Source organism: Clostridium sp. CTA-19 (assembly GCF_054767855.1).
Map to the genome: position 1 here is coordinate 1 of NZ_BAAABH010000027.1, position 49,502 is coordinate 49,502.

Below are 49,502 nucleotides of genomic sequence, written 5' to 3' on the forward strand. Positions count from 1 at the left end.
AAGTTGACTCTTAAAATTATCCATTCCAAAACTTGTATACCTAAAATAGTGAGACATGTTCCGAATCACCTAGAATTCAATGCTGAATCTTGTATGAAAATATTTTAAAGTTATTGAATAAGTTTAAATTGGAGCTTGTTTCCCTATATAGGGTTCCAAGTTGACTTTTAAAATTATCCATTCCAAAACTTGTATACCTAAAATAGTGAGACATGCTCAGAATCACTTAGAATTTAACACTGCATCTTGTATAAAAATATTTTAAGGTTATTGAATAAAGTTAAGTTGGAGCTTGTTTCCCTATAGAACAAGCAAGTATTATTATAATATTAAACACATTAAATATAGTGTTTTAAACATAAAATTTAATTTTAGGGTTATTTGTATGGGAATGCAAAATATATTTAATTAAAAAATTTTATAAAAATAAATGTTATGCTTGGCTTACTTGAATAAATTTTGTTAAAATGAAAAATTGGTATATGCTATAAAGGCTATATGTATGCATATATAAAATAAAACTAGTTGCTAGGGTTAAAAGACGTTAAAAAATATTTTCCTTTGAAAGAATGGCATATAGAGGCTTATTATATATGATAAAATATATAATGTGTTTCAAAAGAAAAAGTGCTTAAATTTATTAAAATTTAAGCACTTTTTATTATATTCTATATTAAGTAGGGTTCTTAGGTGGATCCACTGGTGGATTTACTGGTGGATCCACTGGATCTACAGGTGGGTCTACTGGATCTACTGGTGGATCTACAGGATCCACTGGTGGTTTTGTTTCGCCACCACCCTCACCAGGGTTCGTATTTCCATTACCATTATTATTTCCATTATTGTTACCATTATTGTTTCCTGGATTATTTGTTTCAGGTTTATTTTCCTTATCCTTGTCTTTATCTTTATCCTTATCCTTGTCTTTATCTTTATCTTTATCTTTAGTTTTGTCAGTTTCTTTTTCTGTATCAGGTTTAGGTGTTTCATCTGGTATGATATTTAAATCTGGACCAGAAAGTGTACTTCCATCAAAATCTTTTAAAGGTAATCCAAAATGTATCTCATCCATATAATCTTTCCAAATGGATTTTGATACTTCTCCACCTTTATATATAGTTTGAGGAATATCAGCTCCAACATAAACAACAGTAGTGTAATAAGGAGTATAACCACAAAACCAAGCATCTTTATCATCATCTGTAGTTCCTGTTTTACCAGCTGATGGCATACCATTTTTTAAAGCTGCTCCATAACCTGTACCGTGAGGTTTAGATATAACACCTTTCAATATACTGGTCATTTCTTTGGTAGCATCTTCTGAATATATCTCTATTTTTGCATGAGAATTTTTGTATAAAACTTCATTTTCATAGTTTTCTATTTTTTCTAGACATGTAGTTTCTATATATTGACCATTTCTAGCTAGTGTTGAGTATGCTCCAGCCATTTCTACAGCAGTTGTACCTTTAGTAAAACCTCCTATAGAAACTATAGGTGTTGTATCTGACGGCATTATATACTTAAATTTCATATTGTGAAGATAAGATAATGCTGTATCTACACCTATTTCATTAACTAGATTAAAAGGTATAGTATTTATGGAAATTTCAGTTGCATATCTAAGATTTACATATCCTTTATAGCCACTATACCAGTTAGCAGGACCATTAGATATTGCTTTATCTTCTAAAGTGCTATTAGCAGTATATCCACGTTCAAAAGCAGGAGTGTATGCCACAAGTGGTTTGATTGCAGAGCCGGGCTGTCTAGGAGCTAAGTAAGCTCTATTAAATGTATTATCAACTCCATCCTGACTTCTACCACCTACAATTGCAACTACATTTCCAGTTGTATTATCTATTGTAACAGCAGATCCTTGCATTGAATAAAGTCCTGTATCGGGATCAATGCCATAATAACCAGATAAGTTATTATCTAAACTATTTTGTAATAGTTCTTGTTTTCCAGGGTCTAATGAAGTGTAAATTTTATATCCACCTTTTCTTATTGAAGCATTAAGCTCCATATATAACTTATCATAATTATCAAAATAAGATGTTCTATCATTATCATCCTTAAAACTTGTCCTAAATTTAAAACCTGATTTAGCCATAAGTTGTTCGATAGTACAATTTAGTGCATAAGTTATCGTATAACCCTCTGGTTCATAATTCTCATGTTCTTTAACATTAAGATTAATCTCTTCGGATTTAGCACTATCATGTTCGTCTTGATTAATTGTTTTTGCTTTTAACATTTTATCAAGTATAAGGTTTCTTCTCTCAAGAGTGTTTTCTATATTTGATAAAGGATCAAACATAGTAGGGTTATTAGGTATAGCTGCTAAAAAGCAAAGTTCACTTAAATCTAAATCTTTAGATGGTTTGTTAAAATAATAATTAGATGCGGATTCGATACCATAATTCCCATTACCAAAATATATATTATTGATATAGAACTCAATAATTTGTTCTTTGCTATATTTTTCTTCAAGTTTACGAGAAATTATTATCTCTTGAAACTTTCTTTTAAAAGTTTGCTCGTGAGAGAGAACTGTAGTTTTAACAAGTTGTTGAGTTATAGTAGATCCACCTTGTGTTATTTCTCCTTTATTTTTTACGAGTTCTAATCCAGCACGAAATAATGCTTTAAAGTCAACACCATTATGTTTCCAAAATCTAGGATCTTCTATAGAAATAAAGGCATTAACAATATTTGGCTGTATGTTTTTGTAATCTAAATATGAGTAATCATATTGAGCTAATTCTCGGATTACTTGTCCGTCTTTATCATAAATTACCGTAGGCATTTTGCTTAAAAATGTTTGATATGATACAGAGTTAGCTTTTTCTACAGAATCATTATAAAAGTTTTTTAGATTTTTATAATTAAAAGCTAAAACAAGCATTCCTACAAGAGTAATAACTAATAAAAATATAAAAAAACCCTTTAAAATCCCCTTGCTTTTGGATTTTTTGCGACGAGTTTTCTTTTTTTGTTTATCTGTTGTTTTTTCTTTCATATTGGGCTCCTTTCATAAAGAAGTTTTAATATTATCTTAATATAACATATTTCTATAAAAACTAATCAAGATAATATAATAATAATAAATATTATTAAAAAATATTACTAAAATTTAACAAATATTTTATTTATAAGCAATAAAACAAAGATAAGTTATATTTTAATAAATTTTTTAATTAATTTAAAAGTGCATAGTGGAAAACCCTTAAATGGATTATACTTCAATTTTTATTAATATGCAAAGTAGTTATTAACATATTATTTAATTGTATAATTTCAAGTTTATAAATTATAAGGTTAATCCATATAAAATTGTAAATTGGACACTTTTACTTAATTATTACTATAAAATTGCATCTGTTAATAATTATATTTATTTAACACTCAAAGCTACAAAAAATGTACAATAACTTCAAAATTTATTTATTGTAACAGAATTATTAACATATGGTCTAGGTTATAATTTAACTTAAAAAATTATTAATTCTAAAACTTAGATAACAAAACAGTGATGTAAGCTCGCAAGCATCTAAACCTAAGACTGAATTTAGAATGAAAATATTTTAAAGTTATTGAATAAATTCAAATGCGAGCTTGTTTCCCTATATTATTGTAAAGAAATTAATTAAATAATAAAAACATAATAAATCTTTTTTATTATTTATATTAAAATTTATACAAATAATAACATATACAACAAACCTTTAATATTATACAATGGATATTGAAAAAAATACAACAATATTTTGATTAATATAAAGTAGATAATTATACATAGGGTTAATAAAAAGTTATGAAATATAGAAATAATATTCTAAATTCATAACTTTAACATGAAAATTATAGTTATACTAATATTAAGAAATATATATTAAAGTTCGTTTCTAATAATTTCACCATTTATCATTACAAATTTAACTTTATTTCTTAAATCAAAAGGATGACCATTATAAATAACTATGTCGGCATCTTTATTTTTTTCTATAGAACCAACCCTATGATGGATATCTAAAGTTTTTGCTGGATTTATAGTTATAGAGCGTAAGGCTTCCTCATCGTCCATACCTTCTCTAGCAGCTAAAGCGGCACAAATAGGTAGATATTGAAGAGGTATAACTGGATGATCTGTCATAATTGATATCTTTATTCCAGCATGGTTTAATAAAGTTGGAGTTTTAAATGTTAAATTTTGAAGTTCTACTTTTGATCTATCAGATAAAGTTGGACCAACTATTACACCTTTTAAATTTTCATTTTTTAAATAATCCACAATCAAATGACCTTCAGTGCAATGTTCTAAAGATAAATCTAAATCAAATTCTTTTGCAATTCTAATTGCTGATAATATATCATCTGCTCTATGGGCATGAGCTTTAAGAGGCAGTTCGCCTTTTATTACCTTGGCCAATGCTTCCATTTTCATATCAAATTCGGGAGCTTTTTCAATGCCTTCTATAGCTTTTTTTTGTTTTTCAACATAAATTTCAGCTTTTTTAAAATTTTCTCTAAGAATTGATGCAGTACCCATTCTCGTTGAAGGGGATTTCTTTTGATTTCCATAGACTCTTTTTGGATTTTCACCAAAAGCAATTTTCATGGCAGAACACTCTTTAACAACCATATCATCTATTGTTTTTCCGTAGGTTTTCATTATTGTAAATTGGCCACCTATAACATTAGCGCTACCAGGACCTGTTGAAACTGTAGTAATACCTGAGTGCAAAGCTTCTTCAAAGCATTTATCTAAAGGATTTATACCATCTATGGCTCTAAGGTGAGGCGTTGCTGGATCAGTAGCTTCATTACCATCAGCACCTTCAAATCCAATGCCATTTTCCCACATACCTACATGACAATGAGCATCAATTAATCCAGGCATTAAAAAACCACCTTTAGCATCTATTACCAATGAATCTTCAGGAATTGGTAAATTATAACCTAAATCCTGTATCTTATCATCTTTAATAATAATCATTCCATTTTCTAAAATTAAGTCAGTCATAGTATGAATACTAGCATTTATAATAACTATCATATTAACAATACCCCCAATAAAATTATATTAATTATTTTTAACCATTTTTGTGAAATAGCCTTTAGGGATTAAACCTTTTCTTATTCCTTCAGTTACAACTAAATATGTTGCAGCTGTGTCAAATCTAGCATCATGGTAATTTCCACTACCATCAAATAATTCATTAGCTTTATTTTTTATTATTGTCGAATTAAGACCTAAAAAATTAACAACTTCCTCAAGTTTTGGATTTTTAATTCCACCTTTACCATTAGAACATTTACATATGTTTTTATAATAGTTCATAGTACAGAATGTATTTTTAGGTTTATAATTTATTTCACAAAACTCTAATTCATGAGTTATAAACTTAATATCAAAGTTTACATTGTGACCTATTAATATATCTGCATTTAAAAAGTCATCTGAAATTTCTTCAAATTGATCTTCAAAATATAAGCCATTACTTAATTTATATAAATCTTCTTCAGAAAATCCATGTATTTCTTTAGCTGATGGTTCCACATATTCCACAGCAAAGAAAAAATTTTTACCGTAAGTTTTTTGTGGTTTTACATCAGTATCTACAATTATATAAGAAAGTTCACATATGTTTCCAGGCGATATCCCTGTAGTTTCTGTATCAAAAAAAATCATTTTCATTAAAAAAAAATCCTCCTAAAATAAGATTTGTTTAAGTGTAATCATTAGTTAATTTCATATTTTATAAATAAAGTTTAAACTAAAGATACTATATTATATAATAATGTATATTAGAAAAAATGACTAGTAATTATCTTAAGATTTTTAAATATATATTTAATATGGGGTTTGTATGTAATATTTTTAAGGGGGTTATGTTAAAATTTATACAATCACACATATTCAGATAGTTATTTATATTGCAAATTGTAGAAAATAGTGTATTATATAGTATAAATAATACTATTGTTAAATTGTGAAATAAATTTAATTTGTATTATTTTAGGGGGGAGTGTAAAAAAATATGAATTTGAATTGGATTTGGATTGGGTTAACAATCGTTGTAATAGCTATTGACTATTTAAGTAGTGACTTCACTTATTCATGGTTAATTTTAGGCTTTATACCAGCATTTTTAATAGGATTTATAGTAGATTTTGAAATTCAACTTCTAATAGCCATAATATTAGGTGGAATTTCAATAGTAATAGGTCTTAAAATTTCTAGAAAATATATAAAAAAGACCTTTAAAAAAGAGTCTTTGACGATGGGTAAATATATTGGAAAAGTTTTTGTAGCGGAAGAAGATATATTTAAAGAAAAACAAGTGAAAGTTAATGGAATATATTGGAATGTGAAGAATGTAGGAACTCATATATTAAAAGGAGAAATTTTTAAAGTTATATCTGTAGATGGAAATAAATTAATTATAAAAAAGGGAGATGAATAATTTATGGCTATTATAGGAGTAATAGTTGTACTTTTATTGATTGTAGGTATAATACTTTCAACAATAAAAGTAGTAAACACAGGTTATGTTTATGTTTTAGAAAGGTTTGGACAGTTTTATAAGATTTTAGAACCGGGATGGCATATTACTATACCATTTGCTGACTTTGTAAGAAAGAAAATTTCAATGAAACAACAAATATTAGACATACCACCACAAAATGTCATAACAAAGGATAATGTAAAAATTTCTGTAGATAATGTAATATTTTATCATGTTTTAAATGCTAAGGATGCTGTTTATAATATTGAAGATTTCACATCAGGAATTATGTACTCAACAATTACTAATATGAGAAATATTATAGGTGATATGAGTTTAGATGAAGTTTTAGCAGGAAGAGATACTATAAACTCAAAGCTTTTAACAATAGTTGACACTATAACAGATGCATATGGTATAAAAGTACTTTCTGTAGAAATAAAAAACATAGTTCCACCTCAGGAAATACAAAATGCAATGGAAAAACAAATGAAAGCAGAAAGAGATAAAAGAGCAGCTATACTTACAGCAGAAGGACAAAGAGAAAGTTCTATAGCTAAGGCAGAAGGAGATAAGCGTTCAAAAATACTTCAAGCAGAAGCAGAGAAGGAAGCGAATATAAGACATGCAGAAGGACTTAGAGAATCTCAACTCTTAGAAGCAGAGGGTAAATCCAGTGCAATAGAGATTATAGCTAAGGCGGAAGCAGAGGCTATTCAAAGAGTAAATAAGGCGATAATTGAATCTGGCACAAATGAAGCTGTTATAGCCTTAAAACAAGTTGAAGCTCTTAAGGAATTATCAAAGAATCCAGCAAATAAAATGATATTACCAATTGATTCTTTAAATTCTTTAGGAAGTATTGCTGCAATAGCAGAAACATTAAATATGTCAAAAGATATGAAAAATCATTAAAGATTAAAATATAAAGAGGTATGTGATTGAGTTCACATGCCTTTTTTATATAAATATAGTATGATTTGGAATTCTAAAAGATGATAACTAAAATTATAAAAAAATTGATGTAGAATATATTTTTAATTATACTATATTTATAAAATTTTATGAGAGGTGTTTTTATGAAGGAAATTAAGTTTTTAGATATAGAAAAAATTAAGGTAGGCCATTGTGAAAATCATAAAGGTGGAACTGGTTGTACTGTGATTTTATGTGAAGAAGGAGCTACTGGTGGTGTTGCTGTAAGAGGAGGAGCTCCAGGAACTAGGGAAACAGATCTTTTGAATCCTACAGAAATGATTGAAAAGATACATGCAGTAGTGCTATCTGGTGGAAGTGCTTTCGGGTTAGATGCATCCTGTGGAGTTATGGAATATTTAGAAAGAAAAAATATAGGATTTGATGTTGGTGTTACTAAAGTACCAATAGTGTGTAGTGCTGTGCTTTTTGATTTAACAATAGGTGATAGTAAAATTAGACCAGATAAAAAAATGGGTTATGAGGCATGTGTATTTAGTGAAACTAATACAAAAGACTTAAATGGAAACGTAGGAGCTGGATGTGGAGCTACAATAGGGAAGGCATTAGGTACGAATTTTTCAATGAAAAGTGGTCTTGGATCTTATGCTATACAAATTGGAGATTTGAAAATAGGTGCAATGGTTGCTGTAAATGCTTTTGGTGATGTTATAGATCCATTAACAGGAAAAATATTAGCAGGGGTATTAGATTATAACAAATTAAGCTTTTTAAATACAGAGGATGTATTAATAAAAGAATATGAAAATAAAAATAATAGATTTAATGGTAATACAACTATAGGTTTAATTGTAACCAATGCTAAATTAAGTAAAAATGAAACTAATAAAATTGCATCAATTGCACATAATGGTTTTGCAAAAACTATATATCCTGTTCATACAATGTATGATGGAGATACAATATTTACAATGGCTACTAATATAGTAGAAGCTGATGTAAGCACTGTTGGAATGTTAGCATCTAAGGTAATGGAAAAGGCAGTGATTAATGCCATAGAAAGTGCAGAAAGTAGTTATGGCTTACTAAGTAGAAATGAACTTTTAAAAAAGAGAAATTTGTAAATATATTATATTAATAAAGAGCACTAAAGTTTTAGTGCTCTTTTATATCTATCTTGATTTTTTAATTTTTTTCATCGATATTATTATAGGTGTTACAATCACTGCTGCTACAATAGCTTCAGGTATACCATTAGTTGCACCTATTGTTAAGCAAGCAAGTCCTACAGCTTTATTGCTTGTAAGTCCCCAAATGCTAGATAGTTTATCTGCATAAATTAAGTATCCAAGACCTAAGACACCAATAGTATTAATCATAGAAGCTAAAAAAGCAGTTATTGTAAGTTTAAAAGTATCTTTTTTAGTTTTAAATACTTTATAGATGTAATAACTTCCAACGCCAATTAATACTCTTGGAATTAATGCTATTATAGGGTTTAAAAACATAAAAGAAGTTAATGTTGGTGCTGTTATTGCTTGGAACATACTAAAAAGTCCAAAGATTAACCCTATAAGTCCACCAACTAAAGGTCCCTCTAAAATTCCACCGATTATTACTGGTAAATGTAGTATTGTAGCATTCATAGCTGGAAGTGGTATAAATCCTAGTTTTGTTACTCCTAAGAATATAGAAACTCCAGACAGCATTCCTACAATAGCCATTTGTCTAACTGTAAGTTTAGACTTCTTTGACTTTGTGTTTTTAAAAGTTGACTCCATTACAAATCCTCCCATTCTTATTCCTTTTAGGATATAATTTGGTGTTATGCACATATATGTGCCACAATGAAAGTAAATATTACTACATTGTTCAGTTTCAATTTGAATACTGACAATTGTATTTTATAACATTTCACAATAAAAAATCAATATAAAATGGAGAATTAAGAATTTTTTTTAGACATTTTGTTAAATTTAAACGTATTTGAAATAATATTTTCTATAGTATATAGGTATAGATTAATTATATATTTATTACTTAAATTCATATTAAGTTTTATAAATATAAAAAAGACATTAAAGCATAATCACTTTAATGTCTTTAAAAATCTAGTATATATTTATTTGTTTATCTTATCTAAAGCTATTTCTTTTGCAAAGTCATATGAAGCTGTGTTTTCTATGTAAATTCTGTGCCATATTAAGAATACAAGAATAGTCCATATTTTTCTGCTTCTATCGAAAGGTCCTTTTCTATGTTCTTCGATTAAGTCAAGTACAGCTTTTTTGTTTATAAATTCAGCATTACTTTGTTTTACTATATTTACAGCCCAATCATAAAGCTCTTTTTTAAGCCATACACGAATTGGTACCGGATATCCAAGTTTTTTTCTATCTATAGCTCCAAGCATTGGAAGTTGTGATTTATAAGCTTCTCTTAGCATATATTTAGTTACGTTGCCATTAATTTTTTCTTCAAGATTTAATTTAGAAGCAACTTTTAAAACCTCTGTATCTAAGAATGGAACTCTTAATTCTAAAGAGTGAGCCATACTCATTCTATCAGCTTTAACTAATATATCACCTGTAAGCCAAGTATTGAAATCAACATATTGCATTTGTGTAACTTCATCATAATTCTTTATTTTATCATATATTGGTTTCATAGTTTTAGCATAAGTAAAATCACTATTATAATTTTTTAAAATTGAAGCTTTTTCTTCGTCTAAAAAGATTTTAGCATTTCCAACATAACGTTCAGAAAGTGGAGTACAACCTCTATCTAAGAAGCTTTTTCCTTTCATTCCTTCAGGCATTTTGTTTGAAATAGCTTTTAACATAGATTTTACTGGCTTTGGAACATTTTTAAAACCTTGAAGTGATAATGGCTCATGATATATAGTGTATCCACCAAACACCTCGTCTGCCCCTTCTCCAGATAAAACAACAGTTACATGTTTACGAGCTTCTTGTGAAATAAAATAAAGAGGAATTGCTGCAGGGTCAGCTACAGGTTCATCCATATGCCAAATGATTTTAGGAATTTCATTTGCAAATTCTTCAGCAGAAATAATTCTACTTATATTTTCTACTCCTAATTTATCAGCAGTTTCTTTAGCTAAGTCTATTTCTGTGTAGCCTTCTCTATCAAATCCAATAGTAAAAGATTTAATGTTTGGATCTATTTTGCTAGCAAGTGCAGTAACAACTGTAGAGTCTATACCACCAGATAAAAATGTAGCAACAGGAACATCTGCATTCATATGAAGCTCTACTGATTTTTCAACAACATTTCGTATTTCTTTCATTCGGTCATCTTTAGGCATAGAAATAGGATTGAATTGCAAGCTATAATATTGATTTATTTCACACTTTTTGCCTAGTTCTTTTCTTATTGTATGACCTGGTTTTAACAGTTTTACATCTTTAAGCATAGTATTTGGTTCAGGTACAAATTGAAATGTTAAATAGTCATGAATAGCCTTAGTATCTAAATCCTTATAAGTTGTTTCAGGATTGGCAAAAAAGCTTTTTAGTTCTGATGCAACATATAGTCCATTTTCATTTTCAATATAGTAAAAAGGTTTTATACCAAATGGATCTCTAATTCCGAAAAATACCTGTTTTACTTTATCCCAAATTATTATAGAAAACATACCTCTAAGTTTTTTTACAAAACTTTCGCCTTCGTGTTTATATAAAGTAGCTATTACTTCGATTTCTGAATCAGTTGTAAAGTTATAGCCTTCTTTTATTAAATCTTCTCTTAGTTCTCTATAGTTATAAACCTCGCCATTAAAAATTAATTCATACTCATCGTTTCCATAGCTATAAGGTTGTTTTCCGTTTTCTAAATCTAGTATACTAAGTCTTCTAAATCCTAAGTATACATGTTCATCAAAATATTCTCCATCTTGAGTTGGTCCCCTATGAATAATTGCTTCAGACATTGGACTAAGTTTAGCCTTGTTGTCAAGAGTCATAGGATTATTACTAAAAAATGTTACAAATCCACACATGTTAAGTCCTCCTTAGTGGAAAATTTTATAAAAATTCTTAATTCTTATTTTTACATTTTATATTAAGAAAAAAAGTTGGTCAATATATAACCAATTAAAAGATTAACAACATACTAAAAGTTATATTGCAAAATATAATCTTAAGTTCAAAATGTAAATTAGTTAAAGGTTAGCTTATTTAATATTATAAAGCGTAAGCTAATAATTACCTTCATAAAAATGACAAGCTTTATAAGCTATAATTTTTAACTTTAATAAATAGAAAGTTTTATATTAACAAATAGTTTTAAATTTAGCTTGCCCATTTCATTATTAAATTTATGTAAATAAAAATTAAATAGGTAAATAGGTTAATTGCTGTAAAAATATAGCAATTTTTATAGTTATTAAATCCAAATCTTATTTTATAAATTTTATCCTATTAAAGTATACCATAAAATCTCAAATAAGAATAAGATTTATTTTATAAATTTAATAATTAATATAAACATAAGTTATAAAAGGATGTTAAAGTCTAAAATATATTATAAATATAATTTTAGACTGATGAAATAATGTATAAGTTAGTTGGAATGTGTTTAAAAATGTAAAAAAAAATTATGTTTTATACAGAAATTTTATAAAATTGTTGTTATTATTATTATAATGTCTAAAAAATAAGAAAAATAAAGGAATAAAATATTGGAAAAACAAGGAAAAATATGAGAATATATATATTGTAGAGAATGTAAAAATACATTTAGGAGGAATATAATATGGATATATCAAAAGGTATAGGAAAAAGCATAACCTTCTATTATTGTGGAAATGATCACATGCTTATAAATATGTATAAATACATAAAAAACAATATGGAAAAAAATGTATTTGTATATTTAAATGTTGAAGATAAGACATTTAAGCTTTTAAATGAATTTCTAAATGACACAGAAAAAACTATGGTTAAAAATGATAATATGAAAAATATAGTTTTTGAAGGGGAAAAAAATGTTTTAGAAGATTTTTTGAAAAGATATAAAGATGAAAAAATAAACTGTGGATTCTCTGACGTTATATTAATAATAGATGCAAAGTATATAATAGAAAATAGTAGTAAAAATTTATTCATTAAATTTATAGAAAATTTGTATGATGTGATACAATATATGCCAATTACAGTTTTAGTATTATATGATTTTGAAGATTATATACAAGAAAGAAAGATTATAGATAAAGAAATTATAAAAGTATCTTATGAAAAACATTCACATAGAATGTTTGTAAATGACATAATACCTATCAAAGAATTTATAACTAAAAAAAGCTTGGCTTAACTTATAGTATTCCAAGTTGACTTTAAAAATTACTCATTTTAAAGCTTGGATATCCCAAATAGTGACATATGCTCTGAATCATTTAGAATTCAACGCGGCATCTTGTATGAAAATATTTTAAGATTATTGAATAAATTTAAATTTGAGCTTGTTTCTCTATAATGTATAGAAAAATAATCTTAAAGTTTAATTTATGTACAAATCATAAGAAGTTTTAATATTTATTCCTTAGATATAAGTGGATTTTTAGTATATATAATTTTTTAGGTATGTTAAAATTATAATTTGTAAAATATGATTTTAGAACAATATAAAAACAAGTAAAATAAGATATTAAAATTATAAATATTAAAAGTTTCTAGCTGAAGAGTTAAGAATTATTCTTCAGTTTTTTATTTTTAAAAATATAGATAGAGTAGTAATTATATTTTTGAATATAATAATAAAAACATATTGCAATGAGTTTAAATATGTATTATTATTAATTTGCGACTAAATAATAATAATTATCAATGACTTTGTCTTATTATTAAAAAAAGAAAGAGGGATAAACATGAGTATTGTTAAAATAAGCGAAAATGCATTTAAAGAATTCAAACAATTCTTAAATGATAATGAAGTTACAGCTGATGTAATAAGAATACATTTTGCAGGTATGGGCTGTGGAGGTCCAGCTTTTAGTCTTGTTCTAGATGAACAAAAAGAATCAGATAACATTGAAGAAATGCAAGGTTTAACATTTTTAGTAGATAAAGATGTTACTGCACAGTTTGGAGAATTAACAATATTATCTGGTGAAGAAAACGGAATGGGTGGATTTTCTATAGAGCCTGAAATTAAACCAGAAGGTGGCGGATGCGCATCTTGCTCAAGTTGTAGTTAGTCTTTAAAATATATTAATTATAAATAAATTAAAAGTGGTGCCAAAACAGGCACCACTTTTAGTTTTAAAATAAAAAAATTAAAGTGAAAAATAATCACAAAAGAGTATATAGTTACATACCATATTAGTACAAGTAAATATTTGAAATGTACTTTAACAAGGACTTAATAAAAACTAAAAAGTTAAAATTTTAACAAGTGAAGAAATATGATGATTTGTGCTAAGGAGTAATTATATAGTACATAAATTTTTTACTTTATAAGCTGTTATTAGCTTAGGGGTTAAATTGTGGGGGTGTAGCTATGGAGTGGACAGATATAGTTATTAGACTATTATTAGCTTTTATTATTGGAGGGGTTATTGGACAGGATAGAGAGAACAATCGTAGACCAGCAGGGCTTAGAACTCACATGTTGGTTTGTGTAGGTGCTACAGTTACATCTATGGTACAACTTTGTACAATGGAATATGCAATTAACCTAATAAGTACTAATCCAGAACTTTCTCAAGTGTTAAAAGTGGATTTATGTAGGCTTGGAGCACAAGTAATAACAGGAGTCGGATTTTTAGGTGCAGGAACAATAATACATGAAAAAGGGTTAGTGAAAGGTCTTACAACAGCAGCATCTATATGGGCAGTTGCATGTATAGGCCTTGGTGTTGGAATGGGGTTCTATTTTTTATCAATAGTTTCAACTATAGCAGTGTATTTTGTTTTGGTGTTTTTTAAAAAAGCAGAGAATAAGTATGCAGACGGTAAAAAAATGAAAATATATTTAGAATATGAAGATAAATATGAAGCTACAAAAGTTTTCTATGAAATTTTAAAAGAAGAAAATATAAAAATATGTGGAATGGAGTGCAGTGTAAAAGAAGAAAGTAATAAAAAAATTGAAAGTTGCACATACTATATGATGATTCCAATAAGTGTTGATATATTAGAACTTTTAGATAATATTATTTTAACTCAAAAGTTTATACAAGTTAAGTTCATTTGAATATAAAATTAAACTCAAACAATTAATTAAGTAAATAGAAAATAACAACAAGGAGAGTAATGTAATGGGTACAGTTATAGAAAACGGTTCTCTTATAATACTTATAGTGTCTTTATATGTTATGGTAATAACTTTAAAGAGATTTGAAGATAAAGAGAGAAGAGTATTAACATTAGAAGAATGTCGGCATATAGTTGTCTGGCACAATGATCTTAATAGAAAAATAGATCCACCAGAAAAGTTAGATAAGATTGTTGAGCGGGTCACAAATGGCGAAATCGTTCAGGTAGATAGTAAAAAAGTTTATAATGATATTATAAAAATAACTACCAAAGCTATGAAATTTAATAATTTAATACTTGTAAAGCCTAAAAGAAAGTGATATACTTAATAAAAATAATAATCTTTAAAATAGTCCAGAGAGGCTGCAAGATTTAATAAGTTAAGTTGAAATATTACTATTATAACTAGGAATATTATAACTTCTTGCAGTCATGCAAGAAGTTTTTTTATTATAAAATATTATATAAAGTAAATAACTTAGAACAAAGATTATCAAATTAAAGACAATATTGCCTTTAAATCAGTCCAGAGAGGCTGAAAAGGAGAAAGTTAATTTCTCCTTGAAAAAATTTTTCAGGAGGTTTTGTTATGACAGAAAAAGCAATATCTATATCCAAATCAAATGAGGGAGGATGTTTACTGGCTAAATTAAAAAGAATAATTTTAGCGAGTCAACACCTAATAGCTATGTTTGGAGCTACCGTTTTAGTTCCGATATTAACAGGTTTTAATCCATCAATAGCACTTATAGCAGCAGGATGTGGAACGTTAATATTTCATTTTTGTACTAAAGGAAAAGTTCCAGTATTCTTAGGGTCATCTTTTGCATTCATATCTGTAATAATATCAGTTAGTGAAATGCATGGCGGTGACTTAAGTTATGCTCAAGGTGGAATCATGGTAGCAGGATTTTTATATGTGATATTATCCTTCGGGGTAAAAAAAGTAGGTGTTAAAAATATAAAAAGATATTTGCCAGCACAAGTGGTAGGACCTATGATTATAGTAATAGGTTTAAATTTAATACCTACGGCATTTGATATGGCATCAGAAAATTTATTAATAGCGGCAATAACACTTATGACAGCCATAGTAATTAAAACTTTTGGTAAAGGTTTTTTAAAGCAATTGTCAATATTAATAGCAGTTATAATAGGGTATAGCATATCGTTAGTATTACAAATTGTTGATACATCTATAATAGCTAATGCACCATTAATAGCAATGCCAGCTTTCAATTTGCCTAAATTTGATTTAGCATCAGTAGCTGTTATAGCACCAGTAATACTAGCTGTATTAATGGAACATGTTGGAGATATAACAACCAATGGACAAGTTGTAGGGAAAAACTTTATAGAGGATCCAGGATTAAATAAAACATTACTTGGTGATGGTCTTGCAACAATGTTTTCTGCATTAATAGGTGGACCGGCTAATACTACTTATGGAGAAAATACAGGAGTACTAGCTTTAACAAAAAATTATGATCCATCTATATTAAGGTTAACAGCTGTAATAGCTATATTACTAGGGGTTGTAGCTAAAGTAGGAGGGTTCTTACAATCAATACCATCTTGTGTTATGGGAGGAATAAGTTTAATACTATTCTCTATGATTTCGATGGTAGGTGTGAAAAGTATAAAAAATGACGGTGTGAAATTTAATTTTAAGAACATAATAGTTATGGCAACTATATTAATAGTAGGTTTAGGAACTGGCATACTAGAAAGAAACTTTGGTATAGTTTTAGGAATTCCAATTACAGAAACAGTAAAGATTTCAGGATTGAGTTTAGCAGCAATATTAGGTGTACTTTTAAATAGTGTTATAAATAGGAAAGTAATAAAAGAAAATAAAAATATATAGAATAATAGAATAATAGAATGCTTTAAGATGGCAAACATCTTAAAGCATTTTTAAATTTAGCAGATAAATATTTTTAAGATATAAAAGTTTAATTATTTGATAGTGAGTTATGTTGGGAAAACATATGAAACAACAAAAATTAAGCATTAACATTAATAAAATATATTAATAAAAAGTTAATAATAAATGAATGAAAATAATGAAAAAAATACAATTAATAATGAAAAATAAATAATATTTAATGAAAAATTATACTATAATTAAAAACAAAGTATTTATTACATAAACACTTTGTTCGATTTAAGAGAAAATAAAAAATTGACAGAAAAATTATAAAAGTATGTCGAAAATACTTGAAAAAAGATGAAGAGAAATATATAATTAAATTGTAACAATTTTAACAAAAATTTAACAACAAGGAGGAAAAATAATGAGTAACGAAAAGAAGAAAAAATCCTTCCCAACGGCCTTTACGGTATTATTTATAGTGTTAATACTTGTAGCGTTATTAACTTACTTAGTGCCAGCAGGAAGCTATGCTAAACTTAAATATAATACAGAAGCAGACAAGTTTGTTATAACAATGCCGAAAGGTGACACTAAAGAGTTGCCAGCAACACAAGAAACTTTGGAAAGCTTAGGTGTTAAAGTTAATGTTGAAAAATTTACAGAAGGAAGCATTAGCAAGCCAATAGCAATTCCAGATACATATGAAGAACTTCCAAGTAATCCACAAGGTTTAGTGAAAATTTTATCAGCACCAATACAAGGTGTGTATGATTCAATAGATATTATAATGTTTGTATTTATTTTAGGTGGAATTATCGGAGTTATAAACCATTCTGGAGCTTTTGATGCAGGGATTGCTAGTCTATCAAGAGCTACAAAAGGAAGAGAAATGTTACTTATAGTTATAGTTACTGTATTAGTAGCAGCAGGAGGAACAAGTTTTGGATTAGCAGAAGAAACTATAGCATTCTATCCTATACTTATGCCAATATATTTAGTATCAGGTTATGATGCGTTAGTATGTATAGCTGCAATATACTTAGGTTCAACGATAGGAACAATGTTTGCAACAACTAATCCATTTTCAGTTGTTACAGGTTCAAATGCCGCTGGAGTAAACTTTACAGATGGTATTATGTTCAGAGGAATAGGACTTGTATTGGCAACAGGATTAGCATTAATATATATAATTCGATATGCAAAAAAAGTACAAAAGGATGCGAAAAATTCTTACATATTTGAAGATAAAGAACATATAGACAAAAAATTCTTAAGTGGATATGATGCTAATAATCTTCCAAATTTTAATATAAGAAGAAAACTTATGTTAATAATATTTGCACTTGCCTTTGTAGTTATGGTTTGGGGGGTTTCAACTCAAGGTTGGGGATTCCAAGATATGACAGCACTATTCTTAATAGTAGGAATAGTTATCGGAGTTATCTCTGGTATGGGAGAAAAAGTGTTTGTTGAGAAATTTATAACAGGAGCAGGAGATTTAATAGGTGTTGCTCTTATTATAGGTGTTGCTAGAGGCGTTAACATAATAATGGAAAATGGCTTGATAAGCGACACTATACTTTATGGATCATCTAATTTAGTAACTGGTATGAATTCAATATTATTTATACTTGTTATGGTAGTGATATTTTGTGTATTAGGATTTTTCATACCATCATCTTCAGGACTTGCAACACTTGCAATGCCAATCATGGCACCACTTGCAGATTCAGTTGGAATATCAAGAGATGGTATTGTTAGTGCATATATGTATGGTCAAGGTTTGATGTCATTTATAACTCCAACAGGGCTTATACTTGCATCATTAGAAATGGTAGATGTAACTTATAACAAATGGCTAAAATTCGTATTACCATTAATGGGTATGATAGGTGGAATAGGAATAGTAATGTTAATACTTCAAGTATTAATTTAAGGTAATAAAAAATTAAAGTAGGAGATGATTTTCATCGCCTACTTTAATTTTTTTATAGTTAATGTAATATATGTATATTAGTAACATAGTTTTAATAATCTAGTGGTAAGATAAAGATAATATGTTTAGACTATATATTATTTTGTAGAATAATAGTAAAAAAAACAATAAAAAGGATTTAAATGGATATTTTATAGTTTTTTGAAAAATATTTTTAAACAACTTTAAATAAGGAAAAAATGTAGGTATAAAATTAGTTTTCTAAATATAAAAACTATTGAAAAAAATAACGGTGTAGTACTATAATAGGATATGTAAAAGATTACAAGAATTGGGGGATTGAAATGTCAAAAGAAAAGAAGAAAAAGTCTTTCCCGACGGCTTTTACGGTTTTATTTATAGTGCTTATTTTAGCCGCAATACTTACATACATAGTTCCAGCTGGAAATTATGCAAAGCTTAAGTATGATAGTGAGAGTGAAGCATTAGTAGTAACTAAGCCAAAGGGAGAAATAGAAAATTTAGAGGCAACTCAGGAGTCTTTAGATAAACTTAATATTAAAGTAGATATACAAAAATTTAAGGATGGAAGTATAAGTAAACCTATAGCAATACCTGATACTTATGAAGTGGTTGAAAGCAATCCACAGGGATTATATGATATAATTTCTGCTCCGATAGCGGGAGTTTATGACACTATAGGTATAATAATGTTTGTATTTATCTTAGGTGGTATTATTGGAGTAATAAATCATTCTGGAGCCTTTGATGCAGGTATAGCTAGTCTTTCAAAGGCTACAAAGGGGAGAGAAGTATTACTTATAATAATAGTTTCTGCTGCGGTATCTTTAGGTGGGACAACTTTTGGTCTTGCAGAAGAAACCATAGCCTTTTATCCTATACTAATGCCAATTTTCTTGGTTGCAGGATATGATGCAATTGTATGTATAGCAGCAATATATTTAGGCTCATCATTGGGAACGATGTTCTCAACAGTAAATCCGTTTTGTGTTGTTATAGGTTCAAATGCTGCAGGAATAAATTTCACAGAAGGACTTACTTGGAGAATTATAGGACTAGTACTTTCTATGATAGTATGTATTATATATATAATTTATTATGCTAAAAAGGTTCAAAAGAATGCTAAATTATCGGTTGTATATGAAGATAAAAAGCATATAGAAGAAAAGTTCTTAAGTGGATATAATCCTGAAAATATACCTAATTTTAATTTTAGAAGAAAATTAATGTTAATTTTATTGCTATTAGGATTTATTATTATGATTTGGGGAGTAGCAACCAAAGGTTGGTGGTTTGAAGAAATGACAGCCCTATTCCTATTTATAGGAATACTAATAGGTGTAGTATCTGGAATGGGAGAAAAAACCTTTGTAGACAAATTTGTAGCTGGAGCGGCAGATTTAATAGGTGTTGCTCTTATTATAGGTGTTGCTAGAGGCGTTAACATGATAATGGACAATGGCTTAATAAGTGATAGTATATTATTTTATTCATCTAACTTAGTAAATGGAATGAATTCAGTGTTATTCATAATAGTTATGATGATTATATTCTGTGTATTAGGATTCTTTATACCATCAGCGTCTGGACTTGCAACTTTAGCTATGCCAATAATGGCACCACTTGCAGATACTGTTGGATTATCAAGAGATGTTATAGTTAGTACTTATGCTTATGGTCAAGGACTTATGGCATTTATAACACCGACAGGGCTTATATTAGCTACATTAGAAATGGTAGATGTAACTTATAATAAATGGTTAAAGTTTGTATTGCCACTAATGGGATTGATAGCTGGATTGGCTATTGTATTATTAATTTTAGAAGCATATGTTCCATTATAAAATATTAAAATGAATTTAAAAATGTTGTTTCAGATTTTACAGAAGGATTTATAGATGTAACTATAAAGGCGATATAAAAATAAAACAGGAATTGTTCCTGTTTTATTTTTATATACTTTTTCAATAACTAACAGATTATTTTAGTTAAGAGTTAATAGTTGAGGTTATTACTACTCACTTTGCTCCTATTAATTCTAAACGTATTTTTAACTTTAAGAAACTGATACTCATTTTCATCAATAATTTTTAATTCTTAACTAACTATATTTGTACTTATTTTGTCAACTGATAACAAAAATTTTATGTATAAATTTAAGTTATAGATTACATCCCTATATTAGTTAATAATTATAAATAAAAAATATAAATTAATTAAATATTTAAAATAGAAAAATAATAATTTAGTATAATAGACCATTATATTGGGAGGAATTTATTTGAATATTATAATAAAAGGCCTTATATTTTTCTTGTTTTTATGTTGGTGGCATAGCAATAAAAAAAATATAAAAGTATTATTTATGGTAATCTTTTTCTTTATAGATTTTTGTAGAGTAGCATTTTTAGAGAAACTATTAAGCAATACATTTATAGTAGCTATAAATGCAATACAATTATTAATAATTGTATTTGTTTTTATACTTTATATAAAATCAATTATAAACAAACATACCGATAGAACATAATATATACATCTATATACCTATTCTTTCTTTTAAACATTAAACTTTTTAGACCCACAGGTATAACCTGTGGTGTCTTTTGTAAAATAAATACTTTTTGTAAAAAATGTTTCAAAATTGAGAAAATTCATTTAACTGTATTGACCATTTCAAAAAAACAATGTAATATTTAAATGTAATATAAAATAATGAAGATTTGAAAAAAGGAGGTAAGATCATGAAAACTAATTTAAATATAATAAATGTGTTAATTAATTTAAAATTTAATAAATTATTGTTCTTACCTCTAGGTGAAAATATAGCTCGGTTTTAATGTTTTTAATTAGTAAAATATTTTTAAAGATACTTTTAAAATAAAAGTATTATTGACATAGTTGCGTTAAAATAAAAATATTTTAAGTAATTTTTAACTAAAAAAGACTTTCTATTAATCTTAGAGTGGTTAATGGAAAGTCTTTTTGTTTTTATATTACAAAGTAAAATAACTTATAATGTTACAGTGAAAAAGGGGTGAATCTTAATGAAGTTATTTAAAAACTATATCTTAAAACACATGAAAGCATTAGTAATACCAATTGCAACTATGATAATAGCACTTACTATTGATAGTACTTTTCCGTATCTTCAAAAGATATTTGTAGATGATATTATGTTAAATAATAAATGGGAGTACATTGGAAAATTCTTTTTCATATTTATATGCCTTACATTAGCTCGTTCTATAATTGGGTATATTAAAGAATATCTTTTTGATAAATTTGCTCTTAATGTAGCAAAGGAAATGAGAGAGGATTTATTTGATAAAATTCAATGTTTTGAATTCTCATTTTTTGATAATACCAATACAGGTGAATTGATGTCCAGAATAGCGGAAGATGTAGATACTGTCTGGGAAACTTTAGGTTTTGGGATGAGACTTTTAATTGAAGGAATAATACTTTTTATGATATCTACAGTTATAATGTTTAAATTAAATCCATTTTTGACAGGTATATCACTTTTAGTGTTACTACCAGTGGGATTTTTAGGGGTCATATTTGATAAGAAATTTTGTGATATCTATTCTAAGATAAGTGATCAAACAGCACAAATTAATTCAATGGCTCAACAGGATATATCAGGAATAAGACTTGTTAAAGCATTTGCGAGAGAAAAACATGAAATTTCTAAATTTTTAAATGTAAATAAACAGTATTATAATTTAAATATTGCTCAAGCTACATTGCTAAGTAAATTTATACCAACTGTTGACTTTTTAACTAATTTAGCTCCTATAACCATAATAATATTTGGGGGATTATTAACTATAAATGGAAGTATATCTTTTGGTACAATACTTGCGTTTAGTAGTTATATATTGAATATATCATTTTGTGTTAGAAATTTTGGGTGGCTTGTAAATTTGTTATCTCAAAATAAGGCTTCTCTTGATAAAATATTTAAAATATTAGAAAGACAACCAGAAATAAAATCAAGTAAAAATGCATATAAACCTGAAAATGTTTTAGGAAATATTGAATTTGAAAAGGTGAATTTTAAATATAAAGATGAAGAAATTCTAAAAAATATAAATCTTAATATTCCAAAAGGAAGTACTGTTGCAATAATGGGAGCAACAGGATGTGGAAAAAGTTCATTGATATCTTTAATAGGAAGATATTATGATGTCTTTGACGGTGAAATTAAAGTAGATGGTGTGAATGTAAAAGAGTGGGATTTGGAAAAGTTAAGGGAAAGTATGTCAGTAGTTTTTCAAGATACATTTCTTTTTTCAGACACAATAAAAAATAATATTGATTTTGGTGGAAATCATAGTGAAGAAGATGTTGTTAAGTCATCAAAAGATAGCTGTGCTTACGAATTTATATCAGAACTTTCAGAAGGATATAATACTGAAGTAGGAGAAAGAGGAGTAGGATTATCCGGTGGACAAAAACAAAGACTTGCAATTGCAAGAGGCATAATAAGAAAAAGTTCAATACTAATTTTAGATGATGCAACATCTGCATTGGATATGGAGACAGAGCGTAATGTTCTTAAAAACCTTTCTAAAATGGAAAATAGGCCAACAACATTTATAATAGCTCATAGAATTTCAGGAGTTAAAGATGCAGATATTATAATATTTATGAAAGACGGAGAAATTGTAGAAATAGGAAATCATGAAAGTTTGTTAAAAAAACAGGGCTATTATTATAATATTTATCGTCATCAATTTAAAGATTTTGAACTAATACAGGAGGTGAGTTAATATGGAAAATAAAGTTCATAAATGGAAGACAGTGAGAAGGTTAGGTGATTATATAAAACCATACAAATGGAAAACTTTAGGAGTTATATTATTATTACTTATTGTAATGAGTTGTAACACATTAAATCCATATCTAATGAAAGTTTCTATAGATAGATTTGTTAGTATAAAAGATGTAAAAGGTTTATTTAGTATTGGGTTAGTACTTGTAGCCATAAATATCTTAGCTATGTTACTTTCCAAAATAAGAATTTTATCTATGAGTAAAATAACAAATAAAGTTTTAATAGATATAAGACATGAATTATATACTCATATTCAAACTTTGAGCTTTTCATTTTTTGATAATAGACCAGTAGGAAAAATACTTTCAAGAGTTGTTGGAGATGTTAATGCTCTTCAGAATCTTTTGAATAATAGTATTGTAAATTTAATACCTAACATATTTACAGTATCATTGGTAGTTATAATGATGTTTATATTAAATCCAATTTTAGCTATGATATGTGTTATAGTATTACCTATACTTTTAGGGGCAATGTTTTTTATTGAAATAAAATCTAATAAACTTTGGAGTAATTATAGGGAAAAAAGATCCACATTGCTTGGATATACCCATGAGGCATTTTCAGGTATGAGAGTTATCCAAGGTTTTAGTAGAGAAAAATATGCGAAAGAAAAATTTCAGGAAAATTTAAATGCTCACGGAAATGGATTTTTAACTGCTGTAAAAGTTCAGGATTATTTTTGGCCAATAGTTGATTTGTGTAGAGGTATTGGAATATCTGTAGTGTTATTTGCTGGATATAGATTAGTTTTAAAGGATAGCTTATCTATGGGAACATTAATGGCGTTTATTATGTATATAGAAATGTTATGGAGGCCTATAATGAATTTAGCATCATTTTATAATGCATTTATAACAAATCTTTCAGCAGCAGAAAGAATATTTGATATATTAGATACTACTAATGATATGATAGTAAATGGAGCTACTAAAAAATTGCCGAAGATAAAAGGTAATATAAAATTTGAAAATGTAACATTTTCTTATGAAAATGATGGTATTAATGCACTGAAAAATACTAATTTCACACTAAAAGCAGGAGAAAAAGTAGCACTTGTTGGAGAAACAGGGGCAGGAAAAACAACCATAACAAATCTTTTAAGTAGGTTTTATGATCCTACACTAGGTAAAGTTTTTATAGATGGTATAGATATAAGAACTGTTGAATTAGAAAGTTTGCGTAGTCAAATGGGAATAATGCTTCAGGATTCATTTTTATTTTCTACAACGATAAAGGAAAATATTAAATACGGAAAACTTGGAGCAACTGATGAAGAAGTTATAGCAGCTGCAAAAGCAGTAAATGCTCATTCTTTTATTGAAAAATTAGAAAATGGCTATGATACAGAAGTAAATGAGCGAGGTTCTAGACTATCGTTAGGACAAAGACAACTTATAGCTTTTGCAAGAGCATTAATTGCTGATCCTAGAATATTAATTTTAGATGAAGCAACTGCAAATATTGACACGGAAACAGAAAGATTAGTTCAAGAAGGAATAAAGAAGCTTATGGAAGGTAGAACATCTATAGTAATAGCTCATAGACTATCAACTATAAGAGATTGTGATAAAATATTTGTTCTATCACACGGAGAAATAGTTGAACAAGGTACTCATGAAGAGTTATTAAGGTCAAAAGGATACTATTATAATTTATATTGTGCTCAATATAGTTTTTTAAGCGAAGGAGCATAATTTAGGCTAATAAGGAGTTATCTTAAAATAGAGATTATACTCTATTTTAAGATAACTTTTTAGTTTTACATCTTGTATGTTTAGATTATTTTTCATCAAATACTTATAAATTAAAAATCTAAATATTAAAATTATATTAGCAAAAAAATATATATATTTATGAATAAATATATATGATTAAGAAAAACTATTTTTAAAGACAGAATAGATTATAGAGGTTGATGTAAATAAATTTATAAATTTACTTTACTATACAAAAAAAATATATATAATATTAAATGTACAATAAATTCATATTGTAATTAAATAAAATATTCAGTTTTAAGCTAATATAATATAATAATTTAATTTAAGCTTAATATAATATAATTTGAAGGGAGTAAAATATAGATAATATATGTTGAGTTTTGTATTATGAATGCATTAATATAAAATTTTATTATATATTTTACAAGGCATATTGAAGTGCTAAAATAAATTACCATGGAAAGAGGTTTTATAAATGTCAACTTTAAATATATTTAGTAAAAAAATTTCATGGCAAGGATTAAACTTAACTTGTACAATGGAAAGATATTTAGAAACAAATAATATAGCATTAGAGTTATATGATGAATTTGGAGAGTTTTATGATGGTATTACGTTAGATTACAAAACATCTCTTCCGAAATCTAATAATGCTATTATTTCAAGAGAAAAGAGTGCAGAAGGAATATTAAATGCTTTAACTAAAGTTGATATGGTTAAAGTTGTTGGTAAGATAGACGTTAAGTTAGTTATGCAAGAATTAGTTTTAGTAAATACTAGACAGTTTAAAGAAATAGAAGAAGAAGTTTTCTTAGAATTTGCTAAAAGCGAAGAATATGATTTAAATGAATTTTTAAGTAAATAAATAAGGAGTATTATATGAGAAAGGTTTATAAAAATCCAAAAGAATTAGCAACATGTTTAAAAGATTTAGTAGATTCATATTTAGATGACCTTATGGAATATGAAACTTTAGAAGAAAAAGTAATGATACTTGTTGAACATAATGGTGAAAGAATTTATAAAGATGATAAAATGTCTTCAAAAATACATACTGTAATAGAAACATCAAGAGCAGATATTATAAATAAAATAGTAAAAGATAATAAAAAATAAATTGAATATAGTAAAATATAAAAGGCGTGTATTATACACGTTTTTTTATATTTATTTAGAATGTTGAACTTAATTTTAAAAAATAGTTATGGTGTATAATTAATTTATTAGATAGGTTTTGTTGAATTTAAAACAAATACTTGTAAAGTGAAAGGAAAAAATACATGAGAATAAATAAGTTGTTAAGTAATTTTGGCATTTGTTCCAGAAAGGATGGGAATAGATTTATTGAAGAAAAGAGGATAGTTGTCAATGGAGAACTTTGCAGCAAAGGCCAATGGGTTGAATTAGAAGATGAAATATTTTTAGATGGAAAACCTTTAAAAGAAAAAGAAAAAATATATATAGCATTAAATAAGCCTGTTGGAATTGTATGTACTGCAGCAAAAGATGTTAAAAGCAACATAATTGAATTTATGGACTATAAAGAATACATATTTCCAGTAGGAAGATTAGATAAAGAATCACAAGGATTAATTATAATGACCAATGATGGTGAACTTGCTAACAAAATTTTAGAATCTAAAAACTTTCATGAAAAAGAATATATAGTAACTGTTGATAGACCTTTTGATGATGATTTTCTTAAAAATATGGGTAAAGGAGTTGAAATTTTAGGAGCTAAAACAAGGCCATGTATTGTAAAGAAAATTAATGAAGATACTTTTGATATAGTTCTAACTCAAGGTATAAACAAACAAATAAGACGTATGGCTAAAACTTGTGGATATACAGTAAAGAGGCTGGAACGTATAAGAATTATTAATATAAAAATAAATGGACTAGATATAGGACAGTGGAGGCATCTTACAAAAGCAGAAATTAATGAGTTAGAAAAGTGTTAATAAAACATGACAATAGAATATATTAAAAGAAGGTTCTTTTTAGGAGACAGCTAAAAAACAATATGTTTTTCAACTGCCTCCTTTTTAAAACTTTTTTGTTACCTATTTTTAAATTCAGCTAAAGTCCTATAATTTGCTTAATTTTAACATATACTCCTTGTGATTTAGGGGCGATATATCTACGTTTAACTTTTTTTGATTCTACAGCTTTAATATATTCATCTACTATAGATGAAGTTGATTTTACTTCTATTGTACTAAAATAATTAAGATGTTTTCTTTTTAAGTAATTAATTTTATTTTTAAAGTATGATTTGTTTTTCATCCAAGTAAATTGCTTATAAATATTTTTTTGATTAAATCCTGTATTATAAGCACCTGGTTCTATAATTGTTACTTGGATATTATTGTTATTTAGTTCATTAAGCTCTTCACGTAATGATAAGGCTATACATTCTAGGGCAAATTTAGATGAAGCATAAGGGCATAGAAATGGATATATAGTCTTACCTAAAAGAGATGAAATAAAAATTATTTTACCACTATTATTTTTTATCATTTGTTTAAGAACTAATTGTGTAAGCTCAATAGTGGAAAAAACATTAGTTTCAAAAACTTTTTTTAAATTTTCAATATTAATTTCCGCAATAGAACCAGAGTCTCCAATAGCTGCATTGTTTATTAAAACATCTAAATTTAAACTGGTTACTATATTTCTATCTATAGGATTTGTTATATCAAGTTTAAAACTTTTTATTGGCAAATTAAATTTTTTGCCAATACTATTTAATATAATAGCCTCACTATCCGTATGTGTTGTAGCATAAACTAGATGACCACGAAGGGACAATGCTATAGCAGCAGATTTACCTATTCCAGTTCCAGCTCCAGTTATTAAAATTTTCTTCATAAAAATCACCTTAACTTTTTAAAAGTATTATTAACATTAATATTAAAAAAAATTAAAAAAAATTAAAAAAAATATAAAAAGCTATTTACTTATAATGTAAAATCATATACAATATAAATAATAAATATTATTATTTAATAATTATTATTTAAAAAGGTGTTTAGGAAGAGATTTTATGAAGGTTATTGTTATAGGATGTACTCATGCAGGAACTGCGGCTATAGTTAATTTAAAGGAAGATTATCCAAACAGTGAAGTGGTTGTTTATGAAAAGAATAATAATATATCATTTTTATCTTGTGGTATAGCATTGTCTATAGGGGGAGTAGTTACAGAAACAGAAAAACTATTTTATAACTCACCAGAAAATTTAAAATCTATTGGTGTTAAAACTAATATGGAACATGAGGTTTTAGATATAGACTTGGAAAAGAAAATAGTTAAAGTTAAAAACTTGAATACAAAAGAAATATTTGAGGATAATTATGATAAGTTAATTCTTACATTAGGATCTTGGCCAATAGTACCTAATTTTGAAGGTAAGGATTTAGAAAATATATTATTATGTAAAAACTATAATCATGCAAAAGTAATTGAGAAAGAATGTAATTATGCTAAGAATGTAGTGATAATCGGAGCAGGATATATTGGTGTAGAGCTTGCAGAAGCTTTTGAAATGAAAAATAAAAATGTAACATTAATAGATGCTGAGAATAGAATAATGTCTAAATATTTAGATAAAGAGTTTACAGATATAGCAGAATCAGAGTTTGAAAATCATGGAATAAATTTAGTGTTAGGTGAAAAAGTTAAGTGTTTTGAAGGTACAGATAAAAAAGTATCAAAAGTAATAACAGATAAGGGATGTTATAAAGCAGATTTAGTAATTCTTTGCATAGGATTTGCACCAAATACAAATATTATAAAAGGCAAATTAGATACACTTAAAAATGGGGCAATAATAATTGATGAGTATATGAGAACAAGTGAAGAGAATGTTTTTGCAGCGGGAGATTGTTGCGTAGTAAGATATAATCCAGCTAAAGATACAAGATATATTCCGTTGGCTACTAATGCTGTAAGAATGGGAACTTTAGTTGCGAAAAATATAAAAAATCCAACGTTAAAATATATGGGAACTCAAGGTACTTCAGGAATTAAGATTTATAGTAAATCTATAGCATCTACAGGTTTAACAGAGGAAGTTGGTAGAGCAACTACATCATTAAATATAGGGTCTGTAATTATAAATGATAATTATAGACCAGAATTTATGCCAACTTTTAAGGAAGCTACTTTAAAACTAGTTTTTGATAAGGATACAAAAAGGATTTTAGGTGGTCAAATTATATCTGATGTAGATTTAACACAATTTATGAATACATTGTCTGTTGCAATACAAAACAATATGACAATAGAAGAACTAGCAATGACAGATTTCTTCTTTCAACCGCATTTTAACAAGCCATGGAGCTTATTAAATATAGCAGCTTTAGAAGCATTGAAAAAATATAAACAATAATTATTTACAGATAATGATTATTAATATATAATATAAAGTATAATAATTAAAACACGTATATTGCACAATGATAAAGTTAAATATTATTATACAAAAGGAGAAAATATTATGGAAAAAGTGTGTCTTTGTAGAGGCGTCACAAAAGAACAAATAATAGAATCTATAAAAAATGGAGCAAAAACATTTGAAGATGTAAAAGAAAAAACTGGTGCTGGAACTGGTGGATGTCGTGGCGGAAGATGTGAAGGAACAATAGAGACTTTAATAAAAGTATATGAAGAATAAAAAACTATGCTATATCTAAAATAAGATATAGCATAGTTTTTTACTTTAAATTTTAAATATATAAGTATAAGGTTCCAAGTTGACTTTAAAAATTATCCATTCCAAAACTTGGATACCTAAAATAGTGAGACATGCTCAGAATCACTTAGAATTTAACACTGCATATTGTATGAAAATATTTTAAGGTTAATGAATAAATTTAAGTTGGAGCTTGTTTCTCTATATAATTTAAAAGTAATAAATGTTTGAAAGCGATATACAAATAGAAAACTATGTTTATTTGGTTGTGGGAAAAAATGAAAATTTGACAAAAATAGTTAAAATGTTACAATATAATAAATTTATAATTGAATTGTTAAATATAATTTAGTAGAAATGTTGGGGGATAATATGGAGCAATGTTTAAAAAATAAAATATTAAAAATGATAAGCAATTATGAAGAATTAGGAAAAACTAAGAGACACAATAATAACTTAATAAAAGCATGTAATGCATTATCTCTTGCTATAGAAAATAGGGTTATAGATGCAAAAAGTACAAATGCAGCAATTAAAGTAATAAATAAAAATACATCTTTTTTTTCAGTTTTTAAAAATGATAACGTTTTACTTAGCTTGGCTACCACAATTTCTTTAACACATAATCCTAAATTAGTTTTTTTGGAGATTAAGGGAGTATATGAAAAGTTGCAGAAACATTTTAGTAGTAGTGAATATTTAGTTATGGCGGCTAACATCATCTATAAACATGGTAAAAAATATGGAATATATGAAACCGTAGAAAGAACAAAAATATCCTATGAGTTAATGAGAAAAAATCATAAATTTTTAACATCAAAAGAAGATTATTGTGCAGCTGCAATGATAGCAATGACTTGTGAAAATTTAGATGAAACATTTAATGATATTGAAAAAAATTATAAGTATTTAAGTGAAAATGGATTTCATAAGGGTAATGAACTTCAAACACTTACACACATGTTAAGTTTTACTAATGGTAATGTAGAAGAAAAGGCATCAAAGGTTATAAAATTATATGAATTTTTAAAGGAGAATGATTTCCCATTGAAAGGACAATTATTACCATTAGTTGGAATGGTTACATCTATTGTTAATGATAATGATAAGTTTTTAAAGGATGTTAAAAGTGTAGATGATGAGCTGAAAAAAAATGGATTTGGAAATTTTGTGTTTGGAAAAGATAATAGGGCAGTGGTATCAGTAGCACTTACATTGTCATCGTATACTGATTCCATGAAAAATAAAGTTATGAATGGGTTGATAGAAAATATAGCCACAAATACAATAACTAATGTATTAATAACAATGCAAATAATAAATATAGCTGCAATAGCATCACTTATATATGTATCAACAGAATCAAATTAAAAAATAATAATTACAAAGTTTAAATCTTATTTTTAAATAGTTATAAGTTTCATATAGAATTTATAAATAATAGTAGTTTTTTCATACAAAATGTAGAAAAAATATATATTATTGCTATAATCTTATTAGAGAATAATAAAAGGAGTAAGTTTAATGAAGAAGAAATTTTTATTTACAATATGCATAATTTTTGTTTTGGGGTTAATTGGTTGTTCTAATAAAGCTAAGAATATTGAAAATGTAGATGTATCCAATATGAGTTATGAGGATATAGAAAGTTATTCTAAAGAGAGTACTGTAAACTTTTATGGGTATGGTGGTAATGAAGTGATGAATAAGTGGTTTGATACTTATGTCATACCACAAATGAAGGAAAAACATAATATCACAGTAAAAAGAGTTGGAATGGATATAGAGAATATCATGAATAAATTAATTTCTGAAAAACAAGCAGGTAATGCAAGTGGAAATATTGATGTAGTTTGGTTAAATGGAGAAAATTTTAAATCTGCAAAAGACAATAGTCTATTATTTGGACCTTTTGTGGATAAATTACCTAACTATGAAAAATACATAGATAAAGATTCTGAAGATGTAAAAATAGATTTTGGAACAAGTGTAGAAGGATTAGAAGCGCCTTTTGGAAAAGCTCAATTTGTAATAGCTGTTGATGATTCTAAAATAACTGATACTATAACAAATTCAACAGATCTAGAAAAAATTATAAAAGCAAATCCAGGAAAATTTACTTATCCAGCGTTGCCAGATTTTACAGGAAGTGCATTTGTAAGAAATATAATATATGATATTGTAGGTTACGATAATGTAAAAGATCTTCCAGAAGATAAGGAAATAGTAAGAACGGCTATAAAACCAGCAATGGAGTATTTAAATTCTATAAAACCTTACTTGTGGAATAATGGTAGGACTTATCCTGCAACTTCTGCTCAACTTGAAAATATGTATTCTGATGCAGAAGTGTATTTTACTATGACGTATTCACCAAATGCGTTATTAGGCATGATAGAGACAGGAGAATTTAGTAAGAATACAAAAATTATTGAATTTGATAAGGGAAATATAAGCAATACACATTTCTTAGCTATACCTGGAAATAGTAAAAACAAAGCTGGAGCTATAATGCTTATAAATTTTTTGACAAGTATAGATACTCAAGCTTCTAAAAATGATATTAAAAATTGGGGAGATGTATCAGTATTAGACAAAAACAAAATTAATGAAGAAGATATGAAAAAGTTTGGTGAAAGTATTAGTATAGAAAAATCATTACCTGAATTAAAGGCAGGGTTGGTACCAATAATAGAAGAAATATGGATGGAAGAGGTTCTAGAAGGTGAAAAGTAGACTAAAACCATATATTCTTCTTATTCCAGTGTCATTAATATTATTAGGGATAATGGGAGTTGGAATAATAAATTGTATTTTTCAGAGTTTAGGATATTTTGAAGGCATAGGTCTTTATAATATAAGTTTTGCTTATTATAAGGAGGTATTATCAAATCCTAAATTTATAAGTTCATTCTTTTTTACGCTAAACATAGCGTTAATATCATCAATGTTAGCTACAATATTAGGAGTTATTTTTGCTTATTTCTTATCAAAAGATAAATTTTCAACATTTAGGTATGGATTAGTTAACCTTCCTATAATAATTCCTCATATAATAGTTGTATTGTTGATGATTATGTTGTTTTCAAAGACGGGATTTATTGCAAGGTTATTGTATAATATAGGAATAATAAATGATCCATCACAGTTTTTTTCTTTAGTATCTGACAAAAATGGTATTGGAATAATTTTAGTTTATCTATGGAAGGGAATCCCATTCACTGCTGTTACAACCTATAATATCCTAAAAAATACAAGTGATAAGTTGGAAAGTGTTGCTATGAATTTAGGTGCAAATAAATTGCAAAGTTTTATACATGTGATATTACCGTTATCCCTTCCAGCTATACTTTCGTCTTTTATTTTACTATTTGCTTTTTCATTTGGGGCTTTTGAGGTTCCGTTTTTAATAGGACCATCCACACCTAAAACTCTTGCAGTTGAGGCTTATTTAAATTATATAAGTTCAGATTTGACTAAAAGACCTATAGCAATGTGTATAAATGTTATATTATCATTATTAAGTTTTTTATTATTAATGATTTATAATAAAATTTTCAAAAAAATTTACAATTATAAAATATAGGTGAGAATGAAAATATGAATAAAAAAAATATTATAGATTTTACAATTATGATTTTAATAGCGCCACTTTTAATGCTATGTATATGGTCATTTACTAATTCTTGGCCATTTCCGTATATGTTTCCTAAAAAAATTTCTTTAAGAGGATTTGAATATCTTTTAATAGGGGAAAACTTACAAATTCTTTTAGTAAGTGTAACTGTAGCTATAGTAACTACTTTTATAACAATTATTATAAGTATACCAGCAGCTAAGGCGATAACATTATATGAGTTTAAAGGTAAAAAGTTCTTTGAATTACTTATAATATCCCCTATAATAGTCCCATTAATTTCTATAGTCATGGGAGTACATATAACTTTTATAAAATTAGGTTTAGCAAATACAATGGCAGGTGTTATTATAATAAATATATTGCCGTGTATTCCTTATGCTGTGAGAATAATAGGAGATGTTTACAATATAGTAGGAGATAAATTTGAAATGCAGGCAAAAATGTTAGGTGCTAATAGATATAATACTTTTAAATATGTAACTTTTCCATTAATATTACCAGGAATTATAGGAGCAGCAAGTATGTCTTTTATAATTTCTTTTAGTCAATATTTCTTAGTACTTATTATAGGTGGTGGAAATATTGTAACTTATCCCATAGTGATGTTTCCATATATTCAAAGTGGTGATAGAACAATATCCGCTTTATATAGTATGGTATTTTTGATAGTAAGTATAATTGTACTAATTTTAATAGAGTGGGGTGTAAAGCATCGCTATAACAGAGAAAAGAGTTTTTTTGATTAGTATATATAAAAATATAAATAGGGAGTAGATAATTTAAATGTCCAGTGTTGAGCTAATTAATATATATATAAAATTTCAAAATGTAGATGTTTTAAACAATATAAATTTACATATAAATCATGGAGAGATGATAACACTTTTAGGTCCTTCAGGTTGTGGTAAAAGTACTACTTTAAAGGTAATAGCAGGCCTTTTAAAACCAGATGGTGGAGATGTGATTTTTAATAATGAATCAGTAATTGAAAAAAAAGCAGACAAAAGGGATGCTGTTATAGTATTTCAAGATTATTCACTTTTCCCACATATGACGGCTTATGAAAATGTAGAGTTTGGTCTTAAAATGAGAAAATTAAAAAAATCAGAAAGAAAGGTAAAAGTGAGTAGGCTTTTTGATTTGGTAAAATTAAAAGGATATGAAAATAAGTATCCATCACAATTATCAGGGGGACAAAAGCAAAGGGTAGCTATAGCAAGAACTTTAGCAGTTAATCCTAAAGTTTTACTTTTAGATGAACCATTTTCAAGCTTAGATATAAATTTAAGAAATGAAATGAGAGAATTTGTATTAACTTTGCAAAAAGATTTAAATATAACTACTATACTAGTAACTCATGATAAAGAAGAGGCATTAATGATGAGTGATAAAATAGCTGTTATGTTAAATGGTACTATAATGCAATTTGATACTCCTATTAATTTATATAAAAATCCTAAAACTAAAGAAGTTGCTAATATATTTGGAGAAAGAAATTATATAAGTGGAAATATAAAAAAATGGTTTTTTAATAGTGAAATTTTAAATTTCAAAACCAATTACATAGAAAATTTAGATCATGTTGAAGTTATGATACCAAAAGAGGATATACAAATACATAAAAGTGATAAAACAGAGGGCATAGAGGGAATAATATATAAAAAGAAATACGTTGGTGAATTTACATATTATGATATAAAGGTAAAAGAAAATATAATTAAGACTTTTTCTAAAGAGCACTCATATAACAAAATGGAAAAAGTAAAAGTAAAAATAAATTTAGATAATATAGTTTATTTTAAATAAAAATATTATAAAATAAAGGGTTATTCAAACATAGAATTTATATTTTATGTTTGAATAATCCTTTTATTTTAATACTTAAAACTATGATTTTGAATTTAATAATAAAAGTAATATAGGGAAACAACCCCCTATTTAAATTTATTCAATAATTTTAAAATATACTGCCGAATTCTAAGTTATTCGTAGCATGTCTCACTATTTTGGGTATCCAAGTTTTGAAGTGAATAATTTTAAAAGTGAACTTGAAACCCTATAAGAATGATTAATATGCTAAATAAAGGTTTGAAATATTATATGTATCCATTATTGAGGAATATATTAAAAATGAATGTAAGTTTTGCTTAAAGATTATATGAAAATAAGGAACAATAAGTAAATAAAAATATGCTTACTTATACTTAATATCTATGATAACTAAGATTTGTAAAATGCTTAAAATGTGTTGTTTATTAAGAATAGATAGTTGTTTAATTATAAAATTGATTTGTGAAAATAAATAAAGTAAACAAAAATGTATTTACTTTTTGAAAAAGATATGATATTCTTTTAGAAACAAAACAAATATTTGAAACTTTAATTATGAAAATTTTCAAACTATTTTGTCAAAGGTGTTGATTTTATATGATTACATTTAGAATTTTAATAATATTCATATAAGATGACAGGTAATGTAATTTTAAAAGGGGATTATTATGAAAAATAAATATATTAAAATTTATAATGTTTATAGAAGGTATGTAAAAAATCATAGTAAAATTATTCTTTTAATGGTTAGTATATTAACTATATTGACTATAGCAACTATGTATCAACCTATAATAATGGCAAAGTTAATTGATAATATCATAGGTTCAAAATGGCAAAGGGTAAAAGTAATATTAATTAAATTCATAATTATATATGCAATAATTAGTATCTTAACAAATGCTACTGAATATGTAAAAAAAATTCTTGTTAATAAAGTTACTTTAAATTTAAGAAAAGATATAAGTTCAAGTATTTTAGATTTAGAAGTAAAAGAATTTGAATCTATATCAAAAGGTGAATTTATAACAATAATGAATAACGATATTGAAAGTATATCTACATTTTTAATTGAAAAAAGCGTAGTTATATTGGATTTAATTGAATTTATAATCTTAGGATTAGTACTATTTCTATTAAATTATAAATTAGCAATAATAATACTATTAAATTTTCCTATAAGCTTAGTAGTTTTCAAAATATTTGGAGAAAAATTGGCTTATTATGATAAAGAATATAAGGAAATTCAAGATGAATATAACAATTTTAATCAAGAGTGTATTTCAGGGTTCAATATAATTAATATTTTACAGGCTCAAAATACAATTAAATATAAATTTAATTGTATCATAAATAAACAATATATAAATTCTAAAAAAATTAATAAGGTTAATGTAAAATCAAATTTATTAGGTGAATTAATTAATGGAATATTATATACAATATTGATTTTAGTAGCTTGTTATGAAATATATAATGGAAGATTAACCATAGGAATATTTATAGCATTCAATAGTTATGCCTCTACATTTAGCAATTCATTATTTAATATAACTAGTATCAATAAAGATTTACAACAAATAACAGTTTCAATAAATAGAATAGAAAAGATTATTTCTGACAAAGCAAATAAATCTAAATGTTTAGATGATGAATATCCTATATTTAAGCATGAAATTTTGTTTAAAAATGTATCTTTTGCATATTCAAGGGAAATGCCTAAAATACTAAATAATATATCATTTAGATTAAAAAATAGATGTATTAATGGAATAATTGGAGAAAATGGTATTGGTAAAACAACAATATTGAAATTATTAATGAAATTATATAGCGATTATGAAGGTGAAATTTTATTTGATAATATTGAACTAAAAAAAATTTCTAAGAGTAAATTGTACAAAAAGATAACATATATACCACAGGATACATTTCTATTTACAGCTACTATAAAGGAAAATTTAACATTAGGAAATTTAAAATGTGATGAAAAGAGCATAATACATGTTTGTGAATCAGTAAATATTCATAACTTTATAGATGAGTTAGATAAGGGATATGATACTTTAATTGGAACAAAAGGAATACAGCTGTCAGGTGGACAAAAACAAAAATTAACTGTAGCCAGAGGTTTGTTAAGGAAATCAGAAGTTTTTTTATTTGATGAGATTACATCTTCGGCTGATAGCAATTCAGAAGAAAATATAATAGAGGTAATGAAGACATTAATTAAAATGAATAAAACTGTAATTATAGTATCGCATAAAGAAAAAATATTAGAAAATTGCGATAATATTATAAGATTAAATAATTGTTTATTAAAAAGTAAGGGGGTAGTTTGATATGGAAAGCAATGTTAGAATGGGGGATTTTTCATCATATGAAGCAGAAGAGGCGAATAGTATAACATTTTCATTAACACAAGATTGTCAGTTAAGATGTAAGTATTGTTATATGGTTGGAAAAAATAATAAGAATAGAATGACCTTTGATGTAGCTAAAAAAAGTATAGACTACATATTACAAAAAAGAGACTTATATTCTTGTAATGCAGTTCAATGGGAGTTTATCGGTGGAGAACCACTCTTAGAAATTGAGTTAATGGATAGAATTTGTGATTATATTAAGCAAAAAACTTTTCTTTTAGGGCATCCGTGGGCAATAAATTACATGTTTAATATATCTACTAATGGTTTATTGTATGATGATGAACGTGTACAAGCCTTTATTAAAAAAAATAGAAGTCATTTGTCTGTAGGAATAAGCTTAGATGGTAATAAGGAAAAAAATGACAATCAAAGAGTATATAAAGATAACAAAGGATCCTATGACGATGTTGTGAAAAATGTTCCTTTATGGTTAGAGCAATTTCCTGGGGCGTCAACAAAGGCGACATTTTCTCATGGAGATATTCATCTATTAAAAGATAGTATTATAAGTTTATGGGATTTAGGCATTGAAGAAGTATCTGCCAATGTTGTATTTGAAGATGTGTGGGATGAACAAGATCCAGTAATATTTGAAGAACAATTAAAAGAATTAGCTGATTATATTATAGATAATGGATTATGGGATAAATATAATGTTAGATTTTTTGATCCTAGTATAGGATTTCCACAAAATTCAGATGAGCATGAAGGCAAATTTTGTGGGGCGGGAAAAATGGTCGCGATTGACAATGAAGGCAATTTTTATCCTTGTACGAGATTTATGAGTTTCACATTAAATAATAAACCAGGATTAAAAATTGGTAACTTAATTAAAGGTATAGATAAAAATAAATTAAAAGCATTTGATCATTTAACAATTAAGACAATAAGTCCTAAAAAATGTTTGGAATGTGAAGTAGCATCAGGATGTTCATCTTGTAGTGGTCATAATTATGATGAATCAAAGTATGGTTCGGTATTTGAAAGGGCTACTGGCATATGTGAAATGCATAAGGCTAATGTAAAAGCTTGTGATTATTTTTGGGAACGATATAAACAGGTTACTAACTGTGAATCAGAAAGAGATAGAATCCGTATGTTAAAAAAGCAAGAAAAGGAAAAATTTTTGCAGATTATAATGTCTGAAGATATAAAGTCTACATGCAATTATGAAATTAAGAATAAAGAAAAGACATTTTTAATGAATGATGAGCAATTAAAAGAATCTATAGAATTTGCTGAAAATAATGATTTTAAACCAGTACTAATTGGTGATGTATTAAATAAAGAACAATATAAGGATTATATAAATATTACATCAACGGATAGTAAAAATGAAGATGTAATAAAAGTTTATAAAAGTGAGGATGAAATAGTTAATAATAACAGTAATATTATTATTAACATAAGAAAAAAAGACATATTTAAAATACACCAATTAGTAGAAATAGCAAGCAAAGGTTTCGAATACGTAAGAGTAAATTTGATGTTTTCAGATTTAGAAGAATGGACAAGCAGTGATGTAGAAGAATATAAAAGCCAGTTAGATAAACTTATAGATTTAACTCTGGAAAAGAAAGGTGAAGATAAAGTATTAGAAATTAACACCTTAAATAATGTAAATCCTCAAAACAATAAGGTTTATAGTTGTGGTGCAGGTAAAGAGCTATTTGCTATTGGACCTAATAAAAAATTATATCTATGTCCGGCGTTTTATTTTAATTATGAATACTTGGATATTGGTGATATTAAAACCGGTATTAATTATGATAAATTAGAAATTCTACAAAGAAATATTAATAAAATAAAAAATGATGATAAAAAAGGCGTTTGCAAAAAATGTATATATGCAAATAAAAAACAGACAAATGAGTTGTATCTAAGCTCAGAAATACAAGAATTAATAACAGATATAGAAATTAAGAAAAGTAAAGAATTAATAGAACAATTGATTGGGTAATGAAGGAGGAAGTTATGGAAAAAGCAGCAATGGTAAGTGAATATGAAAAAAGATGTGTATTTAATATAGAAAAGAGACTAGATAGTTTGGAGCTAGTAAAAGGATCATTAAATCATACAGATTTAAATCCAGGTGAACTTATGGAGCTTAAGGAAATGGTGGATAAGGAGGATGTAGAATTAAAACTTCAACAGGAAAATTGGTGGAATAATGTATGTGAAAAATATAAATTAAATATTAATGATATAGAGAATTATATACTGTGTTTTGATACAAATGAAATTTATATCAAATAATTATTGTATTTAAAATAACACTTAATTAAAAATAAGATAATTATTAATGGAGGGGATTTTATGAGAACATTGTATTCACAAAAAAATAAAAACAAAGCTACTACTAATGATGGTTGTGCAGGTTACTGCTTATTCTGGTGTATGGGATATTGTAAAGGTTACTGTGCTGGGAACTGTAAAGGATATAATAAAGCATAAATAAATTTTAATTTAATAAAGGTTTTATAAAAATAAGTATTTAAAATTTAGTATTATAAGTGTTATTTTTAATAAAAAAGGGGCTATCTCATAATGTAAAATATGGGAGGCCCTTTAAATTTATTAATAATTAATTTATGAAAGAAATATTAAAAAATAAGTATAAGAAAAATTCTATGAAAATGTATAGTGATTCAAAAGTAAACATAAATCTATATAGAAATAAATTTATAAGAAAAGGGAATATTATAGAAAGATAAGTTATAAATGAAAAATATAATTTTCATTCATAAAAAAATAAAAAATAAAGGTGATAGTATGAAAAATATAAAAAAGGCTATTTTTGCTGGCGGATGTTTTTGGTGTATGGTTAAACCGTTCTTTAAATATGATGGAGTATTAGATGTGATTGTAGGGTATACTGGTGGAGAGTTAAAAAATCCTAGTTATGAACAAGTTTGTAATGGTGGCACAGGACATTATGAAGCAGTGGAAATTACATATGATGAAGATATAATAACTTATGAAGAACTAGTTGATACATTTTTTAAATCTATAGACCCTACAGATAATGAAGGACAATTTTTTGATAAAGGAGAAAGCTATAAAACTGTAATATTTTACAGTGATGAAGCACAAAAAGATATAGCTATTAAATATAAGGAAAATCTCGAAAAAAGCAATAGATTTGATAAACCTATAGCTACTGATATAAAACCGGCAAAAGTTTTTTATAAAGCTGAGGATTATCATCAAGGGTACTACATAAAAAATCCATTAAGATATAAGGCATATTATAAAGGATCAGGAAGGGAGCATTTTTTAGAAAGTGTGTGGAGAACATCAAAAAATGAAAAAGAAAAATTAAAAAACTCTTTAAATAGACTTCAATATATAGTAACACAGGAAAATGGAACAGAACCTCCTTTTGATAATGAATATGATAATCATTTTGAAGATGGGATATATGTAGATATAATATCTAAAAAGCCATTATTTTCATCTAAAGATAAGTTTAAATGTTCCTGTGGATGGCCAGCATTTTCAAAACCTATAAATGGAGGGTATGTAAAGGAGAAAGAAGACTTAAGTCATGGAATGATGAGAATTGAAGTAAGAAGTGCGTCAAGTAATGCTCATTTAGGACATGTGTTTGATGATGGACCTAAGGAACTTGGTGGGCTTAGATATTGTATAAATTCAGCTGCACTGGAGTTTATACCAAGGGATAAAATAGATGAGTTAGGTTATAGTAGATATAAAAAATATGTTTAATAAAAATCCACAAAATTTTTGTGGATTTTTATTTTTCATTATAAAGTTTTTTTAGGGAATAATCATCCATAAAATAATTAACTATATAACCCATTAGGATTACACCGGGGATGTCTATAATTAATCTAATTAATGTAAACTCATATCCTAAAGAGGATATTTCAAAGAGTAATGTTGAGATTTTTGTTACACACCAAGCATTCATAAAGATTATAATATTTGAAAATTTTACCCCTTTTTTTATTAAAACAGCTGTAAAGGGAAAGGCAGCATACATTGGTCCTGCTGCTAATGAACCAATAAGCATGGCAAAAAAAACTCCTAATGCACCGGAGTTATCACCCATATATTTCATAAGAGTTTTACGTGGAACCCAAACATCCATAAGGCCAAGCAAAATCATAATAGGTGGCAACACCATTAGCATTTGTAGAAAGTTTGATTTAGCACTTTCAAAAGTATTAAATGCTATATATGGATTAATAAAAAATATTATTATCAATATAAGCAAAGCGGTTAAAAAGAAAGAATAACGTTTTAAAATTTTATACAAATTATTCATAAAATCATCATAACCTTTCCAAACAAAAAAGCTACTAAAAAAGAAAATAGGAAAGCTATAAAGTTTCTAAGAAAAGCGGCTTTTTTACCGATATACTTGGCTTCCAAAGAAAAAGTCATAATTCCAACTAAAGTTAAAGTAGAAACTAATGCAGCCACTTGACTATAACCAGCACCATTTTTAAGTAATGTGTTCCCCGTTGAAAAAGCAACAAAGGTTGGCATCATTGTAATAGAACCAATCATTGATGAAATTAAGACTCCTAAAAATCCGGAATTTTCACCTATTAACTTAGAAATACTTTCCGGATTTAAGATAGCAAGAATCAGTCCTATGGTTATAATTATGCCTAGAAATTGAGGCATAATAGCTTCAAAGGATTTGATAGAAGACTTAAGTGCTATTTTAGTTTTTTCTTTGCTTTTAAAAAAAGAAAAACAAAGAAGAATAGTAGCTAAAAAATATAAAATAAATCCGGTCATAATAAAACCTCATAAATACTATCATTATATAATATGATAAATTATTTATAATGTTATGTTATTTCTTATATAAAATCTTGAAATTATTCACATAATGGATTAATAAGTTCATATTTTTCAGTAAGATTTTCTTCACCCCATTTACACATTTCTTCTAAAATGTTAGATAGGCTATTTCCCTTTTCTGTAATGCTATATTCAACTTTAGGTGGAACTGTTGGATAAACAGTTCTTGTAATAAGTCCATCCGTTTCTAATTCTCTTAATTGGTTTGTTAATGTTTTATGTGAAATATTTCCTATGAAGTTTTTAATTTCTCCAAATCTTTTTGTACCCTCATATATTAACAAATGTAATATTAATGGTTTCCATTTACCACCAATTACATTTAAGGTTATCTCCATTTCACAAACAACTTTAATTTTATTCATATAAGCCTCCGTTAAAAAATTTATTTATATTATATTATTAGTTGACAGCTTATTTAAGTTTTCTCACTTGATAAATGAATAACTTAATTGTTATATAGTAACCTAAAGGTTACTATATAACAATTAAGTGCGTACTTTAAAGATTAAATTAACATAGGTATAATTAATTTGCAACTATATGATTTTAAGTGGATTTTTAAGATTATTCATTCAAAAAGGTGGATACCCAAAATAATGATTGATGCTTTAAGGCAATTAGAATTTAAAACTATAGTTTTATACAAACTATATAAACAATAAAAAATTATAATTTTAGTCTATGGAGGTAAAATATGAAGAAATTAATTGTAGTAACAGGTGCAAGTTCAGGTATTGGAATGGAAACAGCAAAAATGTTTTCTAAAAACGGTCATCCAGTCTTATTAATATCAAGAAGACTAGAGATTATGGAGGGTTTAAATCTAAAAAACTCTATATGTAAATCTGTTGATGTTACAAATAGAGAGGAAATGGAAAAAGCAATAAAAGAAGCTGAAAGTAAATACGGCAAAGTTGATTGTTTAGTAAACTGTGCTGGAATTATGTTATTAGGTCATCCAGAAAAACAAGATTATACTGAATGGGATAATATGATAGATGTAAATATAAAAGGAATATTAACAGGTACAAGTATAGTATTAAAAGATATGGTTGAAAGAAATGAAGGTACTGTTATTAATATAAGTTCAATAGCAGGTCGAAAAACTTTTGATAATCATGCAGTGTATTGTGGAACAAAGTTTGCAGTTCATGCAATTTCAGAAAATATAAGAAAAGAGGTTGCAAGTAGTAATGTAAGGGTTATAACAATAGCGCCAGGCGTTGTTGAAACGTCACTTTTATCACATACAACTGATGAGGATATAAAACATGATTATAATCAGTGGAAAGAAACTATAGAAAGTGGTTTAGAAACAAGGCAAGTAGTAAATTGCATAGATTTTGCATATAATCAGCCACAAGATGTTTGTATAAGAGAAATTGTTATTGCTAAGACAAAACAAGAAGATTAAATAATTTTACAAGCTAAATTTCAAATATAGATAAATTTAGAGGGTGATTTTAAATACCCTCTAAATTATTTTTTATAATACATAGGATTCTATAATTCTTTACCCATCATAACAATTTTGTCAAAGGTATGAAATCCTCTTTTTTTATAAAACTTTTCATTACTATCATCTTTTGAGGTAAATAATACAATCTCTGTTATCCCTTTATTTTTTAAACGTTTTTCAAATTCTTCCAAAATCATCTTCCCCAAACCCTTATTACGAATATCATTTCTAACACAAAATTCTTTAATATTAAATATAATTCCGTTATAAAATTGTTCTTCATTTCCTAAAATCATACCACAAATTAACTCATCTTCATATGCAATAAGACCATATGCACCGTCACAATTCATCATTTGACATAGTCGTTTTGAAGCAGTTTTAACTGTCCACTCATCATTCCAAGGTGGAGAATTGAAAGTAGTAACATACATATCTACAATGAGTTCTATGTTTGAAATATTCATCTCTTTAAAATACATTATTTTTCCCCTTTTATATATTTATATCTTAAATAAAAAATAAACTCTTAAAGTCTAATATTTATTTTTTATATAGGGTTCCAAATTGATTTTTAAAATTAATCCCTTTAAAACTTGGATGCCCAAAATAGTGAAACATGCTCCGAATCACTTAAAATTCAACACTGTATCTTGTGTGAAAATATTTTAAAGTTATTGAATAAATTTAAATTCGAGCTTGTTTCCCTATAACTATAGTTAAGTTATATACTAATTATAACATGATTTCTAAAAATTTCTATGTATCCATAGTTTTAAATATATAAGGTTTTAAAATAATTTTTTAACTTATACTTTTATTAAAAGAGAAATTTTTTGTAGAATTGGTTTTAATAAAATATCTAACTTATTTAAGTTTTAGAGAAACTATTGAAGGTGTTTCACATGGATAATACTAGTGATATACTAAATAATGAAATAGAATAGCTTAAAATATATAATAAAATAAGGGGAAATTTAAAAAAATAAAAATATGTAGGTATTAAATACGCAATTATATTTTTATATAAAATAATATATCTAATTATTTGGATTATAATAAGGAGGTTTTATGGACTATATTCAGGGTGGGTTAAAGTTTTTAATGGCTTTATTCATGTTTATAATACTTATTAGAATTTTTATGAAAATGGGAAATTATTCATGTGAAAAATTAGGGCTTGAAAAATTTTTTCTATATTTATGGAAAAAAATAAGGGGAAAATAAATTAGAAATATGATAGGGAGGTGAACTTTAGTGGGGGATACTTATAATATTCTCTCACAAAAGATAATATATGAATAAAAAAATAAGTTTAATATACGAAAATGGGAAATTTAGTGTTTTAGTAAATGATACTATAATAAATGAAGAAAGTAATTTAGAGAAATCTATTGATAAATTTAAAAAAATAATAGAAGATAACTCATCAATCCAATCAATTAATTGGGAGAATATAGTGAAAAATATAAAAGCGTTTGATAATAAAGAAATAATAATTGATGATAAATATAAAACTATGACTTTTAATGAGGTGAAATACTTTTATAATACAGGAAAAGTATTCTATATAAGAAATGGACAAATGACTGAATTAAGAGGTTCTTATAATTTGTTTTATTGCGGTTTGAAAATGATTTTAAAAGGAAAAGTTAAATCTTGTGAGGAGTTATCAGAATTTCTAACTAAAGTTTTAGAAAATAAAGCTGTATACACAATCAATGATACTAAAGTTAGAGTATCTAGTCCTAAATTTAATTATGGTTTTGCAGAATATGATTATGTAAATGATAAAATAGATAAAGGAACATCAGTAGAAAGTGGTAACTTTGAAAAATTTAAAGAATATGTTTTAGATAGGCTTATGTAAAATGTAAATAGATATTTATATAAAAATAGAGATATTGCCATGAAAGTTTTGAAATTTGTGGTGATGTCTCTATTTTTATTTAAGATATAAATAAAATTTAATATAAGAAATAAAAGAAATAAATAAGTTAACTTCTTATGAATAATGTAAATAATGCGTATATATAAGTTACAATGTATCCTACATATTTCTACAAAAATAGCAATGAAATAGAAATATAATATATAGATAAAGAGATTAAAGAAGAAATAAAATTGTAGAAATACTAGATGGAATAAAACATATTATAAGTGAATCTGAAAAATAGATAATCAATACTTAATAAATTAGAGGGTGAATATGGAAATGAAACCAAACGAAAGTATAGAATTAATTCCAGTTAAAGTAGAGACAAAACATATATTAGAAAACTTAATGACTTTATATTTGCATGATTTGTCTGAATTTGCAGATGACTTAAAAATCAATATAAACGGAAAATTTGAATATGATGGGGTAGATTTATATATTACGCAAGATGAATTAAAGCCTTTTTTTATATATTTAGAGGATGATATTGTTGGTTTTATTTTGTTAAACACAGGAAGATATGTTCCAAAAGGGGTAGATTTTGTTGTAAATGAATTCTTTATATTGAAAACTTTTAGAAGAAAAGGAATTAGTACTTTAGCAATAAAAAAATTATTTGACAACAATAAAGGAAAATATAAAATTGGACAATTAGCGAATAATAAAATTGCCATACATTTCTGGAAGAAATTTTATAAAATACAAGAGATAGAATATAAGGAATCTATAGAAATAGTTGATGGTTTTGAATGTTATTCTCAACTTTTTTATATTTAAAAATGGAGGAATATAGTGAAATAAATGTTTATAAGAAAAATAGATGGAAATGTTGAAATTATATATGATAAGGAATATATAATGCCAGGTTATGTAACCGAAAAAGTAGAAGCACATTGGAAAGAATTGTTAAAATCTGGAAGAAATTTTACTAGGGGAACTGTATTTACTATAAATAATATAGAAAGTATAGGAAAAGATTTAAATGTTTATATACAGTCTACAGATTATGCCCATTATTTATATACAATTCATAATAATATAAAAGATTATGCGTGTAGGGTTATTTATGTATCTATATTAGTTGAAACTATAGATTCAAGTTTTGTTATAGGAGAAATGGCTTGTAATACAGCATTGCCTAATAGATTGCAGTGCTGTGGAGGAGGATTTGATGATGAGGATTTAATTGAAGGTAAAATTGATATTTATAATAATATACAAAGGGAATTATATGAAGAATTAGGAATTAATCTATATGATACCGATACAATATGTAAAGTTCAGCCTAAGTATATACAAAGCGGAGGAGAACATAATTTTATAGGATTAGTATTTAAGGTTGAATTAAAAATTAGTGAGAAGGAGTACATTAAATTATACAAAAAGTATATAAAAAAATTGAAAATGAAGAATGTAGTTCCAGAATTTAAATCATTAGTCTTTATTAAATCAGATTCAAGTCCTGTAAAGGATTTCTTCAACAAAGATAAGAGGTCAAGGGCAGATTATTTAGAAGAATTACTTATGACAGAAGTAGAATCATATTGATTGCTAATAAATTGAAAAAGTATTAAAACTATTGCAGAGGTGGTTTAAAATTAATATTTATTTAATTAGACATGCTAAAGATGATGAGAGATATAGAGGTGGATGGAGTCAGTTAGATTTGATATCGGAAGGCAAAGAACAAGCTAAAAAACTTGCCGAATTTCTTTATTTCAAGCAAAAAGAGTTTAAAATAACAAAAATTATTTCGAGTGATTTACCAAGAGCTTTATCTACAGCAAATGAAGTAGTTAAAAAACTAGATATAAGAGTTGAACTTGATAAAGAGTTAAGAGAGATGAACAATGGCGATTTAGCAGGAATGTTGAATAAAGAAGCATTAGTGAAATATCCTGGATTGTTTTTTAATACTTTAAGAATGGATGAGAAATATCCTAATGGTGAAAGTCCAGATGATTTTTATAAGAGAGTAAAAAGATGGTTTGATGATGTGATATGTAAATATAAACATTCTAACGAAAATATTTTAATTGTAACTCACGGTGGTGTAATAAATATAATATGCCACGTTGTAAAAGATATTGAATGGACTAATAAAAATAAACTATTTAAAACTTTAGATGTTGCAATTTACAAATTAAATTGTGAAGGAAAGTTGGAATTTGAGATAGAAAATTATAATGATTTTTTGAAAGCGGATTTTTGATAAAAAATTAATAAAATTTTATTAGACGAAGATAGATTTAATGAGTTAAATAAAGAAATTAAATAAAGAAATTAAATAAAGAAATTAAATAAAGAAATTAAAAATAGTATAGAAGAATCAACACATTTAACAGAATTTAATTTTTAAATGATTCATTAGAAAAATAAATTTATTTGGGTAGGAGATAGATGAAATGATTAAAATTGTAGAAGTTAAAGCCGAGGAAGAAGCAAGTAAACTAAAAAGTAAGTATATTGAGAGTTTAAAAACTCCAATAGATGGTTTTTGGCAGAATGTAGAAGTGGCTAGTTCAAAATGTTATGAAATTTTGTACAATGATAAAGCTGCAGGGCACTTTTGTGTAAATTCACGTAAAATATTAGTACAGTTTTATGTTTCTAAAGAATACTACATGAATGTAGAAGAAATTTTTAAATATATTATTACAAGTGAGATAGTAGAAAAAGCGGGGGTTTCTACAAAAGAACCAGAATTTATGTCCTTATGTCTTGACTATCATAAAAATATAGCTGTAGATTCATATCTTTTTACAGATAATGAAAAAGTACGATATGAATTAAATAGTTTTTCAAAGTTATCTTTTAGATTAGCTCAAAGGCAAGATATAGATGAGATAAAAAATAAATGTGATCTGGCGTTTGAGGGATATTATGAGGGGTTAATAGATAATGATCAGTTATTTGTTTTATATGATAATAGTAACTTACTTGGAATTGGAGAATTTAGAATAATTAAGACACATGGAGAAAAATATGGTGATATAGGTATGCATGTGGTTGAAAAATATCGTAGAAATGGAATAGGAATTTATATTAATGTTAAGTTAAAAGAACATTGCTATAGTAAAAATTTAATTCCAATGGTTTGTTGTGATGTAAAAAACATTATATCTAAAAAAACTTTAGAAAAATCAGGCTTTATAGCTAATCATAGAATTATATTTTGTGAATTCTAATTATTAAGAGTTAATAGGATTAGTAATCCGTACGGATAATRGTAGTCAATTTATTAGTGGTATCTTTGAAAAATCTTGTCTTGATGAAAAKGTTATTCATGAAAGAATACCTGTTAAAAGTCCAAATTACAATGCTTTCATTGAATMATATCATAGATATCTTYAAGAYGAATGCCTTACTGGAAGTATATATTGGAGTTTAGATGATATYCGCAATAATATAAATGATTTTGTTTATAGATATAACAATGAGAGAATACACTCTTCAATTGGATATGTTACACCACACGAATATTATCTTAAGAATTTAATGTGTGTTTAAAAATTTAAGCATATATTAGTATAAGTTAA

The 49,502-nt window shown here is 26.3% G+C and carries 45 protein-coding genes; 35 read left to right on the top strand and 10 right to left on the bottom strand.

The genetic code is table 11. The features are described from left to right. Positions 1-673: 673 nt before the first annotated feature. The 3 genes from ACYUE0_RS13575 to ACYUE0_RS13585 form a co-directional block, all read right to left on the bottom strand. Positions 674-3,025 (bottom strand): transglycosylase domain-containing protein, encoded by a 2,352-nt coding sequence (locus ACYUE0_RS13575; RefSeq protein WP_460270993.1) that lies wholly within the window; start codon positions 3,023-3,025, stop codon positions 674-676. 873 nt (positions 3,026-3,898) lie between these two features. Beyond that, positions 3,899-5,062, bottom strand: coding sequence for an amidohydrolase (locus ACYUE0_RS13580; RefSeq protein ID WP_460270994.1), 1,164 nt, complete (start codon positions 5,060-5,062; stop codon positions 3,899-3,901). Between the two features lie 27 nt (positions 5,063-5,089). Further along, the gene (locus ACYUE0_RS13585) at positions 5,090-5,704 is read right to left on the bottom strand and encodes a 3'-5' exonuclease (RefSeq protein WP_061994497.1); all 615 of its coding nucleotides are present in this window, start codon (positions 5,702-5,704) and stop codon (positions 5,090-5,092) included. 343 nt (positions 5,705-6,047) lie between these two features. Here ACYUE0_RS13585 and ACYUE0_RS13590 point away from each other — a divergent pair, with 343 nt between their 5' ends. From ACYUE0_RS13590 to ACYUE0_RS13600, 3 genes are all read left to right on the top strand, one after another. Continuing rightward, positions 6,048-6,473 carry an NfeD family protein gene (locus ACYUE0_RS13590; protein ID WP_061994496.1) on the top strand — a complete coding sequence of 142 codons (426 nt, stop codon included), beginning with the start codon at positions 6,048-6,050 and terminating at the stop codon, positions 6,471-6,473. Between the two features lie 3 nt (positions 6,474-6,476). Continuing rightward, positions 6,477-7,430: an SPFH domain-containing protein gene (locus tag ACYUE0_RS13595; protein ID WP_199870015.1), complete on the top strand. Its 954-nt coding sequence runs from the start codon at positions 6,477-6,479 to the stop codon at positions 7,428-7,430. Positions 7,431-7,594: 164 nt separating this feature from the next. After that, positions 7,595-8,575: a P1 family peptidase gene (locus ACYUE0_RS13600; protein ID WP_460270995.1), complete on the top strand. Its 981-nt coding sequence runs from the start codon at positions 7,595-7,597 to the stop codon at positions 8,573-8,575. Positions 8,576-8,623: 48 nt separating this feature from the next. Here the strand turns inward: ACYUE0_RS13600 and ACYUE0_RS13605 are convergent, their stop codons facing one another. Continuing rightward, positions 8,624-9,232 (bottom strand): ECF transporter S component, encoded by a 609-nt coding sequence (locus tag ACYUE0_RS13605; protein WP_026022359.1) that lies wholly within the window; start codon positions 9,230-9,232, stop codon positions 8,624-8,626. 341 nt (positions 9,233-9,573) lie between these two features. Then, complete coding sequence (gene asnB / locus ACYUE0_RS13610; protein ID WP_199870012.1) at positions 9,574-11,472, bottom strand: asparagine synthase (glutamine-hydrolyzing); 1,899 nt, start codon at positions 11,470-11,472, stop codon at positions 9,574-9,576. Between the two features lie 755 nt (positions 11,473-12,227). Here asnB and ACYUE0_RS13615 point away from each other — a divergent pair. From ACYUE0_RS13615 to ACYUE0_RS13675, 13 genes are all read left to right on the top strand, one after another. Then, positions 12,228-12,785: a hypothetical protein gene (locus ACYUE0_RS13615; RefSeq protein WP_460270996.1), complete on the top strand. Its 558-nt coding sequence runs from the start codon at positions 12,228-12,230 to the stop codon at positions 12,783-12,785. 553 nt (positions 12,786-13,338) lie between these two features. Continuing rightward, positions 13,339-13,668, top strand: a complete 330-nt coding sequence (locus ACYUE0_RS13620) for a HesB-like protein (RefSeq protein ID WP_199870011.1) — start codon at positions 13,339-13,341, stop codon at positions 13,666-13,668. 302 nt (positions 13,669-13,970) lie between these two features. Further along, the gene (locus ACYUE0_RS13625) at positions 13,971-14,666 is read left to right on the top strand and encodes an MgtC/SapB family protein (protein WP_061996649.1); all 696 of its coding nucleotides are present in this window, start codon (positions 13,971-13,973) and stop codon (positions 14,664-14,666) included. Between the two features lie 64 nt (positions 14,667-14,730). Next, positions 14,731-15,048 carry a hypothetical protein gene (locus ACYUE0_RS13630; protein WP_061996648.1) on the top strand — a complete coding sequence of 106 codons (318 nt, stop codon included), beginning with the start codon at positions 14,731-14,733 and terminating at the stop codon, positions 15,046-15,048. A 269-nt stretch (positions 15,049-15,317) separates the two neighbouring features. Then, positions 15,318-16,595, top strand: coding sequence for a uracil-xanthine permease family protein (locus ACYUE0_RS13635; protein ID WP_460270997.1), 1,278 nt, complete (start codon positions 15,318-15,320; stop codon positions 16,593-16,595). Between the two features lie 430 nt (positions 16,596-17,025). Continuing rightward, the gene (locus ACYUE0_RS13640; RefSeq protein ID WP_061996646.1) at positions 17,026-18,540 is read left to right on the top strand and encodes a YfcC family protein; all 1,515 of its coding nucleotides are present in this window, start codon (positions 17,026-17,028) and stop codon (positions 18,538-18,540) included. Between the two features lie 344 nt (positions 18,541-18,884). Beyond that, positions 18,885-20,405, top strand: coding sequence for a YfcC family protein (locus ACYUE0_RS13645; protein WP_061996645.1), 1,521 nt, complete (start codon positions 18,885-18,887; stop codon positions 20,403-20,405). A gap of 437 nt (positions 20,406-20,842) precedes the next feature. After that, complete coding sequence (locus tag ACYUE0_RS13650; protein WP_460270998.1) at positions 20,843-21,091, top strand: hypothetical protein; 249 nt, start codon at positions 20,843-20,845, stop codon at positions 21,089-21,091. Positions 21,092-21,608: 517 nt separating this feature from the next. Next, positions 21,609-23,339 carry an ABC transporter ATP-binding protein gene (locus ACYUE0_RS13655; protein WP_460270999.1) on the top strand — a complete coding sequence of 577 codons (1,731 nt, stop codon included), beginning with the start codon at positions 21,609-21,611 and terminating at the stop codon, positions 23,337-23,339. A 1-nt stretch (position 23,340) separates the two neighbouring features. Beyond that, positions 23,341-25,101: an ABC transporter ATP-binding protein gene (locus ACYUE0_RS13660; protein WP_061996642.1), complete on the top strand. Its 1,761-nt coding sequence runs from the start codon at positions 23,341-23,343 to the stop codon at positions 25,099-25,101. 502 nt (positions 25,102-25,603) lie between these two features. Continuing rightward, entirely contained in the window at positions 25,604-25,993 is a 390-nt protein-coding gene (locus ACYUE0_RS13665) for a hypothetical protein (RefSeq protein ID WP_242865307.1), read from the top strand. Between the two features lie 14 nt (positions 25,994-26,007). Continuing rightward, positions 26,008-26,244 (top strand): TIGR04540 family protein, encoded by a 237-nt coding sequence (locus ACYUE0_RS13670; protein WP_061996641.1) that lies wholly within the window; start codon positions 26,008-26,010, stop codon positions 26,242-26,244. A gap of 164 nt (positions 26,245-26,408) precedes the next feature. Beyond that, complete coding sequence (locus ACYUE0_RS13675; protein ID WP_460271000.1) at positions 26,409-27,089, top strand: pseudouridine synthase; 681 nt, start codon at positions 26,409-26,411, stop codon at positions 27,087-27,089. Positions 27,090-27,207: 118 nt separating this feature from the next. Here ACYUE0_RS13675 and ACYUE0_RS13680 read toward each other — a convergent pair whose 3' ends face one another. Further along, positions 27,208-27,999: an SDR family NAD(P)-dependent oxidoreductase gene (locus ACYUE0_RS13680; protein WP_460271001.1), complete on the bottom strand. Its 792-nt coding sequence runs from the start codon at positions 27,997-27,999 to the stop codon at positions 27,208-27,210. 175 nt (positions 28,000-28,174) lie between these two features. On the opposite strand from ACYUE0_RS13680, the gene ACYUE0_RS13685 reads away from it, so the two are divergent. The 12 genes from ACYUE0_RS13685 to msrB all read left to right on the top strand — a co-directional run bounded on the left by ACYUE0_RS13685 (position 28,175) and on the right by msrB (position 41,452). Beyond that, positions 28,175-29,521, top strand: coding sequence for an FAD-dependent oxidoreductase (locus tag ACYUE0_RS13685; RefSeq protein ID WP_460271002.1), 1,347 nt, complete (start codon positions 28,175-28,177; stop codon positions 29,519-29,521). Positions 29,522-29,629: 108 nt separating this feature from the next. Next, positions 29,630-29,806 carry a (2Fe-2S)-binding protein gene (locus ACYUE0_RS13690; RefSeq protein WP_061996636.1) on the top strand — a complete coding sequence of 59 codons (177 nt, stop codon included), beginning with the start codon at positions 29,630-29,632 and terminating at the stop codon, positions 29,804-29,806. A gap of 390 nt (positions 29,807-30,196) precedes the next feature. Further along, positions 30,197-31,195, top strand: coding sequence for a DUF4003 family protein (locus ACYUE0_RS13695; protein ID WP_460271003.1), 999 nt, complete (start codon positions 30,197-30,199; stop codon positions 31,193-31,195). Between the two features lie 153 nt (positions 31,196-31,348). Continuing rightward, complete coding sequence (locus tag ACYUE0_RS13700; protein WP_460271005.1) at positions 31,349-32,560, top strand: ABC transporter substrate-binding protein; 1,212 nt, start codon at positions 31,349-31,351, stop codon at positions 32,558-32,560. Next, positions 32,550-33,410, top strand: a complete 861-nt coding sequence (locus tag ACYUE0_RS13705; RefSeq protein WP_216451306.1) for an ABC transporter permease — start codon at positions 32,550-32,552, stop codon at positions 33,408-33,410. Before ACYUE0_RS13700 ends, ACYUE0_RS13705 begins: the two co-directional genes overlap by 11 nt. Before the next feature lie 14 nt (positions 33,411-33,424). After that, positions 33,425-34,210 (top strand): ABC transporter permease, encoded by a 786-nt coding sequence (locus ACYUE0_RS13710; RefSeq protein ID WP_460271007.1) that lies wholly within the window; start codon positions 33,425-33,427, stop codon positions 34,208-34,210. A gap of 37 nt (positions 34,211-34,247) precedes the next feature. Then, complete coding sequence (locus tag ACYUE0_RS13715) at positions 34,248-35,270, top strand: ABC transporter ATP-binding protein (protein ID WP_460271009.1); 1,023 nt, start codon at positions 34,248-34,250, stop codon at positions 35,268-35,270. A gap of 692 nt (positions 35,271-35,962) precedes the next feature. Then, positions 35,963-37,636 (top strand): ABC transporter ATP-binding protein, encoded by a 1,674-nt coding sequence (locus ACYUE0_RS13720; RefSeq protein WP_460271010.1) that lies wholly within the window; start codon positions 35,963-35,965, stop codon positions 37,634-37,636. Position 37,637: 1 nt separating this feature from the next. After that, the gene (locus tag ACYUE0_RS13725) at positions 37,638-39,683 is read left to right on the top strand and encodes a radical SAM peptide maturase, CXXX-repeat target family (protein ID WP_460271011.1); all 2,046 of its coding nucleotides are present in this window, start codon (positions 37,638-37,640) and stop codon (positions 39,681-39,683) included. 14 nt (positions 39,684-39,697) lie between these two features. After that, complete coding sequence (locus tag ACYUE0_RS13730) at positions 39,698-39,979, top strand: hypothetical protein (RefSeq protein ID WP_199870469.1); 282 nt, start codon at positions 39,698-39,700, stop codon at positions 39,977-39,979. 60 nt (positions 39,980-40,039) lie between these two features. After that, positions 40,040-40,177: a hypothetical protein gene (locus ACYUE0_RS13735; protein WP_157450912.1), complete on the top strand. Its 138-nt coding sequence runs from the start codon at positions 40,040-40,042 to the stop codon at positions 40,175-40,177. 318 nt (positions 40,178-40,495) lie between these two features. Continuing rightward, positions 40,496-41,452, top strand: a complete 957-nt coding sequence (gene msrB, locus ACYUE0_RS13740; RefSeq protein ID WP_460271012.1) for a peptide-methionine (R)-S-oxide reductase MsrB — start codon at positions 40,496-40,498, stop codon at positions 41,450-41,452. Positions 41,453-41,480: 28 nt separating this feature from the next. Here the strand turns inward: msrB and ACYUE0_RS13745 are convergent, their stop codons facing one another. From ACYUE0_RS13745 to ACYUE0_RS13755, 3 genes are all read right to left on the bottom strand, one after another. Next, the gene (locus ACYUE0_RS13745) at positions 41,481-42,014 is read right to left on the bottom strand and encodes a permease (RefSeq protein WP_460271013.1); all 534 of its coding nucleotides are present in this window, start codon (positions 42,012-42,014) and stop codon (positions 41,481-41,483) included. Beyond that, positions 42,011-42,496, bottom strand: a complete 486-nt coding sequence (locus ACYUE0_RS13750) for a hypothetical protein (protein WP_010296279.1) — start codon at positions 42,494-42,496, stop codon at positions 42,011-42,013. Before ACYUE0_RS13750 ends, ACYUE0_RS13745 begins: the two co-directional genes overlap by 4 nt. A gap of 83 nt (positions 42,497-42,579) precedes the next feature. Then, positions 42,580-42,927, bottom strand: a complete 348-nt coding sequence (locus tag ACYUE0_RS13755) for a winged helix-turn-helix transcriptional regulator (protein ID WP_216451300.1) — start codon at positions 42,925-42,927, stop codon at positions 42,580-42,582. A 332-nt stretch (positions 42,928-43,259) separates the two neighbouring features. Here ACYUE0_RS13755 and ACYUE0_RS13760 point away from each other — a divergent pair, with 332 nt between their 5' ends. Next, the gene (locus tag ACYUE0_RS13760; protein ID WP_460271015.1) at positions 43,260-43,979 is read left to right on the top strand and encodes an SDR family oxidoreductase; all 720 of its coding nucleotides are present in this window, start codon (positions 43,260-43,262) and stop codon (positions 43,977-43,979) included. Positions 43,980-44,068: 89 nt separating this feature from the next. Here ACYUE0_RS13760 and ACYUE0_RS13765 read toward each other — a convergent pair whose 3' ends face one another. After that, positions 44,069-44,506: a GNAT family N-acetyltransferase gene (locus tag ACYUE0_RS13765; protein ID WP_460271016.1), complete on the bottom strand. Its 438-nt coding sequence runs from the start codon at positions 44,504-44,506 to the stop codon at positions 44,069-44,071. 815 nt (positions 44,507-45,321) lie between these two features. Between ACYUE0_RS13765 and ACYUE0_RS13770 the strand changes: the two genes are divergently transcribed. The 6 genes from ACYUE0_RS13770 to ACYUE0_RS13795 all read left to right on the top strand — a co-directional run bounded on the left by ACYUE0_RS13770 (position 45,322) and on the right by ACYUE0_RS13795 (position 49,473). Next, complete coding sequence (locus tag ACYUE0_RS13770; protein ID WP_061996179.1) at positions 45,322-45,894, top strand: type 1 periplasmic-binding domain-containing protein; 573 nt, start codon at positions 45,322-45,324, stop codon at positions 45,892-45,894. Positions 45,895-46,233: 339 nt separating this feature from the next. Beyond that, positions 46,234-46,740 (top strand): GNAT family N-acetyltransferase, encoded by a 507-nt coding sequence (locus ACYUE0_RS13775; RefSeq protein WP_460271017.1) that lies wholly within the window; start codon positions 46,234-46,236, stop codon positions 46,738-46,740. A gap of 24 nt (positions 46,741-46,764) precedes the next feature. Beyond that, positions 46,765-47,511, top strand: a complete 747-nt coding sequence (locus ACYUE0_RS13780) for a hypothetical protein (RefSeq protein WP_460271018.1) — start codon at positions 46,765-46,767, stop codon at positions 47,509-47,511. 31 nt (positions 47,512-47,542) lie between these two features. Next, positions 47,543-48,175: a histidine phosphatase family protein gene (locus tag ACYUE0_RS13785; RefSeq protein ID WP_460271020.1), complete on the top strand. Its 633-nt coding sequence runs from the start codon at positions 47,543-47,545 to the stop codon at positions 48,173-48,175. A gap of 193 nt (positions 48,176-48,368) precedes the next feature. Next, the gene (locus ACYUE0_RS13790) at positions 48,369-49,151 is read left to right on the top strand and encodes a GNAT family N-acetyltransferase (protein ID WP_460271021.1); all 783 of its coding nucleotides are present in this window, start codon (positions 48,369-48,371) and stop codon (positions 49,149-49,151) included. Between the two features lie 106 nt (positions 49,152-49,257). Continuing rightward, positions 49,258-49,473 (top strand): integrase core domain-containing protein, encoded by a 216-nt coding sequence (locus tag ACYUE0_RS13795; RefSeq protein WP_460271023.1) that lies wholly within the window; start codon positions 49,258-49,260, stop codon positions 49,471-49,473. Positions 49,474-49,502 lie beyond the last annotated feature (29 nt).

Excerpts from the sequence above, each read along its gene's own strand:
- ACYUE0_RS13575 (WP_460270993.1), bottom strand. The coding sequence starts at position 3,025 with ATGAAAGAAAAAACAACAGATAAACAAAAAAAGAAAACTCGTCGCAAA.
- ACYUE0_RS13580 (WP_460270994.1), bottom strand. The coding sequence starts at position 5,062 with ATGATAGTTATTATAAATGCTAGTATTCATACTATGACTGACTTAATT.
- ACYUE0_RS13585 (WP_061994497.1), bottom strand. The coding sequence starts at position 5,704 with ATGAAAATGATTTTTTTTGATACAGAAACTACAGGGATATCGCCTGGA.
- ACYUE0_RS13590 (WP_061994496.1), top strand. The coding sequence starts at position 6,048 with ATGAATTTGAATTGGATTTGGATTGGGTTAACAATCGTTGTAATAGCT.
- ACYUE0_RS13595 (WP_199870015.1), top strand. The coding sequence starts at position 6,477 with ATGGCTATTATAGGAGTAATAGTTGTACTTTTATTGATTGTAGGTATA.
- ACYUE0_RS13600 (WP_460270995.1), top strand. The coding sequence starts at position 7,595 with ATGAAGGAAATTAAGTTTTTAGATATAGAAAAAATTAAGGTAGGCCAT.
- ACYUE0_RS13605 (WP_026022359.1), bottom strand. The coding sequence starts at position 9,232 with ATGGAGTCAACTTTTAAAAACACAAAGTCAAAGAAGTCTAAACTTACA.
- asnB (WP_199870012.1), bottom strand. The coding sequence starts at position 11,472 with ATGTGTGGATTTGTAACATTTTTTAGTAATAATCCTATGACTCTTGAC.
- ACYUE0_RS13615 (WP_460270996.1), top strand. The coding sequence starts at position 12,228 with ATGGATATATCAAAAGGTATAGGAAAAAGCATAACCTTCTATTATTGT.
- ACYUE0_RS13620 (WP_199870011.1), top strand. The coding sequence starts at position 13,339 with ATGAGTATTGTTAAAATAAGCGAAAATGCATTTAAAGAATTCAAACAA.
- ACYUE0_RS13625 (WP_061996649.1), top strand. The coding sequence starts at position 13,971 with ATGGAGTGGACAGATATAGTTATTAGACTATTATTAGCTTTTATTATT.
- ACYUE0_RS13630 (WP_061996648.1), top strand. The coding sequence starts at position 14,731 with ATGGGTACAGTTATAGAAAACGGTTCTCTTATAATACTTATAGTGTCT.
- ACYUE0_RS13635 (WP_460270997.1), top strand. The coding sequence starts at position 15,318 with ATGACAGAAAAAGCAATATCTATATCCAAATCAAATGAGGGAGGATGT.
- ACYUE0_RS13640 (WP_061996646.1), top strand. The coding sequence starts at position 17,026 with ATGAGTAACGAAAAGAAGAAAAAATCCTTCCCAACGGCCTTTACGGTA.
- ACYUE0_RS13645 (WP_061996645.1), top strand. The coding sequence starts at position 18,885 with ATGTCAAAAGAAAAGAAGAAAAAGTCTTTCCCGACGGCTTTTACGGTT.
- ACYUE0_RS13655 (WP_460270999.1), top strand. The coding sequence starts at position 21,609 with ATGAAGTTATTTAAAAACTATATCTTAAAACACATGAAAGCATTAGTA.
- ACYUE0_RS13660 (WP_061996642.1), top strand. The coding sequence starts at position 23,341 with ATGGAAAATAAAGTTCATAAATGGAAGACAGTGAGAAGGTTAGGTGAT.
- ACYUE0_RS13665 (WP_242865307.1), top strand. The coding sequence starts at position 25,604 with ATGTCAACTTTAAATATATTTAGTAAAAAAATTTCATGGCAAGGATTA.
- ACYUE0_RS13670 (WP_061996641.1), top strand. The coding sequence starts at position 26,008 with ATGAGAAAGGTTTATAAAAATCCAAAAGAATTAGCAACATGTTTAAAA.
- ACYUE0_RS13675 (WP_460271000.1), top strand. The coding sequence starts at position 26,409 with ATGAGAATAAATAAGTTGTTAAGTAATTTTGGCATTTGTTCCAGAAAG.
- ACYUE0_RS13680 (WP_460271001.1), bottom strand. The coding sequence starts at position 27,999 with ATGAAGAAAATTTTAATAACTGGAGCTGGAACTGGAATAGGTAAATCT.
- ACYUE0_RS13685 (WP_460271002.1), top strand. The coding sequence starts at position 28,175 with ATGAAGGTTATTGTTATAGGATGTACTCATGCAGGAACTGCGGCTATA.
- ACYUE0_RS13690 (WP_061996636.1), top strand. The coding sequence starts at position 29,630 with ATGGAAAAAGTGTGTCTTTGTAGAGGCGTCACAAAAGAACAAATAATA.
- ACYUE0_RS13695 (WP_460271003.1), top strand. The coding sequence starts at position 30,197 with ATGGAGCAATGTTTAAAAAATAAAATATTAAAAATGATAAGCAATTAT.
- ACYUE0_RS13700 (WP_460271005.1), top strand. The coding sequence starts at position 31,349 with ATGAAGAAGAAATTTTTATTTACAATATGCATAATTTTTGTTTTGGGG.
- ACYUE0_RS13710 (WP_460271007.1), top strand. The coding sequence starts at position 33,425 with ATGAATAAAAAAAATATTATAGATTTTACAATTATGATTTTAATAGCG.
- ACYUE0_RS13715 (WP_460271009.1), top strand. The coding sequence starts at position 34,248 with ATGTCCAGTGTTGAGCTAATTAATATATATATAAAATTTCAAAATGTA.
- ACYUE0_RS13720 (WP_460271010.1), top strand. The coding sequence starts at position 35,963 with ATGAAAAATAAATATATTAAAATTTATAATGTTTATAGAAGGTATGTA.
- ACYUE0_RS13725 (WP_460271011.1), top strand. The coding sequence starts at position 37,638 with ATGGAAAGCAATGTTAGAATGGGGGATTTTTCATCATATGAAGCAGAA.
- ACYUE0_RS13730 (WP_199870469.1), top strand. The coding sequence starts at position 39,698 with ATGGAAAAAGCAGCAATGGTAAGTGAATATGAAAAAAGATGTGTATTT.
- ACYUE0_RS13735 (WP_157450912.1), top strand. The coding sequence starts at position 40,040 with ATGAGAACATTGTATTCACAAAAAAATAAAAACAAAGCTACTACTAAT.
- msrB (WP_460271012.1), top strand. The coding sequence starts at position 40,496 with ATGAAAAATATAAAAAAGGCTATTTTTGCTGGCGGATGTTTTTGGTGT.
- ACYUE0_RS13745 (WP_460271013.1), bottom strand. The coding sequence starts at position 42,014 with ATGAATAATTTGTATAAAATTTTAAAACGTTATTCTTTCTTTTTAACC.
- ACYUE0_RS13750 (WP_010296279.1), bottom strand. The coding sequence starts at position 42,496 with ATGACCGGATTTATTTTATATTTTTTAGCTACTATTCTTCTTTGTTTT.
- ACYUE0_RS13755 (WP_216451300.1), bottom strand. The coding sequence starts at position 42,927 with ATGAATAAAATTAAAGTTGTTTGTGAAATGGAGATAACCTTAAATGTA.
- ACYUE0_RS13760 (WP_460271015.1), top strand. The coding sequence starts at position 43,260 with ATGAAGAAATTAATTGTAGTAACAGGTGCAAGTTCAGGTATTGGAATG.
- ACYUE0_RS13765 (WP_460271016.1), bottom strand. The coding sequence starts at position 44,506 with ATGTATTTTAAAGAGATGAATATTTCAAACATAGAACTCATTGTAGAT.
- ACYUE0_RS13770 (WP_061996179.1), top strand. The coding sequence starts at position 45,322 with ATGAATAAAAAAATAAGTTTAATATACGAAAATGGGAAATTTAGTGTT.
- ACYUE0_RS13775 (WP_460271017.1), top strand. The coding sequence starts at position 46,234 with ATGGAAATGAAACCAAACGAAAGTATAGAATTAATTCCAGTTAAAGTA.
- ACYUE0_RS13780 (WP_460271018.1), top strand. The coding sequence starts at position 46,765 with ATGTTTATAAGAAAAATAGATGGAAATGTTGAAATTATATATGATAAG.
- ACYUE0_RS13790 (WP_460271021.1), top strand. The coding sequence starts at position 48,369 with ATGATTAAAATTGTAGAAGTTAAAGCCGAGGAAGAAGCAAGTAAACTA.